This window comes from Rhizobium sp. KNZ2-6A (assembly GCF_056755475.1).
The window spans coordinates 1-55,179 of record NZ_JBNDIC010000037.1; the positions used below are offsets into that span (position 1 = coordinate 1).

The following is a 55,179-nucleotide window of genomic DNA, read 5'->3' on the forward strand; positions in this document are numbered from 1 at the left end:
TGCCGGAACATATTGATCGGATGCAGCAAAAGGTCGCCGAAGTCGCAGGCGTTCAGCGTCTTCAAGCGGTTCTGATAGGCGGCATAGAGCTCGCGGCCCTTGCCGTTGGCGAATGCCCGCGCATCGCCTTCCGGAATATCGGCGGGGCTGAGGCCCTTGTTCTTCCAGGTGTCGATCATGCCGGCAAACTGCTTGGCCGGCCAACGCTTGTCGTCGAGGCCCTCGGCCTGGATCAACTGTTTGATCAGGCGGATGACGTCGTCGGTATCGAGAATGGTGAAACTGGAAGAAAGGCCGACCAGCTCGGAATGGCGGCGCAACAGCTTAACGCCGATCGAGTGGAAGGTGCCGAGCCAGGGCATGCCTTCGACCGCACCGCCGACGAGCAGCGCGATGCGCTCCTTCATCTCGCGGGCGGCCTTGTTGGTGAAGGTGACGGCGAGGATCTGGCTAGGGAAAGCGCGGTTGGTGGACAGGATATGAGCGATGCGGGTCGTGAGCACGCGGGTCTTGCCGGTGCCGGCGCCCGCAAGCACCAGAACGGGGCCGTCGAGCGTTTCGACTGCTTCCGTCTGTTCCGGATTGAGGCCGGCGAGATAGTCCGGCCGGCGGCCGCTGTCGCGCGCCGCCATGGCGCGGGCCGCAATACCGCCACCTGTGCTACCGGCAGCCGGTGCTGAACGGCGCGGTGCCGTGTGCTCCGGCTCCTCGTCAAAGAAGGGAATATCGTCATGTCCAATGGTCATGCGGCCCAATGTAATGATTCTACCCCGAAAGGCAAAAGAAACGGGCCGAAACTAGAACAAAAAGTGCACATTCTAGGCATAACGACGTTGATAACGTGGCCGTTTCAGCATCTGAATGAAGGCGTGTGGGTGCCAGCGAAACGTCCCGTTGTCCCATTCAAGATTACAATTTTGTCATAATAGGCGTCAAAACTTGCTCAAAACCGCGATATTGCGGCAATTGGTCACAACCTTGCATTGTTGCCTCGACCCGAGCACAGGCACGTTGCGCCGATTGCGGCTCCCGCGCTTATTTATGGTAAATCAGGCGTATCGTTTAGCGCTTTTTTAAGCATGTTTGCTAATCATAGCGATATGTAACCGCCGGAGCGAAGCTGTTGTTTTTGCCTTGCTCCCCGTTCGCCGACACGCTCGGCCCGCGCGCATGAGCGCCCGCGGCAAGGTTCCAATGTCTCCTTGTATTTGTTGCGTATTGTTGCGTCCGGAGTTCATTTGCCGTGAGTATTTTTTCGACCTTCATCAGGGTCAGTCCCTCTATGAACACAGCACTGGAAGTGCTGAGGGATACCCAGACCAAATTGACCAATGCCGAACGGCAGATGTCATCCGGCCTGCGGGTGCAGACAGTCAAAGACGACGCCACATACTGGAAAATCTCGACTTTGACGCATACCGATGTCGGGGCGATTTCGTCGGTGCAGGATGCGCTTGGCCTTGCCGCCTCAACCGTCAGCACCGCTTCCACCGGCGTCAGCAGTGCGATCGACGTCGTGACCGAAATCAGGACCAAGCTTGTCAGCGCCTATGAAACCAGTGTCGACAAGACGAAACTCAATGACGAGCTTACCCAGCTGAAAGAGCAATTGCGCAGCATCGGGGAGTCGGCGACCTTCAACGGCGTCAACTGGACCGTTCTGCGGGACGGAGCGGACCCTACCGCGCCACATGAGGTTCCTGGATCCCTCATTCGCGGCACGAACGGAACCGTCTCGATCGGCATGCTGAATTATGAAGGCGTAAACTCGACGACCGGCCCCATCACCGCGAGCGATGCGCGCTACCTGATAGACGATCAGTCAAGCGGCAGCGGCGGTTATGGCGTCCTGACCTCGACGGCCTTTGCGACTGCGGCCGGTGCCGCGAAAAACTACGTTCTGCTCAACAGCAAGAACGGCAATACAAGCGGGCAAGTGGAGATCTCGCTCGATGCGACTACGACGCAAGGCGCCCTCGTCGACATGGTCAACACCGTGACGGGAATGATGAACCAGCTCAAGACAATCGGATCCGCCTTCGGCTCCCTCGAATCGCGCGTCAGCCTTCAGACCGAGTTCGCCAAGAATCTAAGTGATTCATTGACCAGCGGTGTCGGCAAGCTCGTGGATGCCGATATGGAGCAGCAGTCGAGCAAGGTTCTGGCACTGCAGGCGCAGCAACAACTCGGATTACAATCACTTTCGATTGCCAATGCCAGCTACAATACGGTTCTGCAGCTCTTCAAGAGCTTTTGATCTCCCATGGGTCCCGAGGAGCCGCATTGAGGGACGGCTCCTCATATCCGGATTTCAATCGGCCTGATCAAAAGCTTCCTTCCCGCCCTATGCACAGGGGATAACGGCCCGATGAAGATTCCTCTTCATGATATTGCCGCAATGCTTCATATCTGCTGCGGCCATCGAACCGGAGAGCGACGATTCCATGATCAAGAAAATTGCTATTCTTGCCTTAGCGGCAGCCTTTTTGAACGCATGCACCACCACCGATCCCTATACGGGTGAGCAGAAGGTATCCAATACCGCCGGCGGTGCAGCGATCGGTGCCGGTGTCGGCGCCGTTGCCGGTCTTCTGATCGGCCATTCGCCGGCCTCGCGCCGCAATGCGGCGCTGATCGGCGCCGGCGTCGGTGCGCTCGCGGGCGCCGGTATCGGCAACTACATGGATCAGCAGGAATCCGAACTGCGTGCGCAGCTGCAGGGCACCGGTGTTTCGGTGACCCGCGTTGGCGATCGCATCATCCTGAACATGCCTTCTGCAATCACCTTCGACATCGACCAGGATGCGATCAAGCCGGAGTTCTTCTCGACGCTCAATTCCGTCGCGATCGTTCTGCGCAAGTTCAACCGCACCCTGATCGACGTCAACGGCCATACCGATTCGACCGGCAGCCTGCAGCATAATCAGGATCTTTCCGAGCGCCGCGCCGGCTCGGTTGCCTCCTATCTCGGCAGCCAGGGCATCGATCAGCGCCGCATGTCGGCCATCGGCTTCGGCCCGTCGCAGCCGGTCGCATCGAATGCGAGCGAGGCTGGCCGCGCCCAGAACCGCCGCGTCGAGATCCAGATCGCGCCGATCACGCAGAACGGCTAAGCCTTTTCAACAAAACGGCCGGGTTCACGATCCGGCCGTTTTTATTGCGCGGCAGATCAGGCGTGCATGCTGGCACCCTTGGTGATCTTGTCGACGATTTTCTTGTCCGCGCGCAGGGCGATGCCGACCACCTTGGCGTCCTCCGGGGCGAACTCGGAGAAGACGGCGCGATTGGCGACATCGTGGCCGGTTGCAAACATTTCTTCGATGAAGATCGAGGAGGTGACGCCGCGCTCCAGCGAGCGGCGGTGAATGGCAGCAATGTTTTCCGGATCGGCCGAAAGCACGATGATGGGCTGGATCGACAAAGCATTGTAGACGTTGCCGGTGCGATCGCGATAGGCTTCGCCGATGATATCGGGATGTTGTCCGGCTATGCCTGTCGACAGGAAGGCCGTTACATTCAGCTTTTGCCAGGATTGAAGGTCGCTTCGCAGAACGATCGCGATTTTGGTATCGAACATCGGTGGTCACTTTCATGCAGTCTGAGAATGGGACATTGCGCGAGGATGTAGCCGGACAGATCTTCGAGGGTCTTGAACGTTTGTGCGTGGCGCCGGAGGCCAACCGCATTCTGTCCGCGCCGGCCTATCCGGGCATCGAGCGCATTCAGGCTCAGTTTCGAGGCGACGCATTCGACCTGCACCGGCACGACACCTATGCGCTTGGCGTCACCATGCGCGGCGTGCAGACGTTCCGCTATCGCGGCGAACAGCGCTACAGCGTGCCGGGACGAGTGATCATCCTTCATCCGGACGAACTGCACGACGGTGGGGCCGCGACCGAGGACGGCCTCGTCTATCGCATGCTGTATCTGGAGCCTTCGGTCCTGTTGCAATGTCTCGAGGCGGCACGGATCGGTCTGCCATTCGTGGATGATCCGATCGTTGCAGATGATCGGCTTGCAGGGCTATTACTTGCGGCCCTTGGCGAGCTCGATCGTGAGCTGGACGAGCTCTTCGTCGACGATTTCGTCTCTCGTCTTACCGATGGCCTCGCGCAGCATGCCCGCCTGCCGCAGCGGCCATTGGGCAGCATTGCCTGGGGGCAGGTGAAGACCGCGCGGGACTATCTCGAAGCGCATAGCATGCAGGATGTGCGATCCCAGGAGCTGGAGCGCATCACCGGCCTTGACCGCTTTGCGCTGGCGCGGCATTTCCGCGCCGCTTTTGCGACCAGCCCGCACCGGTTCCTGCTGATGCGGAGATTGCAGCAGGCGAAGGCGATGATCGGCGTGGGCGAACCGATTGCGGAGGTTGCCGCCGCAACCGGGTTTGCCGATCAGAGCCATCTGACCCGGCATTTCAAGAAGGCCTTCGGCATTGCGCCGGGCGCATGGCGCAGCATGGTGCGGGGAGACGGACAGAGCCGACCGATGCTCAGTGAACGCCGAGGAACTGCCTGAGTTCCGGTGTCCGCGGATTGGCGAAAACCTCGCCGGGCGGGCCGATTTCGTGCACGCGGCCCTGGTGCATGAAAACGACGCGCGAGCAGACGTCGCGGGCGAATTTCATCTCATGCGTCACCATCAGCAGCGTCATGCCTTCGCTCGCGAGTTCGCGCACGACGGCGAGAACTTCGGCCACCAGTTCCGGATCGAGAGCAGATGTAATTTCATCGCAAAGAAGCGCAATCGGCTGCATAGCAAGGGCTCTTGCGATGGCGACGCGCTGCTGCTGGCCGCCGGAGAGCTCGTCCGGATAGGCGTCGAACTTGTGCCCGAGGCCGACGCGATCGAGCATTCGCCGCGCCATTGCCTCGGCTTCGGCCTTGACGGTCTTCTTGACCACCATCTGCGAGAGCATGACGTTGCGTCCCGCGCTCAGATGCGGGAAGAGATTGAATTGCTGGAAGATCATGCCGACCTTCAGCCGGAGCGCCTTCAGATGCAGGTCATCGGGCAGGAGCTGCGCGCCTGCCACGGAAATCGAGCCATCATTGATCGCCTCCAGCCCGTTGATGCAGCGCAGCAGCGTTGACTTTCCCGAACCGCTTTTGCCGATGATGGCGATGACCTCGCCGGGTTCGACGTCGAGATTGATGCCTTTCAGGACCTCGTTGGCGCCGAAGCTCTTGCGGACTTCAGTGATTTCGATGAGCGACATTGAGCTTCCTCTCCAGGATCTGGCTGCTTTTCGACAACGGCCAGCACAGGGCAAAATAGATGAGCGCGACGAAGCCATAGACGGTGAATGGCTGGAAGGTCGCATTGGTGATGACGGTGCCGGCCTTGGACAGCTCGACGAAGCCGATGATGGAGGTGAGGGCCGTGCCCTTGACGACCTGCACGGAGAAGCCGACGGTCGGCGGCACGGCGATACGCAGCGCCTGGGGCAGGATGACGTAGCGCATCTGTTGCAGATAGCCCATGCCGAGACTGGCCGAAGCCTCCCATTGTCCCTTGGCGACAGCCTCGACGCAGCCGCGCCAGATTTCGATCAGAAAGGCCGATGACCAGAGGGTCAGCGCGACACCGGCGGCCAGCCATGCCGGCACGTCGATGCCGAATAGTCCGAGGCCAAAGAAGGCGAGGAAGAGCTGCATCAGCAGTGGCGTACCCTGGAATAGCTCGACAAAATATTTGACCGCGATGCGGCCGGCCTTGGCCTTGCCGATGCGCAGGAGCAACAGGATCGCGCCAAGGATGGCGCCCCCGGCAAAGGAGACGAGCGACAGCAATATCGTCCAGCGTGCGGCCAGAAGCAGGCCGCGCAGGATATCCCATGTGGTGAACTGGATCATTGGCGGGTCCTGCGTGGAAAGATCAGCATCCCCACAGCGGCGAGCGCCTGCCGGAGCAGGATCGCCAGCGCGAGGTAGATCGCCGTGGAGACAAAGTAGGCTTCGAAGGCGCGGAACGAACGCGACTGGATGAAGTTTGCGGCGAAGGTCAGATCTTCGGCGGCGATCTGAGAGACGACGGAAGAACCGAGCATGACAATGACGACCTGAGATGACAGCGCCGGCCAGATGCGCTGCAGGGACGGCCCGAGGACGATATGCCGGAAAGTCTCGAAGCGGGTCATGGCAAGGCTGGCGCCAGCTTCGAACTGGCCGCGAGGCGTCGCCTGTATGCCGGCGCGGATGATCTCGCAGCTATAGGCGCCGAGATTGACGACCATGGCGAGATTGGCGGCGGTCATCTCGTTCATCTGCACGCCGATGCCGGGCAGGCCGAAGAAAATGAAGAAGAGCTGGATTAGGAACGGCGTGTTGCGGATCAGCTCGACATAGGTGGCGACGATTGGTTTCAGCCAGCGCGGGCCAAGCGCGCGCGCCCAGGCGCAGGCAATCCCAACCAGAATGCCAAGTACGGCACCGACCAGCGTCAGTTCCACCGTGACGAAAACGCCCTTGATCAGAGCGGGGTAATAGTCGGCGAGCCAGCCGAAATCGAAATGATAGCGCATGAGGTAAAGCCTTGCCGGGACCGACTGCACCGCCCGCTGGCGGTGCAGTCGGTCGCGCTTTCATCAGAAGCCGGCCGGCAGGTCGGCGCCCAGCCATTTCTGCGATATCTTGTTCAGCGTTCCATCGGCCTTGGCTGCGGCGATGATGTCGTTGACCTTTTTCTGCAGGGCCGGTTCGTTCTTGCTGAGCCCGATATAGCAAGGCGAGTTGGTGACGAGGAATTTCATCTCCGGCTTCTTCGGCGGGTTCTTGGCGAGAATGGCCGCCGCGACGACATTGCCGGTCGCAACCAGCTGGACCTGTCCGGACAGGAAGGCGGAGATGGTGCCGTTATTGTCCTCGTAGCGCTTGATCGTCGCATCCTGCGGCGCGACCTTGGTCAGCGCCAGATCTTCGATCGCGCCGCGGGTGACGCCGATCGTCTTGCCGGAGAGGTCTTCCGGCTTGGCGGCGGCAACGTCGCCCGGACCGAAGACGCCATTGAAGAAGGGCGCATAAGGATCGGAGAAATCGATGACCTTCTCGCGATCCGGATTCTTGCCGAGGCTCGAAATCACCAGATCGACCTTGTTCGTCTGCAGGTAGGGGATGCGGTTGGCGCTGGTGACGGGAACGAGTTCCGTCTTCACGCCGAGCTTTTCTCCGATCAGGTTGGCCATATCGATGTCATAGCCCATCGGTGTCATGTCCGGACCGACGCTGCCGAACGGCGGGAAGTCCTGCGGGACGGCGACGCGGAGCGTGCCGCGCGAGGTTATGTCGCTCAAGGCATCCGCCCGAGCCGTGTGTGGGGTGGAAAGCGACCCCATCGCCAGCATCGCGATACCGAGTGCCATGAGCAATTGTCTGCGCTTCATCGAATGTCCTTCCAATCGTGGCATGTTCAAGCTGGAAGGCAAAACGCAAGACCTATGCCAGTCGGCGGTATATTGCTCCACCGGCTGCCGATACCGTGGCGGGAATGCTCCATCTCTGGCTATGGACGGATCAAATATGATTAAAAAATGAGCAATTGCTATTGCAATGCTTGTTTGAATGCCGCCGAACCCCTGCGCCGAGAATGGTTCACTTCATGACTGGACAGTTCTGCCCCAAATGCCCCATAGAACCAATAAAGGGTTAACGCCTTTGGCGAGTGCGACGGGAGATTCGGACTATGGTTTTGGCTGATGCAAAGGCGGGAACACGCAACGAGGCTGGCATATCGGCCGTTCTCGGCATTCTGAAGCAGGCCTTCGGAGAGCGTTTCCAGACCGGTGAAAGCTTTCGCGGCCAACATGCTCACACGACGACCTATATTCCGTCGCAGCTTCCTGACGGTGTGGTGTTCGCCGAAACGAGCGAAGACGTGCAGACCGTCGTCAAGGCGTGTGCGGAGCATAGGGTTCCGATCATCCCATTCGGCACAGGCTCTTCGCTGGAAGGGCAGGTCAATGCGCCGCAGGGCGGGATTTCCATCGATTTCAGCCGAATGAACCGCGTCCTGGAAGTCAATGCCGAGGATCTCGACTGCACGGTCGAGCCCGGCGTCACGCGCGAACAGCTCAACACCTATTTGCGCGACACCGGCCTGTTCTTTCCGATCGATCCGGGCGCCAATGCCTCGATCGGCGGCATGGCATCGACGCGCGCATCGGGCACCAATGCCGTGCGCTACGGCACGATGAAGGACAATGTGCTGTCCGTGACCGTCGTGACCGCCAATGGCGAGGAAATCCGCACCGCCCGCCGCGCCAGGAAATCGTCCGCCGGCTACGATCTCACCCGGCTTTTCGTCGGAGCGGAAGGCACGCTCGGCGTGCTGACGTCGATCACGCTGCGCCTGCAGGGTATCCCGCAGAAGATCGCCGGCGGCGCCTGCGCCTTTCCGGATGTCAAGGCGGCATGCGATGCCGTCATCATGACGATCCAGATGGGCGTGCCCGTCGCGCGCATCGAGTTACTGGATGCCATGCAGATGCGGGCCTGCAACCGCTATTCCGGCCTGAGCTATGATGAGAAGCCGACGCTTTTCCTCGAATTTCACGGCACCGACGAGACCGTCGAGCTGCAGTCGGCGCAATTTGCGGAGATTGCGGCCGAATGCGGTGGCGGCGAATTCCTTTGGACTAGCAATGCGGAGGAACGCAACAAGCTCTGGAAGGCTCGCCACGATGCCTATTGGGCCTGCCGGGCGCTGGCGCCGGAGCTGGCTGCCTTGTCGACGGATGTCTGCGTGCCGATCTCACGTTTGGCCGAATGCGTCGCGGAGACCCAGGCCGATATCGAGGCACATGGCCTGCTGGCGCCGATCGTCGGCCATGCCGGCGACGGCAATTTCCACGTGCTTGTCCTGTTCGACGACAAGACCGCGGAAGGGATCGCCGTGGTCGAGGATTTCGTTGGGCGCCTGAATGCGCGCGCGCTGGCCATGGACGGCACCTGCACGGGTGAGCATGGGATAGGACAGGGCAAGATGGCATTCCTCGAACAGGAACTCGGCAATGCCGTCGATCTGATGCGCCAGGTCAAAGAAGCGCTCGATCCGGATGCCATCTTCAATCCCGGAAAGATATTCCGCGGGCACTGAAAGATGGAATATTTTCATGATCTTGGCTTGCTACATATGCGAATGACGCTAGGCTGCAGCCGCTCTTTTCCGGCTTTTGTCATGAAAAGCTGCATGCATGCGCTAGATGGGGTGGCATAGCTCTTAAAAAGGGCTGCTTTCATAGGCAGGGATCGGGTAGAAGTGTGCTTATCCCAGCTTATGTCGCGAATGCGCTCTGACATGCGGCGGCTTGGCATGGGTTGGGAATGAAGATTGGAGACGGTGCGCATTGTTAGGTAGGGTCCTGGTTTTTCTGGGTGGATTGCTCGTGGTGGTGCTGTTCGTGGCGCTGCTCGCTCCGCTCTTCATAGACTGGACCGATTTTCGCAAGAATTTCGAGGATCAGGCGAGCCGCATCATCGGCAAGAAGGTGACCGTTCACGGCACCGTCGATGCCCGCCTTCTGCCGTTTCCGTCGGTAACGTTGCACGATGTCCGCGTCGGCCAGGAGGGCGATGGGACGCCGCTGGTGCAGGTAGCGGAATTCTCGATGGACGCCGAGCTGGCGCCTTTCCTTTCCGGCGAAGCGCTGATCTTCGATATGCGCGTATCGAAGCCGAATGTACGTCTGCGCCTGCTGAAGGATGGAACGCTCGACTGGATGCGCGGCAGCCGGCCGGAGATTCCGGCAAAATCAGTGGTGCTCGAAAGCGTCCATGTGGAAGAGGGTGACATCCTCTTCATCGACGAGCAGACCGGCCGCACCCGGCATGTTACCGGCCTGAATGCCCAAATGTCGGCGAAGTCGCTGGCCGGGCCTTGGCGTATGGAAGGCGATGCGGCGCTGGATGGCGAGCATGGCAACTTCACCGTTTCCAGCAGCCAGCCCGACGACAACGGCGTCCTGCGTGTCCGCACCCGGCTGATGCCCGATCGCCATCCCCTGAATGTCGATCTCGACGGCGAGCTGAAGCTCGTCGACAGCAAGCCGGACTATATGGGCTCCTTCACGGCTGACGTCAGCGATAAGCAGGCCGGCGATTCCGCGGATCAGAAGGCACAGCCCCGCATCAAGGGCCGGTTCGAACTGACGAATGATCGCATTCGCGTTCCGGAATATCGCCTCGAAGTCGGTGCCGACGACGATCCCTATGTGGTCACCGGCGAGGCGACCCTGGATACGGGCTCCAAGCCGGAGTTTCTGTTGACCGCCGATGGTCAGCAGATCGACGTCAATCGGCTCGGCAACAACAAGGGTGCAAACGGCAAGACGAACCGGAATCCCACCGTCTCCGCGCGTCAGCGGCTGAACAGCCTGATCGCGATCGCCGCCGAAGTTCCTGTACCGCAGGTGCCAGGCAAGGCGACCTTCCGGCTGCCGGCGATCGTTGCCGGCGACACGACGATCCGCGACGTGCAGCTCGCTCTCGAGCCGGCGGGAACGGGGTGGAAGATCGATCACGCGATCGGCACGCTGCCGGGGCGCACGCAGGTCGAGGCACGCGGCAATCTGATGCTGCAGGGCGAGCCGAATTTCATCGGAAATCTGGTCGTCGCTTCCAACCAACCGTCCGGGCTGGCCTCCTGGCTGGTGGGGTCCGTCGACCCGTCGATCCGCCAGCTGCGTCAGGCCGGTTTTTCCGCCGATGTCAGCTTGCGGCACGAAGAGCAGCGTTTCGAAAATCTGGAGATCGCCGTCGGTTCGGCAAGCCTCAAGGGCCGGCTCGACCGCCAGGCGCTGAATGACAAGGACCCGCCGAGACTTGCCGTCGATCTTGCCGGTGATGCGCTCGATCTCGATGCGTTGCGGGCGCTGACTGGGCTTTTCACCGGCCAGGGCAGTGACGAAACCCTGTTCGATCACCGGATCACTGCGCATCTGCAGGCCGGGAAGTTCACGGCTTTCGGCGTGCCGGCCGATAATGTCGACACGTCGTTCTCCATAGCAGACGGTGCGCTCACGTTGGACAAGCTTTCCGTGCGCAACGTCGCCGGCGCTGAAATCACCGCCACCGGCCGCGCCGACGGCGAGCCTTCGCACTATAAGGGCTCAGGCGAGATCACCTTCAAGGCCGCCGATCCCGGCCCGTTCTTCGAAATGCTGCGCCAGCATCTGCCGCATCACCCCGTCATGGACCGGTTGGTGCGCAATGCTGCATGGTATGGAAATACCGCTCTTCGCGGAGCGGTCACGCTTGGCGGCGACCAGGACAATGCGCTGACGGTGACGCTGGCCGGCGTCTCCAACGGCAGCCGCGTCAATTTCGATTATCGCATGTCCGATCTCTCGGCCTTCACGGGCAAGGGCACGACGACGCTCGAGGGAACGCTTGAAAACTCCGTCACGTCCATCCTCTTCGGCCAGGCAGGCCTTGATCCGCTACCGGTCGAGGCCGATGCCAATGGTCGCCTGACGCTGAAGGTCTCCGCCAACGGCACGGATCCGGCCGATGCGGCACTGACCTTTGCCACCGACAAGACCTCGTTCACGGCGAACGGCAAGGTCGACGTGCGTCCCGATACATTCCTTAACGGCAATATGGCGCTTTCGCTCGAAAGCGCCGATCTCGACCCCTATTTCGTGATGAACGGCATCGGCATCCCCCAGACCGGCGCAGGCCTGCCGGTGAAATTTCAGGCCAACGCCGCGCTGAGCCCGGACAAGATCGTATTCTCCGATATGAAGGGATCGCTTGCCGACAACACCGTGTCAGGTGCGCTCTCCGTCGACCGCAAGGCGCCCAATATCAAGGCATCGGGCGAATTGTCGCTCGACAAGGCGGATTTCGGCTGGCTGGCGGAGGCGATCTATGGGGCGATTATGGATCCAAAGACGGGTGGCCTCGACAAGGAGAAGCTCGGCCTGCCGGCTTTCACCGGGCTCGACATCGGCGTCAAGCTTTCAGCCAAGCAGCTCTGGCCCGGCATATTCGGGCCCATCTCGAATTTTACCGCCAATGCCTCATACAAGGGCGAGGAATTGCGGCTTAGCGATCTGGCCGGCGGATGGAACGGGGGAACGCTGAACGGCAGCCTTATGCTTGCCAATTCCGACGGCACGGGCTTGCTGCAGACCAAGCTCAGTCTTGCCGATGGCGATTTGGCGGCCGTCGCCTGGCAGCGGGATGGCGCGCCGCTCGCCAGTGGTCGTTTCGGCTTTGCCATGAATGCCGAAGCGAGCGGCAGGAGCGTTGCCGAGCTTGCGGCCAATGCCAGCGGCTCTGGAGAGCTGAAGCTTGGCGAAACGCATGTGCGCGGTCTCAATCTCGGCATTCTGTCGCCCCTGCTTTCGGCGACGGATCAGATTCAGGGCGATATCACTGTCGCCAAGGTGCTGCCGATCGTGCAGACGCTGCTCAACAATGGCGAAGCCGTGCTTCCGGCCACCAGCATACCCTTCAATATTTCCGCAGGGGTGGCGCGCGCGACGAATATTGCAGCCGGCAACGATGTGGCGAAACTTTCCGGCAATGCCGAAATGAGCCTGCCGGACGAGCGCATGCGCGGATCCCTCGGCATCGATTTCAATGCCGGAGCCGAGGCGCAGGGTGGCGCCGAGCCTGCCTTGCGCCTCGATTTTGCCGGGCCGCTCACGGCACCGGGCCGAACGATGGATGTCACTGACGTCACCAGCTTCCTGTCGGTGCGCGCCTTCGAGCGCGAACGGCGGCGTGTCGAACGTTTGCAGGCCAATGTACTCGAGAAGCAGCGGCTCCGGCGCGAGGTGGCGCTCTACAAATTTGTAGCCGTCGCACGCGAAGCTCAACGCCAGCGTGATGCCGCCATCGAGCAGCAGCGCCGTGCCGAGGAAATCCGCCTGCGCGATCTGGCCCGGCAAGCTGCTGCACAAAAGCACGCACAGGAAGAGGCAAGAGCCAAGCAGTTGGCGGAAGAGGAAGCCAGGGCCAGAGCGGCCGCCGAGGCCCGGGCCAGGGCTGAAACGCAGCGCTTACCTGCGCCCAACGACCAGGCGCCGCAAACGAATGGGCCCCTTAATTTCAACGGCCTGCCTGGAATAGCGCAATAGCACATGCCTCGCGGGCGATGAAGGCTTCAGCCTCCGAAGCGTCCGCGACCTCCAGGCGCCTGCCGAAATTCGTTAATCGCGATCCTTCAGCCATTTAAGGACATAGAGGCGGAGTGCGGAGGAGAGGTTGCTGCCAGCCTCGCGACCGTCGTCGATCTCAGAGATCAGTGCGGCCAGCGAGGTGCCGCGCGCATTGGCAATGGCCTTCAGTTCTGTCCAGAAGGCATCTTCCAGGGAAAAGCTTGTGCGATGGCCATGCAGCGTCGCGGAATGTTTGCGGATCATCGGCGGATCGATCAAAAATCGGAAATGGTGGGATAGTGTCTGAAAGTGATTCAAAATGCGGAAGTGAGCAACTGATTTCTGAAGTTTTTTATCTCGAGACCAAAACTAGTCTTCGCTTTCCGTCGTCTCGATTCGGCCTGCTTCGTGGGTTTTCACGCTCTTCTCGTTAAGGGCTTTCGTCAGGCTCTTTTCGGCCTTGGTCCGCCCGAAGGTGACGCGGTTCTGATCCGCCTGTTTTTCCTTGACCGAACGGGCCTGCTTCTTGCGAAACTGACGCAGATTGACGATTTCGGCGCTCATCGATCCCCCGTGATATGGGAAGGGAGGCAAATGCCTCCCCGGTTGGGCCTACTGCTTCTTGCGGAACGCGTCGAGAGAGACGACCGATCCCGGTTTCTTTTCCTCGCCTTCCTTGGCCGCTGTCGCCGGGGCGTCCTCGCCTTCGACCGGCACCGGATAGGCGGTGATTTCGCTGGAGGAGAGTTCCTCCTCGTCGGCCAGCGGCACGTCGAACTCCAGCTCGAAGTTGACGGAAGGATCATAGAAGCCGCGGATGGCATTGAAGGGGACGACCAGCTTTTCCGGAACGTCGGAGAAGGAGAGGCCGATCTCGAACTGGCTTTCCGTGATCTTCAGGTCCCAGAACTGATGCTGGATGACGATGGTCATCTGCTCGGGATACTTCGCCTTCAGGTGCTGTGAAATGCGCACGCCGGGAGCGCCTGTCAGAAAAGTGATGAAGAAATGATGGTCACCGGGCAGGCGACCTGCGGCGCCGACCTCGGTCAACACCTTGCGGATGACTCCACGCAAGGCGTCCTGTGCCAAAATGTCGTAGCGGATATGATCCTGCCCCATGCTTTCCTGTCTTTCGTTGGCCATGTTTTTTATAGGCTTATGCCACGCTGAACGCCGCCGGAAAAGCCCTATGCGCGAGTCACCGCCTGTCGATCTATAATATAGCACTGGAGGAGAAGGTGAAGGCTTCTGTTGCCAGGTGCCTTCGAACCCCGCCTAAGAGTGCGACCCCTTAGGACTTTATTTGAAGTGTCACACCGCGATTAAGCAGCGAGACGAGCTTCCGCATAGTTGTCGTTTGCAACTACAATTTTAGCCCGATAACGGCGGTACAATGCCGAGCAAAAAGTCGATCTTTACACCCTTGTCGATCCTGTTTCGCCCCCATCAAAAGCCGGTCTGACGCCAGTCTTGCCGGCCGGTTTTTGGTGGAGGCGCCGGGTACCGCCCCCGGGTCCAATAGGTTTATTACACCGCTCATTTATCGCCATAGCCGGCCCGAAGACCGGCACGGCTGATATAGTGTTTTCCGCGAGCGAAGGGAAGGGCATTTGTCATAAATGCTTCGCCGAAACATCGCTTTGCGTCTGCGGGCGCGAGATTTGGCTGAATTATGTTTCGCCGTGGTTGGTTTCGTCTCGGCTTGTCATTAAAATCGCAACAAAGGAATCGGCCGGGCGCGGCGGCAATCGGCCGCCGGTGCCATCCGTGCCGTCAGCAAATTCAAGCGATTTCGGAGCGGAAGATGGCTCGTCACCCGGAGTATCAATATCTCGACCTGATGGAGCACCTGCTCGAGCATGGCGATCGCCGGATCGACCGAACGGGAGTCGGCACCTTGAGCGGCCTCGGCGCGATGATGCGCTTCGACCTTTCGAAGGGGCAGATCCCGATCTTCACGACGAAACGCGTCTATTGGAAGCTTGCCGTCAAGGAGATGCTCTGGTTCCTGACCGGCGACACCAATATCCGCAATCTCCTGAAGGAGAACGTGCGGATCTGGACCGATTGGCCGCTGGCGAAATATCGCAAGGCCACCGGCGAGGATATCGATCAGCTTGCCTTCGAGAAGCGGGTCCTCGAGGACGAGGCATTCGCGCTCCAATGGGGCGATCTCGGGCCAGTCTATGGCAAGCAGTGGCGGCAATGGCGCGATGCCGAGGGCCGGGTGCATGACCAGCTGGCCTCGGTCATCCAGGATCTGAAGACCAATCCCAGCAGCCGCAGGATGATTTTCCATGCCTGGAATGTCGGAGAGCTTGCCGACATGGCGCTGCATCCGTGCCATATGGTCTACCAGTTTCATGTGTCGAACATCTCGGCCGAGGGCGGCAAGCGGCCGCGCCTCAGCCTGATGGTGTTCCAGCGCTCATGCGACCTGTTCCTGGGCAATCCATTCAACATCAGCCAGCAGGCGGCTTTGTTGGCGATGGTCGCGCAGCAGGTCGATATGGATGTGGGCGAGCTGGTCTGGTCGGGCGGCGACGTCCACCTTTATCTCAACCATCTCGACGCCATCCGTGAGCAGCTCAGCCGCGAGCCGAAGCCATTCCCGACCTTGCGCCTGTTGCGCCGGCCGGACAGCATCGACGACTATCGCATCGAGGATTTCGAGGTTGTCGGCTATGAACCGCATGCCGCGATCGCGGCCGAGGTTGCGGTTTAGTCCGCCGGGGTAGAGTCGGGATCGGTGCGCTGATCGAGCAGGAGCTGCAGAAAAGCCAGATCGAGCCAGCGCCCGAACTTGGTGCCGACCTGCGGCAGAAGGCCGACCCGCTGGAAGCCGAGCTTTTCGTGTAGCTTGATCGAAGCCTCGTTGCCGGCCTCGATGCCCGCGACCATTGCATGCTTGCCGATCGCCCGGGCGCGCTCGATCAGCTCGATCATGAGTGCCTTGCCGATGCCGCTGCGATATTGGTCGTTGCGGACATAGACGGAGTGTTCGACCGTGTGCCGATAGCCGTCGAAGGCCCGCCAGTCGCCAAACGAGGCATAACCGACCACGTCGCCGCCATCGGCGATCGCCACCAGAACCGGATAACCCAGCTTGTGTCGATCCTGCAGCCATTGCCTGCGGTTGGCGATATCGACCTGCGTCTCATTCCAGATCGCGGCGGTATTGGCGACGGCGTCATTGTAGATCGCGGTTATTCCCGCGAGATCCTCGTCTCTCGCATCACGAATTTGCATCGGCGGCTCCGTGGGCTCCATCCATCAAATCGGATGGTCGTGTCATTTGCTTTTTCATGCTGTCATACACCGATTTCGGTGTCTGTCTACTATATTGGTACAAAAATCACATGAGAGCTAATTTAGACGCCCCTAAAATTAGGCATTTTCTGACCTCGCGCGCAGATTGCCTTCCCCATGAAAGTCCACTATAGTAAAACGCATGTCCCATCTTGATGATATCGACAAGCGCATCGGCGCGCGCATCCGCATCGAACGCGAGAGCCGCGGCTGGTCGTTGACGGAGCTGGCGGAGCGCTCGGCCGTCTCCCGTGCCATGATCCACAAGATCGAGCGCGGCGAGAGCAGCCCGACGGCAACGTTGCTCGGCAAGCTCTCCGGCGCCTTCAGCTTGAGCATGTCGACCTTGATGGCCCGTGCGGAGATGCAGCAGGGCCGCTTTCTCCGGAAGGAAGAGCAGCCCGTCTGGGTCGATCCGCACACAGGCTACGAACGGCGGCATGTCTCGCCGAAATCGGATCTGCCGCTGGATCTTGTGCGCATCGAACTGCCCGCGGGAGCGGACGTTCCGATGCCCGCATCGGCCTATGCCTTCATGCGGCAGCTCATCTGGGTGCTGCAGGGGCGGCTGACGTTTGTCGAAGGAGATGCTAGGCATTCGATGTCGGCGGGCGATTGCCTCGAGCTCGGTCCGCCGACGGACTGCATCTTCAGGAATGAAAGCGGAGAGCCCTGCATCTATGCCGTTCTCGTGCTTCGCAACGCTTGAAGGACGCTTAATTTGCCATTACCGCAAGGCATTTCGCTCGTCCGTCCGAGCGACAGGCGATATGCTGCCGTCTTCGCAAGGCGGAGGTTTTTGGGCCGGCCAGCTCGACAGGCTCAATAATGGTGGGTGATGCGGGACCGCGAAGTGTCTTCCGTCTCCCGTCGCCGCCATCCTGATGTAAAGTCGTCGCGCCGACTCGATTGGTGTCGGTGACATGGACCGAGGGAGACGCATGACCCAGCCGATCAAGACCATCGTCGTTGCCGTATCGCGCAACGGCATCATCGGGCGCGAAGGCGACATGCCCTGGAGGTTGTCATCCGATCTCAAGCGCTTCAAGGCAATGACGCTCGGCAAGCCTGTCATCATGGGGCGAAAGACGTTCCAGTCGATCGGCCGGCCCTTGCCCGGCCGGCCCAACATCGTCATCACCCGCGACACAGGTTTCTCGGCCGAGGGGATAGCAGTGGTGCACTCGCTTGAGGAAGGCATCGAGGCTGCATACCGCCTTGCGCGAGAGAGCGATGTCGATGAAATCTGCATCCTCGGTGGCGGTGAGATCTATCGACAGGCTATTGGAGTTGCCGATCGCTTGCTGATTACCCATGTGGAGGCGGATGTGGAGGGTGACACTGCCTTTCCGGTGATTGATCCTGCCATATGGCAGGCCGAAAGCGAGCTTGCGGTGCCGGCCGGCGAGAAGGACACCTATCCGACGCGTTTCGTTAGCTATTTCAAGCGAAATGCATAAAAGCTGCCCCCGGAAAGCAAATATTTTCCAATGAATCCGACGAACTTCCTCAAGTATCGTTGAAAGCAGGTGCTTCGATACCTATAACGGGAAACAATCGCTGCCACCCGCGGATATCAAGCCAAGAATTCCGTGGGTTTGGTGCGATATCGGGAGTCAACAAACAAAGAGGTTTTGATGCCTTGGAGCAATCAGAATGGCGGCGGCGGCGGCCCATGGGGTGGCGGTGGCGGCGGAAATAATCAGGGACCTTGGGGGCAAGGACCAAACCGGCCGCGCGGCAGCGGCAACGGAGGGCCTCCGGACCTTGAGGATATCATTCGCCGCGGTCAGGACCGATTGAAAGGTTTCGTGCCAGGTGGCTTCAATGCAGGCGTCGTCCTCATCATCATTGCAGTGATCGCCGTTTTCTGGCTGATCCAGTGCATCTACACGGTGCAGCCGGACGAGCGCGGCGTGGAATTGCGCTTCGGCAAGCCGCGCGAGGAAGTCTCGATGCCCGGCCTGCACTTCCATATCTGGCCGATGGACCGCATCGAATACGTCAAGGTGACTGAGCAGCAGCGCAACATCGGCGGCCGCTCAACCGCCGGTTCGACCGCCGGCCTGATGCTGACGGGCGATCAGAACATCGTCAACGTGCAGTTCTCGGTCCTCTATACCGTGACCAACCCGCAATCCTATCTGTTCAATCTCGAAACCCCCGACGAGACGATGCAGCAGGTTGCCGAAAGTGCCATGCGCGAGGTTGTCGGCCGCCGTCCTGCCCAGGACGTCTATCGCGACAAGCGCCAGGAAATCGCGACCGAGGTGAGGAGCATCATCCAGGATACGATGGATCGCTATGGTTCGGGCATCTCCATCAACGCGATTCCGATCGAGGATGTCTCGCCGCCGCGTGAAGTGGCCGACGCCTTCGACGAAGTGCAGCGCGCCGAGCAGAATGAAGACCAGCAGGTGGAAGAGGCCAATCAATACGCCAACCAGAAGCTCGGTCAGGCCCGCGGTCGCGCGGCTCAGGTCCGCGAAGAAGCAGCCGCCTATAAGGACCGTGTCGTGAAGGAAGCCCAGGGTGAGGCGCAGCGCTTCATCTCGATCTACGACGAATACGTCAAGGCGCCGGAAGTCACGCGCAAGCGTCTGTTCCTCGAAACCATGGAGTCCGTCATCGGCAATTCCAACAGCATCATCATCGACGATAAGCAGGGTGTCGTGCCTTACCTGCCGCTGAATGAAGTCGGCAAGCAGTCCACGACGCCGGCGGGCAAGCCCGCCGCTGCAACTCAGCCGGAGGCCAAATAATGACGTCCAGCCGTTTGCCAGCCATTCTCATCGCGCTCGCGGTAGTGCTGTTGCTCATCTATTCGTCGGTGTTCGTGGTCAATGCCCGTGAACAGGCGATCGTCCTGCGCTTCGGCCAGATCCGCGAAGTCAAGACGGAGCCAGGCCTCTACTTCAAGCTGCCTTTCGCCTTCATGGATGCCGATCGTGTCCAGTACGTGCAGCTGCAGGAATTGCGCTTTGATCTGGACAATATTCGCGTCCAGGTCTCGGGCGGCAAGTTCTATGAAGTCGATGCCTTCGTCGTCTACAAGATCATGGATGCACGCAAGTTCCGCGAGACCGTTTCCGGCGATCGCGACGCAGCGGAATCGCGCCTCAGAACCCGCCTCGACGCTGCATTGCGCCGTGTCTACGGTCTACGCGGCTTCGAAGCGGCGCTTTCCGACGAACGCGCCTCGATGATGACGGAAGTACGCAACGATCTGCATCGTGATGCCGAATCGCTCGGTCTCAACATCGAGGACGTCCGCATCCGCCGCACCGACCTGACCCAGGAAGTGTCGCAGCAGACTTACGACCGCATGAAGGCCGAGCGTCTGGCGGAAGCCGAACTCATCCGCGCTCGCGGTAACGAGGAAGGCCAGAAGCGCCGCGCGATCGCAGACCGTCAGGTTGTCGAGATCGTTGCGGATGCGCAGAAGGATTCCGAAGTGCTGCGCGGTCAGGGCGAAGCCGAGCGAAACGGCATCTTCGCCGATGCCTCCAAGCGCGATCCGAACTTCTATGAGTTCTATCGCTCGATGGCCGCCTATACTAAGGCGCTCGCCTCGGGTGGCAAGACGCTTGTCCTGCCGCCGAACCAGTCGGATTTCTTCAAGTACTTTGACAGTCCGGTAGGCTCCGCGCCCAAATCCGGGGCGCCGGCGCTTGCCAATCCGACGCCATCAGCGAATTAAGACGTCAAATCAAGGAATGAAAGGGCTGCCTTCGGGCGGCCCTTTTCGTTATGGCAGATCGCAGTGCCTTTACCATGTCGCATCGCCGGCGCGGAGTGCGGGGATTTCGCAAAAAGGTGATTTCACGCTTCATCATTCCGCCTTATGTTGATGCTTATACAAGACTTCCCCTTTCTTGATGAGGATGCCTGATGGCTTCGACCAATCGCCTGCCTTTCAGCCGTTCGTTTGCCTTGCTGGCCAGCATGGCATTGATTGCCGGCCCCGTTGTGGGCGCTACCGAACAGGCTTATGCGCAGACGCAGAATAGCGGTGCGACGGCGGGTGCCCAGGCGCCGGTCACCAACAACCAGGCGCCTCCGGCCGCATCGCCGACGGCTACGCTGAACCCGGGCGCGATAAACCCGGCAGTGAATGCCGGGCCGGCTTCGGTTGCCGATCTTGCTTCCGGGTTGCTGGATGCCGTCGTCAATATTTCCACCTCGCAGAAGGTGAAAGACGAGGGCGATGGGCCGGCGACGCCGAAGGTACCGGACAACTCGCCCTATCAGGATTACTTCAACGATTTCTTCAACAACAAGAAAGACGACAACAGCAATCGCAAGGTGAGCTCGCTCGGCTCGGGCTTCGTCATCGACCCGGCCGGCTACATCGTCACCAACAATCACGTCATCGAAGGCGCCGACGATATCGAGGCGATCTTCCCGAACGGTACCAAGCTGAAGGCAAAGCTTATCGGCACCGATACGAAGACCGATCTTTCGGTTCTCAAGGTTGAGCCGAAGCATCCGCTGACGGCGGTGAAGTTCGGCGATTCGTCCAAGATGCGGATCGGTGATTGGGTGATGGCGATCGGCAATCCTTTCGGCCTCGGCGGGTCCGTGACCGTCGGCATCGTTTCGGCCCGAGGCCGCAACATCAATGCCGGCCCCTATGACAACTTCATCCAGACGGATGCGGCGATCAACAAGGGCAATTCCGGCGGCCCGCTCTTCAACATGAAGGGCGAGGTGATCGGCATCAATACGGCCATCATCTCCCCGAGCGGCGGCTCGATCGGTATCGGTTTTGCCGTGCCGTCCGAACTCGCGGAAGGCGTGGTCAATCAGCTCAGGGACTTTGGCGAGACACGCCGCGGCTGGCTCGGGGTGCGCATCCAGCCGGTAACGGATGACGTCGCCAACAGCCTCGGTCTGGCCGGTGCCAAGGGCGCGCTCGTGGCCGGCGTCATCAAGGGCGGCCCGGTCGACAACGGTTCGATCAAGGCGGGCGATGTCATCCTGAAATTCGACGGCAAGGATGTGGACGAGATGCGCGATCTGCCGCGCGTCGTCGCTGAAAGCCCCGTCGGCAAGGAAGTCGATGTCGTCGTTTTCCGCGATGGCAAGGAACAGACCGTCAAGGTGACCCTCGGCCGACTGGAAGACAGCGATCAGGCGGCAGCCGCCAGCACCGACAAGACCAAGAAGCCGCAGCTTGCGCCCGACGATAATGGCAATAATGGCGGTGTCATCAATCCCGACGAGGGCGATGAGGGTGGCGACGACGGCATGGATGGGCAAGACCAGGGCGGCGATCCGCAGCAATCGCCGCAGGCTCAGCCACCGGCCCCAGCGACCTCGAACATACTCGGCATGAAGCTCGCGACGCTGAGCGCCGAGAACCGCAAGAGCTTCGGCATCGCCGATAGCGTCGATGGTGTCGTCATCACGGAAGTGGTGCCTGGTTCGGCTGCGGCGGACAAGGGCCTGAAGCCCGGCGACGTCGTCGTGGAAGTGGCGCAGGAATTCGTCCAGACACCGAGCGCCGCCTCAGAGAAGGTGGCCTCGTTGAAGCGCGAAGGACGGCGCAATGCGCAGATGATGGTTGCGTCTCCGAATGGTGACTTGCGCTTCATCGCCGTCGCGCTGGAGTAGGAGTTCAGCGCTCCGTTTGTTTTGCCTGCTGCGCCCGCCACTCGGCTGCCGTCAGGCGGTAGAGGACATGCCGCTTCAGATGGGGATGGGTGTCGGGCACATTTGGATGATCGAAATAGCCGCCTTCGACGCGATGCATGCCGATCCGCTCCATGACAGCGGTCGACCTGGCATTGTCGTGCACGGCAAAGGAAACGATCTGGTCCAGGTTGAGCGTGTCGAAACCGTGGGCAAGGAGCGCCCGTGCCGCCTCGCTGACAAATCCCTTGCCCCATTGTCGCGCCACCAGCCGCCAGCCGATCTCGATCGTTCCCGCCGGCACGAAGGGTTCCAGATGATCCGTTCGCATCAGCAAGCAATAGCCGATCGCTTCGCCGCTTTCCTTCAGCTCCAGCACGTAGGGGCCGAGCCCGGTTTCCGCGATCATCGACTGAACGCGATCGAAGAAGGCGTCGGCTTCCGCACGATTGCGGCGGAACGGAAAGAACTCCATGACGGTCTCGTCGGAGTTGATCTCATAGGCCAAATCGCGATCCGTCTCGCGCCAGTTGCGGATGATGAGGCGGTCGGTTTCGGTAATGATCATCTGTAGCCCGATCCCGGCGATAGCGCCGTTCTATGGTTTGATGAAATCCGTCTTGCGATAGCCCTGGATGTAGAGGAGGGCGGTGAGATCGCCATGGTCGATGCGCATCCTGGCCTGTGCCGAGACCGTCGGCTTGGCGTGTAGCGCCACACCAGAGCCGGCGAGCTGCAGCATGCCGAGGTCATTTGCGCCATCGCCGACAGCCAGCGCGTCATCGGTGGAGATGCCGAGCTTCTGGGCGATTTCGTTCAACGCATCCACCTTGGCTTGTTTGCCGAGGATCGGTTCTTCGACGAGGCCGGTCAGGATGCCGTTTTCTTCCAGCAGAATATTGGCGCGGTTTTCGTCGAAGCCGAGGGTCGCGCCGATGCGGCTGGTGAAGACGGTAAAGCCGCCAGAGACGAGGGCGGCGTAATATCCTTTCGCCTTCATCGTCGCGATGAGTTCGGCGCCGCCCGGCGTCAGCGTGATGCGTTTGGCAATGACATCATCGACGACGGAGATCGGCAATCCCTTCAGCAGGGCCACGCGCTCGCGCAGGGCCGGCTCGAAGGCGATTTCGCCATTCATGGCGCGGGCCGTAATGTCTGCGACTTTCTCCTTGAGGCCGACTTCGGCGGCGAGTTCGTCGATACATTCCTGGCCGATCATGGTCGAATCCATATCAGCAATCAGCAGCTTCTTGCGGCGGGTGTCGGCGTCCTGGATGACGAGATCGATCGGCTCGCCGCCGATCACGGCCAGGATATTAGCTTCTGCAGCCTGCAGGTCCGTATCATCGCGAAGTGCGATATCACAGGCGATGCCGTCGGCCAGCCAGTAAAGCCCGGACGCCTTGACGACATCGGCCGCCTTTTCCGCGATGGCCGGAACAAGAACGGGGTTTGACGGATTGGCAATAAGCGTGGCAACGAAGGCCATGAGCAGAAACCTTATGAGCAATATCGACGCGATCCTGATAACCGGGCCGACCGCCAGCGGCAAGTCCGCGCTGGCGGTAGAATTGGCGCGCTCGCATGATGGCGCCGTTATCAATGCCGACAGCATGCAGGTCTATGACACCCTGCGCGTGCTGACAGCGCGGCCCTCCGGGGCCGATATGGAAGGCATTCCGCATCATCTTTATGGCCATGTCCCGGCGGGCCAAGCCTATTCCACCGGCGTCTGGCTGCGTGAGGCCAGCGCATTGGTCGAACGTCTGCGCGGTGAGGGGCGATTGCCTGTCTTCGTCGGCGGCACGGGGCTCTATTTCAAGGCGCTGACGGGCGGGCTCTCCGACATGCCCGAAATTCCGCCTGATATCCGGGACCGGCTTCGTGGCCGACTGCTTGAGGAGGGGGCGGAGGGGCTGCATCGCGAGCTTGCGGAACGTGACAGCGCCATTGCGGAAACGCTGAATCCGCAGGACGGACAGCGTATCGTCCGCGCGCTGGAGGTGATGGAGGCGACTGGCCGGTCCATCGCGGCTTTTCAGGGCAAGGCCGGGCCTATGATCATCGATCCCGATCGTGCTCGCAAGATCGTGGTGCTGCCTGACCGCGCCGTCCTGCACCAGCGCATCAACAGCCGCTTCGAAAAGATGCTGGCAATGGGCGCGGAGGAGGAGGTTCGGACTCTATTGGCGTTGGATCTCCCGCCGGAGATGCCCGTGATGAAGGCGATCGGCGTGTCGCAGATCGCCGCGATGCTGAAGGGCGAGATGTCGCGGGAAGAGGTCATCGAGACCGGGGCGGCGGCGACGCGACAATATGCCAAGCGGCAGATGACCTGGTTTCGCAATCAGATGGATGGGAGCTGGGAGCGCCTGAGCCCGTGAGCTTACTGCCTCAATCCTTGTCGTAAAGGCTGCTCAGCGGCTTTTTCAGAATGCTGTCCCGCAGCGAAAGGCCGGGTTCCCGCCTGAGCGACGGCAAAGGTTCTTTCGGCGCCATCGCGCGTGCGGCCGCATCGTCGCCCCGGTATTCGCGGCGCAGGTCCGCAAGCCTGCTGTCGATCGATGTCTGCGGAAGCGGCGCAGTCTGTGGGGTGGCCGTGCGGGGCAGCATGTCGGGGCGATAGGGTTCGATCGGTGGCGCATCGGCTTCCGCCACACGTGGGGATGTCTGCTCGACGGACGGATCGTCGAAATCGTTCCTGCTCTCGGTCACCGTGTCCGGTGCGGCGCCGTAGCTCTGTTGCAAGGCGCTGATATCGGGGCCCGTAATCGAGCGCATGCGGCTGATGATCGTGCGCAGATCGACTGTATCCGGCGAATCCTCGCTGACCTTCGCCGTGCTGCCGCTCGCTTTCGGCAGCAGATGGTCTTCCACGCGGGAAAAGCGCATGCGCATCGGCACGGTGATGGCCTCGCCGAAGGCGATTGCCTCGCCATTGCCGATCGAGGACAGGAAGCTGGTCGTCGAGATCGACGAGTTCGGGATGGCCGAACGGATGATTTCCTGGTCGCGATCATTGGCAAGGCGCATGGCGAAGAGCGTCGAGCACTGTGAGAGGATCGTCTGATCGAGCTCGCCGGGGCGCTGCGTGATGATGCCGAGCGATACGCCGTATTTGCGTCCTTCCTTGGCGATGCGGGCGATGGCCTGCCGCGTCGGGAAGAAGCCCAGCGTCGGATCGGCGGGGATATAGCGGTGCGCTTCCTCGCAGACGACGAGCATATGGATCGCGCCGTCGCTCCAGAGCGCCAGCTCGAACGCCATACGGCAGAGGACCGAAGCGACGGAATTGATGACTTCCGAGGGGATACCGGCGAGCTGGAACGTGCAGATCGGCTTACCGTCGCCCGGAATGCGGAAGATCTTGGCGATGGTCTCCATGATCGTATCGGTGATCGTATTGTTGGAGAACATGAAGTGATAACGGGGATCGTTGATCGCCGAGATGATGCGCATTTTCAGGGAGCGCAGATGCGGCTTTTCCTGGCGGCCCTCCAGCCGGCCGATGCGCTCGTCGATCAGCGCCAGCAGATCGGCCATGCGGTAGGGAACCGGCGTATCCGCCGTCACGGATGACTTTTCCGTTTGGCGGCGCATCAGGCTTGAATCGCTGCCGCGGAAGGCGCGTCTTGCCTCCGGAATGAGATCGCGCAGCGCATCGAGTTCTTCCGGTATTGCCGGTCGGCCGCGGAAGACGACTTCGCTGAATTCTTCCAGCCGCATCAGCCAGAAGGGCAAGTCGAGCGTATCCGTGTCGATGACGACGGCATGCTTCGGAAAGGCGGCGGCAAATTCATTGTGCGGATCGAGGATCAGCACGCGAAGTTTCGGATCGGCGCCGATCGCCTTGTGCAGCAACAGCGAGACGGCGGTGGATTTGCCGACGCCGGTGGAGCCGACGACGGCGAAATGCTTCGACAGCATAGAGGGAATATGGATGGCGGCGTCGATGCTTTCATCCTGTGTCAGCTTGCCGATGACGCAGCTGCTGCCCTTGCCGGCATCGAAGATGCGCATGAGGTCGGCGGCTCGGATGCGATGCGCAATCGCGCCGAGATAGGGATAGGCGGTAATGCCGCTCGAAAATTCCTCGCGGCCATCCGGCCCGACATGGACCTCGCCCAGAAGCTCGACTTCGATGCGGAAGAGATTATCCTGTTCTTCGCCCCAGCCGACGCTTTGAGTGTTCATCGAGTAGACGAGGGCGGCCACTCGGTTCGACCCGACGCTGATGGAGATCAACCTGCCGACCGACCAGAGTTCGGTAAGGTCGGTACCGCCGGCTTCGGCGACGGCGGCGATCGTTGCTCTCGAGCCGTTGCACGCGACGACACGGCCGAGGAAGCGATTTCCCGGCTTCAGCCTGTCGCGACGATCAAAATCTCCAGCTTTGCCGGACGTCTGCAGATCATTATTCAGCAAATAGCTACCCCAACTATCCAATGCCGGAGCATAGAGACGGCGGCTTAACAAAATCCTGTCGGGCACCCATGCTTTTAAAGGGTTTCAGCTGATAGGGTTTCGGTGGCCGCGATTTTTTATTGCTTCACGCGTTGACGCTTCGAAATTTTCTGTCTATCACTTCGCCCCATGAAAAACTCGATCGTTCTTATCGTGGTGGGAAAGCGCATGGGCAGGATGGTGTAACCATCCGGCGATAGCCACCCATGCGCTAGATGACAGGCTCCCCAAGGGGCCTTTTTTTATGCCCGAAATCGAGATTTCATTCTTCCAAACCTCCAGCAGACAGCGGAACAAACGTATGACCGGCACAGATAATCAGGCGAGCGACAATCGAATGACAGGCGCGGAGATCGTGTTGCAGGCGCTCAGGGACAACGGCGTCGAACACATCTTCGGTTATCCGGGCGGCGCCGTGCTTCCGATCTATGACGAGATCTTCCAGCAGGACGATATCAAGCACATTCTCGTTCGCCATGAGCAGGGCGCCGGCCATGCGGCCGAAGGCTATGCCCGCTCCACCGGCAAGGTCGGCGTCATGCTGGTCACCTCCGGCCCGGGCGCGACGAATGCCGTCACGCCGCTGCAGGATGCCTTGATGGATTCGATCCCGCTCGTCTGCCTCAGCGGCCAGGTTCCAACCACGCTGATCGGCTCCGACGCTTTCCAGGAATGCGATACCGTCGGCATCACGCGGCCGTGCACCAAGCACAATTGGCTGGTCAAGGATGTCAACGAGCTGGCGGCCGTCATTCATGAAGCCTTCCGCATCGCGCAATCTGGCCGCCCGGGTCCTGTCGTCGTCGACATTCCGAAAGACATTCAGTTCGCAACTGGGACCTATACGCCGCCGGAAGCGCACCATGCCCAGAAGAGCTATCAGCCGAAGATCCAGGGCGATCTCAACAAGATCACCCAGGCGATCGAGCTGATGAAAAATGCCCGCCGTCCGGTCATCTACTCTGGCGGCGGCGTCGTCAATTCCGGCCCGGAAGCCTGCAAGCTGCTGCGCGAGCTGGTCGAGCTGACCGACTTCCCGATCACATCGACGCTGATGGGTCTTGGCGCCTATCCGGCATCCGGCAAGAGCTGGCTCGGCATGCTCGGCATGCATGGTTCCTATGAAGCCAACATGGCGATGCATGATTGCGACGTCATGGTCTGCATCGGCGCGCGCTTCGACGACCGCATTACCGGCCGCCTGAATGCCTTCTCGCCGAATTCGAAGAAGATCCATATCGATATCGACCCATCGTCGATCAACAAGAACGTTCGCGTCGATGTCGGCATCCTCGGCGATGTCGGTAATGTTCTGGAAGATATGGTTCGCTTGTGGCGCGCCTTGCCGCAGAAGCCGGCTGCGGAGCGCTTGGGCGACTGGTGGGCTGACGTTGCCCGTTGGCGCGCGCGCAATTCCTTCGCCTACAAGCCGAGCGACGATGTGATCATGCCGCAATATGCGATCCAGCGTCTCTATGAGCTGACGAAGCATCGCGATACCTACATCACGACCGAAGTCGGCCAGCACCAGATGTGGGCGGCTCAGTTCTACGGTTTCGAACAACCGAACCGCTGGATGACCTCGGGCGGCCTCGGCACGATGGGCTACGGCCTGCCGGCCGCACTCGGCGTGCAGATCGCCCATCCGGAAAGCCTGGTCATCGACATTGCCGGCGATGCCTCGATCCAGATGTGCATTCAGGAAATGTCGGCGGCCATTCAGCACAATGCGCCGATCAAGATCTTCATCCTGAACAATCAGTACATGGGCATGGTTCGCCAGTGGCAGCAGCTGCTGCACGGAAATCGTCTGTCCAATTCCTACACGGAAGCGATGCCAGATTTCGTCAAGCTCGCCGAAGCCTATGGCGCCGTCGGTTTGCGCTGCGAAAAGCCGGGTGACCTCGACTCCATGATCCAAGAAATGATCGACGTCAACAAGCCGGTCATTTTCGATTGCCGCGTCGCCAACCTCGCCAACTGCTTCCCGATGATCCCCTCGGGCAAGGCGCACAATGAAATGCTGCTGCCGGATGAAGCGACCGACGAGGCCGTCGCCAACGCCATCGACGCCAAGGGTCGCCAGCTGGTTTGATCGATAGCCGTGGTGCGGCGGTTGCCGTGCCCCGGCCGATCCCGTCGGCATGCCGAACAAGAACCGAGGAAACGGAACAAGGATAATGAACGCACACCTTCAACCCACGGGCTCCGCCTACTTCATTTCGCCGGAAACGGCCGCAGCCGAGAGCCACACGCTTTCGGTGCTGGTCGATAACGAGCCTGGCGTTCTCGCCCGCGTCATCGGTCTTTTCTCCGGCCGAGGCTACAACATCGAAAGCCTCACGGTTTCGGAGACCGAGCATCAGGCGCACCTCTCGCGCATCACCGTCGTCACGCGCGGCACGCCGCACGTGCTGGAACAGATCAAGGCGCAGCTCGAGCGCATCGTTCCCGTTCATCGGGTCGTCGACCTCACCGTGCGCGCCCGCGAACTCGGCCAGGAGCGGCCGATCGAGCGCGAAGTGGCGCTGCTGAAGGTGACCGGAAGCGGGGAGATGCGTGCCGAAACGCTGCGGCTCGCCGATGCCTTCCACGCCAAGGTGGTGGATGCGACTGTCGAGCACTTCATTCTCGAGATCACCGGCAAGTCCTCGAAGATCGATCAGTTCATCGCCATCATCAAGCCGCTCGGCCTCATCGAAGTCTGCCGCACGGGCATCGCTGCGATGAACCGCGGCTCGCAAGGGATGTAAGAGCCCGTATCGTTGACCGGTCAGCGGGCGTCGCTTAGCCTTGCGACGTCCAGCCCGGATCAGCGGGCTCTTTGCAGCGGGGAAATAAGGTGGCAGTTCTTGCCGGCGAGACTTTGCCAGATATCGGTGAAAAGCCGTGGCATCCGCCGGCCGGCATGCGCCTTGGCGCCGCGCCTTTCGTACGAAGTGACTTTCCCTGGCTCGGACGTTATTTCGGTTCGCAGAAGCTGGCTTCCGCGATGTCGCCCGGAATAGGCGGCATTGTTTCCTGGGGCGGACGCGCACCGGCCAAGATGGCGGATGGGATTGCGCGGTTCCGCCGATTGCCGCATTGGCATCTGGAGGATGGTTTCCTGCGCTCCGTGGGGCTCGGCAAGACCGGCGCCATTCCGCTTTCCATCGTCATCGACGATCTTGGCCTGCCCGTGGATGCATCCACGCCATCGCGGCTTGAGAGGCTGATAGAAGGTGCCGGGGAGGCGGGAGAGCTCGGCCGCGCCATCCGCGAGCAGATCGTTCTCAACAAGTTGTCGAAATACAATCATCTCCCGCATCGCCCGCCACGCATTGAGCGGACGGCAAAGCGGCGCATTCTGCTCGTCGATCAGGTCGTCGGTGATGTTTCCGTCGGCGGGGCACTCGGCTCAAAAGCCTCTTTCGAGAAGATGCTTGCGGATGCGCTGGCGAGCGATGCGCAATGCCTGATCCGTACCCATCCGGACGTCATGGCTGGGCTCCGTAAGGGATATCTTACGAATGGGGCTTCCATGCGAAATGTAGTGCTGCTCGGTGAGGCTGTGTCCGTGGCATCGATCCTCGAGGTCGTCGACGAGGTCTGGACGGTCTCGAGCCAGTTCGGCTTCGATGCGCTGCTGCGCGGTATTCCGGTGCGTTGCTATGCCGCTCCCTTCTATGCGGGCTGGGGCGTGACCGAAGATCATTTCGGCGTTTACACCAAGGCTGCGCTTGCCGGGCGTCGGACGAAACGAAGGACGGTGGATCAGATCGCCGCCGCCGCTCTTTCGCTTTATCCGACCTATCGCGATCCCATCGATTGGCGGGAGATCGACGTCTTCCGGGCAATCGAGCTGATCGTCGCACAGCAGAAGGTGGCGGCCTAAACCTATAGCATGTCCAGTGATTTTTTTCGCGATGGCGGCGGGAAGGCGGCGTCGAGGACGGCCCAATCCTCGTCTGTCATATCGACATCTATCGAATCACGGTTTTCCTCGACACGCTGCGGGTTCGAGGATTTCGGAATCGGTATCACGCCGTCGCGCTCCAGCAGAAAGGCAAGCGCGATCTGGGCCGGGGTCGCCTGATAGGTCTTGGCGATGCGGATCAGCTCTGGGTGATGAAGCAGCCGGCCTTGCTCGATCGGCGAATAGGCCATGATCGGAATGCCGCGCTCCTGACACCAGGGCAGCAGGTCATATTCGATGCCGCGCCGGGAGAGATTGTAGAGCACCTGATTGGCCGCGACATTGCCGCCGCTCGGCACGGAGAGCAGCTCATCCATATCGACGACGTCGAAATTCGACACGCCCCAGGCTTCGATTTTACCGGCGGCTTTCAGGCCTTCGAAGGCTTCCACCGTTTCTTCGAGCGGATAATTGCCGCGCCAATGCAATAGATAGAGATCGAGGCGATCGGTGTTCAGACGCCTCAGGCTGCGTTCGCAGGCCTCGACCGCACCTTTGCGGCTGGCGTTGGCGGGATAGACCTTGCTGACCAGGAAGACCTCATCGCGGCGGCCTTCGATCGCCTTGCCGACGATTTCCTCCGAGCCGCCGTCGGCATACATTTCGGCCGTGTCGATCAGCGTCATACCGAGATCGAGGCCAGTTTTGAGGCTGGTGATTTCATCCCTGGCATTTGCGCTATTCTCGCCCATGTTCCAGGTGCCCTGGCCGAGTGCCGGAACCGCGATGCCGGAGGGGAGGGTGACGGTGGGGATGGGCTCGCGCATTGTCTGTCCTCGCTGCGGAAAGCCGAAGGATAGATCCATCCTGGCGGATTTCAATCGACGCCTTCATGTCACCGTGACAAAGGTGCTCTGGCTTTCAGACTATGAGCGAATTAATGTCGCCCGGATATGCGTCGCTGTATCAGGCGCGCGTGAGAAGAATTTTGGATGCCGCCCTTCGTCACGCACGGTGTCCTTGGAGGCACCATGGCGCTGGATACATTTCTGGCTCTCTTACTTTTCGCATTCACGACATCGATCACCCCAGGGCCGAACAACATGATGCTGTTTGCCTCGGGCGTGAATTTCGGTTTCCGGCGCACTATCCCACATATGCTCGGGATCGGTGTCGGCTTCTTCTTCCTACTGCTTGGAGTCGGCCTGGGTCTGGGCGCGTTGCTGCATACGGTGCCTGTGCTCTACACCGTGCTGAAATTCGCAGGCGGCGCCTATCTCGTCTGGATTGCCTGGAAGATCGGCACGTCGCGCAGTATTACGGAAAGCGAAGGCTCCGCACAGCCGATGAGTTTCATGAGCGCTGCCGCATTCCAATGGGTCAATCCCAAGGCCTGGGTGATGGCCGTGACCTCCATGGCGACCTACACCAACGAGCAGCTCTATCTCTTCACTGTTCTGCTCGTCGGGCTGGCATTTGCCGCCGTGAACGTGCCGACCGTTTCGACCTGGGCCGGTTTCGGCTCCGTGCTGCGCGATTGGCTTTCCGACCCCGTTCGGCTCAAATGGTTCAATATAACCATGGCCCTCCTGCTGGTGCTCAGTCTCTGGCCGATGCTAAAGTAATCCGGAAAAGACAGGAGACAGTCATGTCCCACGGACACTCGCATGATGACGGCGATCATCACCACGACAACCACTATTCGGACATGCAGGCGCGCGTGAAGGCGCTCGAAACGCTGCTGACGGAAAAGGGGCTGATCGATCCGGCGGCGATCGATCGCATCGTCGAGACCTATGAGACGAAGGTCGGGCCGCGCAATGGCGCGCAGGTGGTGGCGAAAGCCTGGAGCGATCCCGACTTTGCCGATTGGTTGCGGCGTGACGCGACGGCGGCGATCGCAAGCCTCGGCTTTACCGGCCGCCAGGGCGAGCATATGCGCGCGGTGTTCAATACGCCGGAAACGCATAACCTGATCGTCTGTACGCTGTGCTCCTGCTATCCTTGGGCCGTGCTCGGGCTGCCGCCGGTCTGGTACAAGGCGCCGGCCTATCGGTCGCGCGCGGTGATCGATCCGCGCGGCGTGCTTGCCGAATTCGGCCTGACGTTGCCGCAGGAGACGAAGATCCGTGTCTGGGATTCGACGGCGGAACTTCGTTATCTGGTGATCCCTGAGCGGCCCGCCGGTTCCGAGGGCATGGATGAGGCGGCGCTGGCTGGTCTCGTCAGTCGCGATGCCATGATCGGAACCGCGCTTGCCAAGATGCCGGAGGCCGCACCATGAACGGCCCGCACGATCTCGGCGGGCAAATGGGTTTTGGCCCTGTCGCGCCCGAACCGAACGAGCCTATTTTCCATGCCGAATGGGAAAAGCGCGCGCTCGGCATCACGCTCTCCTGCGGCGCCTTCGGTGCCTGGACCATCGATGAGAGCCGGCATGCGCGCGAAAATATTCCGCCGGCCAACTATCTCGGTGCTAGCTACTACGAGATCTGGACGCGCGCGGTCGAGACGCTGCTGGGACGGCATGGTTTCGCCACGGCGGAGGAGTTGCGCACCGGCCGTTCGCTCGAACAGGGTAGGGTGCCGAAACGGGTTCTGAAGGCTGAAATGGTCGATGGCGCGTTGGCGAAGGGCGGTCCATGCGACCGGCCGGTCGATTCAGCACCGCTTTTTGCCGTCGGCGATCATGTGCGGACCAAGAATTTTAATCCGACCGGCCACACCCGATTGCCGCGCTACGCTCGTGCCAAGACGGGTATCATCGAAGCGGTGCAGGGCTCCTTCGTCTTCCCCGATGACAATGCGCATGGCCGCGGCGAGAACCCGCAATGGGTCTATACCGTGGTCTTTGATGGCGCCGAAATCTGGGGCGAGGAGGCCGATCCCTCGCTGACGGTCTCGATCGATGCCTGGGAGAGCTATCTTGAGCGCATGTGAGGTCGCATCGCCTCTGGCGCAATCGCCCGGATTGCCGAAATCAGCCGATGGCGAGCCGGTCTTTCCGGAGCCCTGGGCGGCGGACGCCTTTGCGATGACGGTGCATCTGCACGAGAAAGGCCTGTTTGTCTGGAGCGAATGGGCGGAGCGGCTGTCGGCCGAACTGCACAAGCCCGGCCGCGCGGTTGATGGCAGCGATTACTTCGATTGCTGGGTGGCAGCGCTTTCGGGCCTGCTTGTCGCGAAGGGCATTGCCGATGCCGATGCGATCCTGGCTTTGCAGCAAAGCTGGCAACGTGCGGCGGAGGCCACGCCGCATGGTAAGCCGATCGCGCTGGAAAACGATCCGCAGCGTTAAAGGACAGGTTCCGCTTGGGTTGGGGCCATCCTCGTCCTTCGAGGCTCCGGCCTGGGTCCTCCGCGCCTCAGGATGAGGATGAAGCGAGTGCCGAATTCGATGAAGGCTCATTTGATCGGCACGGACAAAAGATTGGCCCTCTCGGTGAGGAGGCCCGAAGGGCCGTTTCGAACCACGAGGGCGGATGGTTCGGTTCCCTATCCTCATGCGGTATGCGAATATCCCGCAGGTTAGGATGAAAACTGTTTATAGCACTCGTCCGCTACCCGCCGCAGCATGTCGCGCGAGATCTCGCCGGTCACGGCATAGCCGAGATTGCCATCGATCCAGTAGAAGGTCTCGACGGCTTTGTCGCTGGCGAAGCGGAAGCTGGTCGTGGTGTTACCGCTATTGCGCCCCACCAGCACCGTCAGGCGCTGGCCGCTGGCATTTTCATACATGAACAGGGCTCCGGGCGTACCGTTGATCGGCAGAAGCCGGCCGCCGACAAGCTGGAATCCCAGCCTCTGCAGGCTCGGCACCTTGAGGCCGGCGACATTCATGCGCTTGCCGAGCCAGGTGGCGAGATGCGCCTCCTGATCCGCGCCGACTTCGACGGGATGGCGGACATCGCTGGCATAGACGACGAAAGCCGAATGCGCCTGCTGCGGCAATGCCTCGATTGAGGTCAGCTGCAATTCGGGCCGCGCGAAAAGATCAGGGCCGAAGTGGCCGGCCGCTGCGCCAGTGACAAATAGTGCCAGCGAGGCTGCGAGCATCATAAGCCGACGATTTCGTTGAGGTATAGTCGCCTGTGCAGACGATATGTTTCTGCTTTTCAAAAAGAGGTCCGCATCGCCGTCGTTCGAGATAGCATAGGGGGAGAACATGGCCCGGATTTCAGCGTTCTGGACCTGCCATACTGCAACGGCGGCGGCATCCTCAGGATTTTCGACTAGCCATGCCTGTAATTCCGCCTGTTTTTCCGCCGGCAGAAGGCCATCGGCAAAGGCGTGAAGGTCCGCTTCGGTCACCGTCGGTTTGCGTTCGTTCATCTTGGTCTCCGAAGCGTGACGACATTGTCTGCGTTCAACAGGCTGGTCATCTTCTGGCGGGCGCGCGACAGGCGCGACATCACGGTGCCGATCGGGATATCTAGCATGTCTGCGACGTCCCGATAGCTGTAACCCTCGACCACGACGAGCATCAGCACCGCGCGATAGTCTTCGCTAAGGCTGTTCAGCGCTATTTCCAGGCGCGATCGCTGCAGCGGGTCGTTGTCAGTCTCGGCTGCCGATAGGTGGCTATTGTCGTCGATATCGACGAAACTGCGGCCGCCCTGCTGGCGCAGTCCGTTGCGATAGAGATTGGTCATAATGGTGAGGACCCAGCCGCGCAGGTTCAGCCCGCGCCATTGGCCGCGGCGGGTCAAAACCTTCTCGACGCAATCCTGAAGCAGGTCCTCGCCATCGGCATCCGAGCGGGCGAGGCTGCGCGAATAGCGCCGCAACGAGGGGAGGAGCGCCAGCACCTCCGCCTCGAAGCCATCGGGCGCGGGGGAGGCTCCCGCCGCGCCCTTTTCGTTCCCATCAGGGCTTCGCGACATTCCAGACGCCTTTGAAACCGTCGCCGGCGACATCACCGGACTTTGCGTCCTTGACAAAGAAATAGAGCGGCATGCCGTCCTTTGCCCACTGTTTCTTTCCGTCCTTGCGGGTAATGATCGAATATGCACCCTCCGCCTTGGCTTTGCCATCGGCCATGAGCGGCGGCCAAGCTTTCGCACAATCGCCGTTGCAGTTGGATTCGCCTGATTTGTCGTTCTTGAACGTATAAAGCGTCATGCCATTTTCGCCGGCGAGCACCTTGCCCTTGGCGCTTTCGACCGTCTTGACGGGGGCGGCGGCGAATGCGGCGGTGGCAAAGGCAGATGCCGCAGCGAGCGCGGTCAGGAATCTCACGGTCTTCATGATGGTTCTCCTTGGATGGGTGGACGATAGTCGTCCAGGCTTTGCTTTTTTGCGTTGCCGGACATGAGACACGGGCGCTCTTGATTTTATTCCCAACTCGCCGGGTATTTTTTACTGCTTGCTTCCATCGGCCGAATCCTGCCAATTCGGCCGATGCAATTCGCGCCGCAACAAGATGAAGCGCTCAAGGCCGTCGCCAAATGGTTGAAGGAGGGGCGTACACCTCTGTTTCGCCTTTTCGGCTATGCCGGCACGGGCAAGACGACGCTTGCGCGGCATTTTGCCGAGCATGTGGATGGAGAGGTGCTGTTTGCGGCCTTTACCGGCAAGGCGGCGCAGGTGCTGCGCTCGCGCGGTGCCTCGAATGCCAAGACCATCCATTCGCTGATCTACCGGCCGCGCGGCGAGGAAGCCGTCGAGGACGAGGAGACGGGCAAGACATCGATCGCACCGATGTTCACTATCAACCGTCAGAGCCCGGTCGCCAAGGCGGCGCTGATCATCGTCGACGAATGCTCGATGGTGGACGAGGCGCTGGGCAAGGATCTGATGAGCTTTGGAACGCCCATCCTGGTGCTCGGCGATCCCGGCCAGCTGCCGCCGGTTTCCGGCGGCGGTTTCTTCACGAATGAAGAGCCGGATTACCTGCTGACGGATATTCATCGTCAGGCCCGTGACAACCCAATCATCCAGCTCGCCATGCAGGTGCGTGAGGGCAAGGAGATCATGCATGGCGATTACGGCACCGCGCAGGTGATCTCGAAGAACGAGGTCACACAGCCGCTGGTGCTGGAAGCCGATCAGGTGCTGGTCGGCACAAACAGGACGCGGCGGCGCTACAATCAGCGTCTTCGTGAACTCAAGGGTTTTTCCGCCGACTATCCGCAATCCGGCGACAAGCTGGTCTGCCTGCGCAACGATCCCGCCAAGGGTCTGCTCAACGGCTCGCTCTGGCAGGTCATGACCTCATCCAGGGAAACGACGAAGCCGGGCATCAATCTTCTGGTGCGGCCGGAAGACGATGACATGGATCGAGGGGCGGCCAAAATCAAGCTCCTGAAGCAGGCCTTCGAGGATGTCGAGGGCGAGATCCCCTGGTCGACCCGCAAGCGCTATGACGAATTCGATTACGGCTACGCGTTGACTGTCCATAAGGCACAGGGTTCGCAGTGGAACAATGTCGTGCTGTTCGATGAGAGCTGGGCGTTTCGCGATACGCGCGAGCGCTGGCTCTATACGGCCATTACCCGCGCCGCCGAGACACTGACCATCGTTCGCTAATACGACATCTCGATCCTTGCTTAAGGGATGTCGCGCAGCGGTGACTTGGTTCAATCCTCTCCATCAAAGTTTTGCATGGGTTGATGTCGGAATCTCGTTGGTTTTGCTGCGCATAATGGCATAAAACCGGTGATATTATCCGCTTTGAAAATCAGGGATTTCAATCATGCCCGCCAAGCTTTCCGTGAACCTCAACGCTATCGCGATGCTGCGCAACCGGCGTGATCTTCCCTGGCCGAGCGTCACGGACTTGGGCCGTATCGCGCTGGCGGCCGGTGCGAGCGGATTGACGGTTCATCCGCGTCCCGATCAGCGGCATGTCCGCTTTTCCGATCTGCCCGACATCCGTGCGCTGATCGATGACGAGTTTCCGGAGGCGGAGTTCAACATCGAGGGCTATCCGAGCGACGAATTCTTCGATCTCTGTGCTTCGGCAGAGCCCGAGCAGGTGACGCTCGTGCCCGACGATCCCGCTCAGGCGACCTCGGATCACGGTTGGGATTTTCGCAAGCATCGCGATCTGCTGGTCGATGTCGTTGCCAAGTACAAGACCATCGGCTGCCGCGTGTCGCTCTTTGCCGATGGCGACGGCGATGCCGACGCGGTGAAGATCGCGAGGGACGTCGGTGCCGACCGCATCGAGCTTTACACCGGCCCCTATGGCGGCTGCTACGACGATCCGCAGAAGGCTGCCGTCATTCTCGAGGCGCTCGGCAAGACTGCTGATGCAGCCTTCGCCAACGGCCTTGACGTCAATGCCGGTCACGACCTGACGGTCGCCAATCTACCGGCGCTGCTGAAGCGTATTCCGAAGCTCGCTGAGACCTCGATCGGCCATGGGCTCACCGCCGATGCGCTGGAATATGGCATGGCCGAAACGGTACGCCGCTTCCGTCGGGCTTGTGGTCAGGTGGTTTGAGAAGAAGGTAGGCCGGTCAGGCGAGGCTGTCGTCGACGGAGATCAGGCCCAGCCCGTCGCCCGTCTTTCTCCATGCTCCTGAGGGAAGCGCGAGACTGCGACGAAGATATCGGCCTCATATAACCGATATCATCAGCCGCGGCTCCGGCTGACTTAGCGGTCGCTCGCAACGTTGTTGAGGATGCCCATACGGATCACGGTGACCCCACCATCGGCAAGCTCCGGTACACGTGCGAACCAAGACTGCACATGCGGTGTTTGGTTATGAGCTTCGAAATCGGCCTGACTGGCGAATATCTCATAGAAGATGAAATGTCCGGGCGCCTCGCGGCTCTCTTGAAGGAAGTAGATCAAGTTGTTCGGTTCGGCGCGGACCTGCGGCACGAGCGATAGCGTGATGGCGCGCAGCGCATCCTCCTTACCGGGCTTGGCGCGAACCTGCGCGACGACGGCGTAAGCATCGGCGGGAATATCGGCGTAGCGCAAGCCGCCAGCGTCGTGGGCGATCGCCGAGGGTGCTGTAGAAGCGGCCGCGGTCGGATCCGCCGGCGTGATGTCGGATAAGAATCTCCGTGGCATTGCTTATCTCCTTCCTTGGCTTGCTCGCTGTCGCGCTTAAGTCTCACGCTGGAGCCGTGTCGTGGGGTTCGAACCGAGGCGCAAAACGGCCTCTGGTGTGCCGGAGGTATCCCGCCGCTTGCGCCATTTCCTCGATCGTGAGTTCATCCTTTATCGGCATCTGCACGCCGGTGAGGTGGAGATTGGCGACATCGCGGTGGCGACCCGTGTCCTCCGCTCAGCGCGACGCGGCCACCATTTCACGCCGCGCTTCGAGTGCATCGTCGAACGTTCGCTTGACCGGGCCTAGCGCCTGCACGAACTCGAGCTGCTCGCCTTCCGAGCCGGTGCAGTAGATCAGCCGCCAGCCATCTGACTTGCCCTCCGTGATCGGGTTGGAATTGGCGTCGAGCGGGGCTGCGCTGCGTTCCGCTTCGCTCGTCACGGTCACGACGCGGTTCGCGCGGACATGCGTCATACCGCGCCGCGCCGCTTCCGCTTCGAGGTCGGCGATGAACTGGTTGAAATCGACATCATCGCGGATGTGGAAGCAGATGTGCATCATGCGCGGAAAGGCCGGGCTCATATGATCGAGGGGCTGGGCGAACGCTCTCGGCCCACCCATCGGCTGATCGGCGTCGCGATACTGTAAAAGCTCGATCACGACATTGTCGAACTGGATGAAGCGCACATCGAGCCGCTGTGCGCCGCTGCGAAGGTCGGGAATTCCCATCGTGCGCGGATTGACACCGCGTGCGCGCGCATCGATTTCTGGACCGGTCAGCAGTGTATTGTGAATACGCTCGCCCTGGAAATCGCCGTCGCGCATCACCTCGGTACCGCCGAGAACCTTTGTATAGAAGGTAAAGGCACGCTCCATGTTCTGGACCGTCAGGCCGAAATGTTGGACGCCTTGCAATCGAAGACCGATCGGCAGCCCGTCTCGGCGATTGAGGCTGCCTGAAATCTGCTTATGATCTTCTGCCATCTTCTGTCTCCTTGAACTTACGCGAGCATTCGGCGGCCTGACTTGGTGCTTCGTGGCGCGGCATGGCATTGCATCTCGCCTGGAAAAATGCCGAGCATTCCGACGATTTCGTCGTCCCCTTGCCACATGAAGCGAATGCGGATGTCCGACGTCAGATAATGGGCTGCGGCTGGCGCGTATTTCGAAATCTTGCTATTTTGCCGCGCTAGACGTTTCGATGGTTCGCATACATTTGCGTGACCGAAAGCGTCGGCGCGGCCGGGGGCGGGCGGATGAAGTTCGAAGAGGCCTGGAAGGGGATCGGCCACAGCGAGGCGTGGGATGGCGAGCGTGCTGGCCTTGCTTCCTGCAGGGCAGTTTACACTTCGGGCGTGCCGCGATTCTGGAGAGATCATCGGATCGCACCGGTACGAACGATCGGCGCCGAAACGGCGGCGTCGCTCAAGTTGAGCTATTGGTTTTCGACCGTCGAGGATTCCCCGCAAGAGGGTGAACCGAACTTCGTCAGTGCCTCACTCCGAACGAGCAAAGCCACGGCCTGGCGCGATGCGTCGTCATCCGGCCTGGTGTCCATGTTGCCGTTCGAGGGTGCCCAATGGCGCTTCGAGCAGCCGGTGAGCTTCATGCAATTCCACATTCCATTCGACGTGATGGGCATGGTTTGTGCTTCACTGTTCGGAAAAGAGCTCACCCACGATCATATCCGGATGCCTGCCGACGTGCGGGACGCCCAGTTGCACCGTAGCCTAGAACGTATTCGGCATATCGCCTCCTCGATCGAGCCTACCAATCTCCTTCTCGACAGTTGGGCATTGATCCTGGCCGAAACATTCCTCCTGCGGTTATCGAGTCACGGCGAGCGAAACCGGCATGGACCATTCGGCAAGCTTCCGGCCCGGGGTGTCGCCCGCGTCGTCGATTACATCGAAGATGGCATCGACCGTGACTTGCGGTTGTCATCGCTCGCCGCCGTCGCAGGAATGAGCACCTATCATTTTGCCCATCGCTTCCAAGAGACGGTTGGCATGTCGCCTCATTCTTATGTGCTGGTACGGCGGATAGAACGGGCGCGAGCGCTGTTGCGCCAGGGGGACGTGACGCTCGTCGATGTCGCGCTTGCTTGCGGCTTTTCCAACCAGTCCCATTTGACGACGGTGTTCCGCCGTTGTCTCGGTGTTACCCCGGGGGAATATCGCCGGCGCGCACAATGATTCTAAGTGGCTTGACGGTGCGAGAGGAACGGGCGGAAAGACGCCTGCACGCCAGAAGCGCGACAGGTATCCACTGCCATGTCCCCACCAGTTTGAGTTTATATATGGCGTAAAGGTTCCCTTTCCCGCCTGGCGGGGGAAAGGGCTATATTCGAAGGGCGGCAAAGCAAGCCTTGCCTGACCTCCTAAAACTCAGCCGGCCAATGCGGCCTTGTGTTCCTCGACGAAGCTGCGCAGCGTCTGCGGTTCCTTGCCGGTCAGCTTGTTGAAGTCGCTGGTGAGGATATCGAATTTGCCGGCGCGGATGTTGGCGTCGGCGGAGACGAGCATGTCGACCACGAAGGGTGGCAGGCCGGCGCCGGCGAGGCCAGCGGCGAACTGTTCGTCGTTGACCTGAACAACCTCAAGCGGACGGCCGGTGATCCTGCTGACGACGCTTGCGACGTCCTCGATGGTCAACGCGGTGGAACCGGTCAGCGTATAGGTGGCGCTTTCCGTTGCGTCGGAAGCCAGGGCGGCGGCGATGGCGAGCGCGCAGTCTTCGCGGCTGATGTTGCTGACGCGGCCGCCGCCGGTCGCGGTGTACCATTTGCCGACTTCGAGGCTGTGCGGAAGACCATGCAAGAAATTGTCGAAATACCAGGCGTCGCGCAGGATCGTATAGCCGACGCCGCTGGCCTTGATGGCATTTTCCGTGCCGAGATGATCGGGCGCGAAGCTGACGAGAGAGTCTTCTGGGGCCGGCATGGAGGTGTAGAGAATGTGCTTGACGCCAGCCTTCTTCGCGGCTTCGACGGCAGCAGTGTGCTGCTTCAGGCGCTGGCCGGGAACGGCGAGTGCGTCGGTGCTGATGACCAGCAGGCGATCGACGCCAGTGAAAGCGGAAAGCAGGGTGTCGGCATCATCGAAATCCACCTTGCGGGTGACGACGCCCTTGGCGGCGAGATCGGCAAGCTTTTCCGGGCTGCGCGTGGCGGCAATGATGCGGCCGGGAGCGACCTTGTATGTCTCCAGCAGGTGATGGATGACGCGCTGGCCTAGCTGACCGGCCGCACCGGTAACGAGAAGAGTGCTGCTCATATGGTTTTCCTTGTTTGACCGCCGCGGACTTGCAGAGATCTTGTCGCTCTCAAAAAGAGACTAGCACTAGAATAGGAATTGACTTCGCTGTGTAAAGGAGGCAGTTTTTCGGCTCCAAGTTACCAAAAGGGAACCGGCATGGGTGCCAGCACCGTCGTCAATCTGCGCAGCAAGGATCCGCCGCTGCGCGACTTCGATCTCAGCAATCTCGATTTCAGCAACTGTCCCGTGCGGGACCTGATCTCGCAGATCGGGGGGAAATGGTCGGTGCTGCTGCTGGAAACATTGGCTAAACGGCCGTATCGTTTCGGCGAGTTGCGCCGCCTAGTGCCCGATATCTCCCAACGGATGCTGACGCAAACGCTGCGCGACCTCCAGCGCGACGGCTATGTCGATCGCGAGGTCTTTCCCACCAAGCCGCCAAGCGTTGAATATCGCATGACGGATCTCGGCTATTCGCTTTACGAGCCGCTGGCGCAGCTTTTGAACTGGGCCGAGGCCAACCATGAGGCTGTCAAGGCTGCAAGAGCCCGTTTCGATCAATCGCCGGACTGAGCCTTTACAGTGAAGCCCTTGAAAATCGCCATCGTCGGCGCCGGGCCTGCCGGTCTTGCCGCCTCTCTCTTTCTCACCCGTGCCGGCCATACGGCCGATATCATCGAAAGGTTTGACAGCCCGGCTCCTGTCGGCTCGGCGTTGATGCTGCAGCCGACCGGATTGACCGTGCTGGAATCGCTCGGGCTTGGTCCCGCCATCCACGCCGCCGGCAACCGCATCGACCGACTGTTCGGCACGGAAACCACCCGGGGGCGCATCGTTCTCGATGTGCGCTACAATGCGTTGGCGGGCGGCCGATACGGGCTCGGCGTTCATCGTGCTGCGCTGTTCGATACTCTTTATGATGAAGTCTCCGCACGGCAACATCCGATCCATACCGGGCGGAGGATCATCGGTGTGACGGAGGAGGGCGGAAAAAGCTATCTCTCCGTCGAGGGCGGCGAGCGTCTCGGATCTTATGATCTCGTCATCGATGCCAGCGGCGCACGCTCGGAGCTGGTAGCGGCGTCACCCGTTGCGCCGCGTGTACGCAACCTCGTCTACGGCGCCTTCTGGGCGACGCTCGATTGTCCGGATGGGCTGGTGGATCAGGCGGCGCTGACGCAGCGCTATGACAAGGCGAGCGTGATGATCGGTGTCTTACCGATCGGCAGCAGAAGGCCGCATATGCCGAAACAGGCTGCCCTGTTCTGGAGCCTGAAGGTGGCGGATGCCGACGAGGTACGCAGGCGGGGGCTTGAGCGTTGGAAGCAGACGATCCGCGGCTACTGGCCGGAATGCGAACCCTTGCTGGAGCAGATTACCGATTGGGACCAGCTGACGCTGGCGCGTTACGCCCATCGCACCATGAAGATGCCCTATAGCGGGCGAACGGTTTTCGTCGGCGACGCGGCCCACTCCACCAGCCCGCAGCTCGGGCAGGGCGCCAACATGGCCCTGCTCGATGTAGCGGCGCTGGCGCATGCGCTTGCCGGATGTGAAACGATCGAGGCTGCTCTTGCTGCCTATGCCAAGGCACGGCGGATGCATGTGCGGTTGTTTCAGCTGCTCTCAGCGGCCTTTACGCCCTTCTATCAATCGGACTCGGCGGCGCTCGCCTGGATCCGGGACCGCCTGGTCGCGACCATTGCCAAGGTACCGCCGGCGCCGCAGATCCTGGCGGGTATCGTTTCCGGCACGCTGGTCGATCCGTTCAACGGCGCCGGCCTGCGGGAATGCGACTGGCTGCGGCAGGCGGTGCCGCAGCCATCGTAATTATTTTTCCCGCTCGGTCAGATAGGCAAGCAGCGCAATGACCGGGAAGGCGACGCCGATCCAGGAGGCCATGTTCCAGCCGCCGGTCGCATAGGCCCAGCCGCCGAGCGCCGAGCCAAGGGCGCCGCCGGCGAAGAAGGTCGCCATATAGAGGCCGTTGAGGCGGCTGCGGTGTTCGGCGCTGAGCGCGAAGATGGCGCGTTGGCCGAGCACGAGGTTCGTCTGGACGCCAAAGTCGAGCATGATCCCTGACAGCGTCAGGGTGATCAGCGCCAGCAACGAGCCACTGCCTGAAAAATGGCCGACCAGGAAGGCGATAATGGCGAGCACCAGGGCGAAGGCTGTCGCAAGCTTCGTCCAGCCACGGTCGGCAACGCGTCCGGCGATCGGCGAAGCGACGGCACCGGCGGCGCCAGCGAGCGCGAAAAGGGCGATACCGTTCTGTGTTAGACCGAAGGCCGGGCTTGCCAGCAAGAGAGGTGTCGTCGTCCAGAAGAGGCTGAAGGCGCCGAACATGCAGGCCTGGTACAGCGCACGACGCTGCAGGACCGGTGTGCGAAGCGCGAGGTGGCCCATGGAGGACAGCAGCTGCCCATAATGCAGCTTCGTATGGGGCACGCGGGTCGGCAGGACGACGCGCAGGATGACCATCAGCCCGATCATGATGCCGGCCGAGATGATGTAGACCGCGTGCCAGGAGAGAAGCTCGGACAGGAAGCTTGCGGCCGGGCGGGCCAGCATGATGCCGACAAGCAAGCCGCTCATGACATTGCCGACGACGGCGCCGCGGCTGGCATCCGGCGCCATATGGGCGGCGAAGGGGACCAGAACCTGCACGGCGACGGATGTCAGGCCGATGCAGAGCGAGGCGAGCAGGAACAGCGACGGCGACCAGGCGAAGGCCGCGCCGACAAGCGCGACGGCGGCCAGCGCCACTAGAGTCAGCACCAACCTTCGGTTCTCGAGAAGATCACCCAGCGGCACGATCAGCAAGAGGCCGAGGCCGTAGCCGATCTGTGTCAGCGTGACGATGAGGCCGGTGGCGGCGGGGGTGAAGCCGAGCGACTGGCTGATGGGGCCGGCGAGCGGCTGGCCGTAATAAAGATTGGCAGCCACCAGCCCGCAGGCGGCGGCGAACATGAATGTCAGCAGCGGTGAAAGGGTCTTTTCCGGGAGCGGCGTGCTCTCCCGTCTGGCGGCGGCAGTTGCGGGCATATATTGTCCTCGATGCGGGCAGGGGAATGTGCTCCCCGAAATTTCAATAAAAATCAGTCCAGTAGTTTCATGGCTGTCTTGGCGACGGCGAGCATCTGTTCGGTGGTGCGGCCGGTCTTGCCGATCACACGCATGCCCTTCGTCAGGGCAAGCAGGGCGCAGGCGGTGCTTTCGGGGTCGACATGCTTCGCCACGGAACTATCCGAGTGACCAAGGCGAATGAGATCCAGGATGCGCCGTTCGTCGAAATCGAAGGCCACGCTGACGCGGCCGGCGACCTCCTCGTCAAAAAGCGCAAGCTCCGTTGCGCTGCCAACCACGAGGCAGCCCCGGCGGCCGATCTCGCCGCACGATGCCTCGGCGAAGAATGTCACCAAGACCCGCAGCTTTTCATAGGCATTCGGGGCCTTGGCAAGGGCATCGTCGATCAGTTGCTGCCGTACCTGGCGATAACGACCGAAAGCGGCGAGGAACACGCCGCGCTTGTCGCCGAAAGCCTTGTAGACACTGCCGGCGGTGAGGCTCATGGCCTCGGTCAATTCGCTGATCGAGGCGGCATAATAGCCGCGCTCGGAAAACACGCGCAGCGCTTCGTCGAGCGCGGAATCCATGTCGAATTCCCGTGGGCGTCCCCGGAGCTTCGGTGCGATGTCGAGACTGTCCGTCGTCATGTCACCCTTTTAGGAAATGATCGTTTCCAAATCAAGCGAATTTTTGCGATGCAGCAGAAGGGTTGGCTGGAATGGCTGACATTGGTCCCGCTGTTCGCGAAGCAGTGCATGTGGATCCCGTCTTTGTAGCGTCCATCTATGCGAACGGATTCGCGGGCCAATCCCTCGCGCTCAAGGCCTGTATTTCGAACGGCTTGCAAGGGCGTTGCGATCAGTCGACGCTCCAGTCCCTGGTTTCGATCGATTGAGATGCTTTGCCGAGCTTGCCTGCGTGGGCGTGAGGCGCAAATGTATGGCAGCTGATGTCGCAGCAGAATGCAGTTAAGCTAAATGAATGTTTTAAAAAGGAATTTAAACTTCTTACTCGCGACATGTGTCGGGTATCGGGTGAGGCAAACTAAATGTGCAGTTCTTGCTTGAGGATCTTCAGATCTTCCAGAAGTTGTTCGCCCATTTCAACGGTGTAGATTTTCGTGATTTTTCCTTGGTTCTGCCGGTGCACAATCTTCTTGAGGTCGGAGAGTCGTGCCTTCCAGGTCAGCCCGTCAGTGATGAAAAGAAAAGGGCAGTCATGGCGTTTTGCATCGATAATTGCATCGAGATCGCCGATAATGTCGCTCATTTTTGAGCCGGTTGCGCCGTAACCTTTTGATTCAATGACAATGCGGGGCCGCTGTTTATCTGGAATAGCGATATCGCACTTCGCGGTTTTCCCGTCAGCGCCCGTGAACGTGCAGCGGATCTCATAAGAACCTTCACCAAACACCTGCTCGACGATTTTTTCAGCAAAGTCTTCCAGACCGCGACCGCGCTTTTGCCCCTGTATTGCCGAGCCGCGACCGGAGCGAAGACGCTCGGACAGGATATCGCTCCAGACGGGTTGGTAGTTGATCGTGGCGTCCATCGCCTCCAGGAGCCCCATTTCTTCGAGGGCTTCAACAAACAAGTCCGGTTCTTTGGAATATCGTTTGGAGCCAATACCCTCAGCTCCGAGAGCTGATCTAAGGCGCTCAGTCATGCTGTCCTTGGATAAGGCCAAAAACAACCTCGCGCATAAGATACCCTCCTCGAAATTATTATCCAACAATTCCTTGATATCCCCCGCGCCGTAGGCACTCTTAGCAGGAATGGTTTTCAGCCTAGCGATCGCAGACGCCGCTACATCATCCATCCAATCGACATCAAGCGGGCTCAGTGTCGCCACAAGCGCATCTAGATCTTGCTGAACTGTCTGCATTACTGGCCCACGATCAGATATTCGGTAACCGAGGATCGCTCGACTTTGCTGTGAGTGCCAAAATGATAGCGATGGGGCTTCTCGAATACCCTGACATTGGTCTTGTACTTCCGCATCAGCCGTTCAAGCTCGCCCAAATCCGGATAGCCGTTGGAACTATAGGAAAGGGCCACAATGCTTTTTTGGAACTTGGCGAACATCCTGTCAAAAGCATCGATGGCGCTCTTTCGATAACTAAAGGGAGTGTATTTCTTTGCAATCTTTTTGACCTTCGTCGACTGATCGACTGGCATGCCTTCCCAATATGCCGAGAGACCCTCGAGGAAATGGTATCGCTTGACGTAACAATTGTCATCGGAGCGGGGGACATAGGGAGGGTCAAGGTAAACCAGGTCGACATTAGGCGCGGCTATCTCAAACACGTCGCCTTGAAGCGCTGTGTTACGCCGTCCGTTATCGAACACCGCATTGCTGTAGACCTCTATCTGCTCCAAAAAGTGCTCTTCAAGAGATAGGCGAAGATCACGGCGGCCATCATCATAATGGTCTAAGTTGCCCGAAATAGTGAACACTCCCCGGGGCTGTCGCTTCAGACAGGACCGGAATAAAGCTGCATAGGCGAGCGCCTTCTCGTGTCTACCTTCCAGTCGCCGAATATTCCCGGAGACCCGATCAAGAAACTGAAGATCCTCGCGGGTGTAAAATACATTGGTAAATGTGTTTTCAATGAAATTCGCATCTGGTGGGGCTGGGTCAATGAGTTGTTTGATTGACTTACCATCCAGGTGGAGATTGTTGTTTTCGATAGTCGCTGTCGCTACGAGGCTCGAAAAGTTTAAGAAGTCTGACGCGATGACCTGGCGGCCCATCGATTTGAGAAGATATCCAACGCTGCCGGTACCCGAGAACGGGTCCATAGCACTTTCAAAATCCAAGGAATTGAGAACTTCGAATATCCAAGGCAGTAGCCGCTTTTTTGATCCCATATATCGTAGTTCCGGGTACAAGGTTGCTTGTTGCGGAAAACCCGAAAGGGCCGCCGTAGCGATCGGAACAACGTTGTCGAATTCGACTGGCTTGATGGCGGCAGATTCTCTCATATGGCTATGGTAACGATCGCCCTTGGGAAGTGTAAAGGTACGATCGCGAATTTGAAATGACTTAACGCGATCAAGACCACTATGCGCGCCTATGACGGTCAAGGGAAATGCCGATGAAGTTGATGAGGCTATGCGCCCATCGCGCCCGCCGAGCTCAGAGATCGAGCACCCACGTCTGGCCGTTCAGTTCAGGGCCGAACATGCGATGCCTCTCCTCTGCTACAAGCTTGAAGCCGGCCGTGATGTAGATGGCCCGTGCCGCGTCGAGGATATCGTTGGTCCACAGAGAAAGCTTGCTGTATCCCGCATCGCGTGAGAAGCGGATGCATTCGTCGACCAGCAGCTTGCCGAGGCCGAGGCCGCGAGCGGCCTTGTCGACATAGAGCAGCCTGAGCTTCGCGACGCCGTCACCGCCATCGGCGATCATGGCGGAGCCGACATTCATGCCGCCTCGCTCGGCAATCCAGCAGCGATCCCTTTGCGGATTGAAATTGGAGAGGAATTTTCCGGCGACTTCCGCCACCAACCCTTCGAAGCGGTCGTCCCAGCCGAACTCTCCCGTATAGAAACGCGCCTGGCTTTGCACGATCCAGCCGATGTCTCCAGGCCGGTGGTTGCGGATGATCGCGGGGGATGCCGTGGTTCGGTCCGTGCCGAGCGTGTCCCGTATCGTCTGCATTGCCGCAACGACGCGTTCGGGTTCGCCGATCGTGAGCTTTTCGAAATAGCCGGCGATCTGGGCACGTGCGCGGCGGACGAATTCCTCGAATTGCGCCTGTCCCTTTTCGGTGACTTTTATGACCTGGCTGCGGGCGTCGGTCGGATCCGGCGTCGTTTCGATCAGCCCATCTTCGCGGAAGCGCTTGACGATGCGGCTGAGATAGGCGGGATCGAGATGAAGCTCGCGTGTCAACGCCGAAGCGGCGACGCCGCCGCGGGAGCCGACCTCGAACAGAACGCGCAGATCCGTGAGGGTATAGGGACTGTCGAGATAGGCCTTGTTCAGGACGCCGAGAAAATTCGTGTAGAAGCGGTTGAAGTCGCGGACGGCATCGATGGTCGCGAATTCGGTGGCAGGACTCATGGCATCGTCTCCTCGGATATAGGAGACGATGTCGGTTATTTATTGGACTCAGTCAAGTAAATTGATTGGGGTCAGGCAGCGCAGCTCTTGCTGTTCTTTTCATTTGCAAGCGCGAAGTCGACGGCGGCTTCGGCATGGATCGTCGTCGTGTCGAAGCCGGGCAGGATCAGCGCCTTCGGATCGAGGATGAGGCAGATCTCGGTGCAGCCGAGAATGACGCTGTCGGCGCCTTCAGCCTTGGCGCGTTCGATGATGCCGTTCAGTTTCCGGCGCGACTCGTCCTTGATGACGCCGGCGCAGAGTTCGCTGAAGATGATGTCATGCGTCACGGTGCGATCTTCTGGGCCGGGAACCATGATGGAGACGCCATTTTCAGCCATGCGTTCGGCATAGAAACCATGTTCCATCGTGTAGCGGGTGGCGAGCAACAAAGGCTTGATCCGGCCCGCGGCCTTCAAAGCTGCGGCGGTTTCATCGATGATGTGGATTAGCGGCGCGGAAACGCGCTCGGCAACCTGGGGAGCAATCAGGTGCATGGTATTGGTGCAGATGAGCACGCATTCGGCGCCGGCGGCCTGCAGGCCCTGTGCCGCGTCGGCGAGCCGGTCGGCTGCATCGTTCCAACGTCCCGCCTTCTGCAACGCGACGATTTCTTCGAAATTGACCGAGTACATCACCAGTTCGGCGGAGGAGAGGCCGCCCAGCCGCTCGCGGACCATTTCATTGATCAGACGATAATAGACCGCCGAACTCTCGAAACTCATGCCGCCGATCAGGCCTATGGTGCGCATAATGCTGTTCTCCGCTCCTAGATTGTGAATGGAGGAATATTGCTGCGATTCAGCCGCCGCGTGTTTGCATTTTTCGAAGCCTATCAAAATTTCCCCGCAATAGTTTGCGCATTTTTCGGCTTTTGTGCAAAATGAAGGCGCACAGATGAGGATTGCCGCACATGTTGGACGAACGAGACCGAAAGATTCTCGAATTTTTGCAGGCGGATGCCGGCATTTCGGTAACGGAGCTCGCCGATCGCGTCGCGCTTTCGGTCTCGGCCTGCTCGCGCCGCATCCAGAGGCTTGAGGATAGCGGGCACATTGCCCGGCGCATTGTCGTACTCGACCGCGAGAAGATGGGCGTACCGACCACGGTCTATGCTCTGATCAAGACGGCGCATCACGCCGACGAGTGGATCGAATCCTTCCGCAAGGTCATCGGCGACATCCCGGAGATCGTCGAAGCGCATCGGCTTACCGGGAACTACGACTATATACTGAAGATCGTCCTGCCCCGCGTCGAACACTATGACGTCATCTACAAGATGCTCGTGCGCAAGGTCGAATTGTTCGACGTTTCCGCGTCGATCTCGATGGAGGAGCTCAAAAGCGGGGCATCGGTTCCGGTTGGATACGCGCAGTAGGCATAATGGCGCGTGACGGCCGCAGAGGTGCCATGCATAAAAGATGGTTGCTGCTTACCCTTCTCAACCCTACGTTTTTGGCGAAACGTAGCCATGGGGTGTTGTCATGCATGATCATCACGTTGTCGTTGTCGGGGGCGGTTTCGGTGGGGTGCAGTGCGTCAACGATCTGAAAGGCGCTCCCGTCCGCGTCACCATGATCGACCGGCGCAATCACCATCTGTTCCAGCCGCTTCTTTATCAGGTCGCGACCACCTTGCTCGCGACCTCCGAGATTGCCTGGCCGATCCGCAATTTCTTCAGGGACCGGCCCGAGGTGACGACGCTGCTGGCCGAGGTCGTCGGCGTCGACAGCGAAGCGCGTCAGGTCTTTTTGAAGAATGGCCAGAAGATTGGTTATGATACGCTGGTGCTGGCGACCGGCGCCACCCATGCCTATTTCGGCCATGACGAGTGGGAGCCGGTGGCGCCGGGATTGAAGACGCTGGAGGATGCAACGACCATCCGCCGCCGCGTGCTACTGGCCTTCGAACAGGCGGAACTGGAAACAGACCCCGCCGTCCGCGAATCGCTCCTGACTTTCGTCATTGTCGGCGCGGGACCGACTGGCGTCGAGCTTGCCGGCATCATCTCGGAACTGGCAAGGACGACCTTGCCGAGGGAATTCCGCAATATCGATACCCGAAAGGCGAAGATCATTCTCGTGGAGGCCGGGCCGCGCGTGCTCCCGGCTTTCGCCGAGGACCTGTCCGATTATGCGCGCAGGGAGCTGGAAGAATTGGGCGTCGAAATCCGTTTCGGCAAGCCGGTCACCTTCTGCTCTGCCGAAGGGGTTACGATCGGAGATGCCTTCGTGCCATGCCGTACCATCGTCTGGGCTGCGGGCGTCGAGGCATCGCCGGCGGCGAAATGGCTGGATATCCCCGCGGATCGCGCTGGCCGGGCCATCGTCGACAAGGAGCTGCGGGCGCCGGGCAAGCAAGATATCTTCGTCATCGGCGATACGGCATCCGTCCTGCGCGACAACGGCAGCCCGGTGCCGGGGATCGCTCCGGCTGCAAAGCAGCAGGGTGCTTACGTTGCCAAGGTGATCAAGGCGAAGCTGGCCGGCAGACCGGCGCCGGGGCCGTTCCACTATCGCCACCAAGGCAGCCTGGCGACGATCGGCAAAAGTGCGGCGATCATCGATTTCGGCTGGATCAAGCTCAGGGGATGGCTTGCCTGGTGGGTCTGGGGCCTCGCCCACATCTATTTCCTGATCGGCGTGCGCTGGCGCATCGCGGTCGCCTGGAGCTGGCTTTGGATCTATATCAGCCGGCAGCACAGCGCCCGGCTGATCACGCAGAAGGAAACCATGCGCGAGGAATGAAGAAAGGCGGCGCCCATATCGGACGCCCCCCTTTTTGACTTACGCCAGCGAAGCGATGTCGATGACGAAGCGGTAGCGCACGTCGCTCTTCAGCACGCGCTCATAGGCTTCGTTGATGTCCTGAATGCTGATCTTCTCGATCTCGGAGACGATGTTGTGCTCGCCGCAGAAATCGAGCATTTCCTGGGTTTCCTTGATAGAGCCGATCATGGAGCCGGAGAGGCTGCGACGGCCCGGGATCAGCGAGAAGGCATGGACCGGAACGGCATGTTCGGGAACGCCGACCAGCACCATGCTGCCGTCATATTTCAGAAGATTCAGGTAGGCATTCCAGTCGATCGCGGTGCCGACCGTGTTGATGATCAGATCGAAGGTGCCGGCGAGCTTGGTGAAGGTTTCGGCATCGCTGGTGGCGTAGTAATCATTGGCGCCGAGCTTGAAGCCGTCTTCCTTCTTCGACAGCGTCTGGCTCAGAACCGTCACATCGGCACCCATGGCGTGGGCAAGCTTGACGCCCATATGGCCGAGGCCGCCCATGCCGACGATCGCGACCTTCTTGCCGGGGCCGGCCTTCCAATGGCGCAGCGGCGAGTAGAGCGTGATGCCGGCACAAAGCAGCGGCGCGCCTGCGTCGAGCGGGATATTATCCGGAAAGGAAAGAACATAGCCTTCCTTGACGACGATCGAGTCGGAATAACCGCCATAAGTTGGCGTCTCGCCATCGGCTTCGACGTCATTGTAGGTCTGGACGAGGCCCGGCATGTAATGCTCGTAATCCAGGTCGCGTGTAGCGCAGGTCGTGCAGGAATTGACGAAGCAGCCGACGCCGACGCGGTCGCCGAGCTTGAACTTCGTCACCTTCGAACCGACGGCGGTGACCAGGCCTGCAACTTCATGGCCAGGCACCATCGGATATTTCGAGCCGCCCCATTCGTTGCGGGCTTGGTGGATGTCGGAATGGCAGACGCCACAATATTGAACAGCAATGACGACATCGTCGTCATTCGGTTCGCGGCGCTCGAAGGTGAAGGGAACGAGCGGTTTGGACGCGTCGGTTGCTGCATAACCCTTTGCGATAGGCATGGGAGGTTCCTTGATATTGGGACGGGTTGGGAGTGGAATTGATAGGCTGGACTATGCATCGGTATCGGACCGCAGCGTTAGAGCGATCCTGCAAGCTTTATGTACGATCCTGCGAATCTAAATTTGCGGCGGGTCTTTCGCGATCGAACGGTGTTACCTAGATAGACATCGATATCTGCTCGAAAACAGTTGGTTGCGCATGACACTGCCTTTCAATCCCAATCAGGAACTCGCGTCGATCGTTGCACGTTTCGCCGCCGAAGACGGCGAACACCGCACGCCGATAGACAATCTTAATCTCTATCGGCAGTCGGCCGCGACCGTGTGGCAGCATGGGGCTTATCGGCCCTGTTTTGCAATCGTGGTTCAGGGGCGCAAGAACCTGACAATCGGTACCGAGACCTACAATTACGGTGTCGGCGAGTATATTTTGACCGCGCTCGACCTTCCGGTATCGACGCAGGTCACCAATGTCGGCAGCGATACGCCTTATCTTTGTTTTGGTATGGCGCTCGACAGCGAACGCTTGAAGGAGCTCCTGTCGCGCGTCAGCATTCCGCGTCAGGCGTTGACCGAGCCTGTGCGCGGAATTGCGGTCAATGCCGCCTCGCCGGAACTACTCGATGCCTCGCTGCGCCTGCTCCGATTGCTTGATCGGCCCGAAGATATTCCGGCCATGGCGCCTTTGATCGAGCAGGAAATCCTCTATCGCCTGCTGACCGGCCCGAACGGACCTCGTTTGCTGCAGATCGCGATGGCGGAGAGCCAGAGCAACAGGGTGGCGCGTGCCGTCGCCTGGCTCCGCGGTAACTACACGCAGCCACTGCGCATCGAAGAGCTGGCCGAGCGCGTCGGCATGAGCGTGTCCTCGCTGCACCACCATTTCAAGACTGTTACGGCCCTGTCGCCCATGCAGTATCAGAAGCAGCTTCGGCTCCATGAGGCACGGCGGCTGCTGATCGTCGAACAGCTTGACGTCGGCTCGGCCGGCCACCGCGTCGGCTATCAGAGCCCTTCGCAGTTCAGCCGCGAATATAGTCGTCTCTATGGTCTGCCGCCGCTGAAGGATGTCGAGGCCATGCGCACCAATGCGGTGGCTGCGGAATAAGCGCTGTCCTTGGTCCTGACTTTCGATCAACTGATGGGAGCGTTGCAGTCGCCGCCGTTCCAGGTGTAGCTGGGAAGGGAGCCATGCGGCCCCCACAGGCCCTCGAAGCGCGTGTAGTTGGGATCGAACCGGATCGACAGCGCTCCGGTTCCATATTTGTCGAACCATAGCAGTACCCGCTTCGTACCGGGGGCTGCTCCGATTTCCGACACGGTGCCGATCGTCTTCGTTCCATCGTCGTCGAAACGGTACGTTCCCGAGATGTGCCCTTCCATGTCGACCTGCAGCGACGTCTCGACGTCCACCAATGATCCGCTTGAAAGAAGTTTGCCGCAATAGTGTCCGGCCGGTCCGGGGACTGGCTTTGCTTCCGAGAGACTTGATGTCGACACGGGAAGCAGGCCGATTGTTAGACAGACCCCAATGGTGCCGGCAAGCGCCCGCCGCCTGCCTTTGACGGAGCGAGGCTTCATCGCGTTCGAGGAGAGCAACGTTTCGGAAAGAGACATGGATGCGGTTCTCATTGGGGCGATGCTGATCAAGAGGCAGGTCGGCCGGTAAGATCTATCTATCGCGAGCCCGCCCTGACAAGCACTCTCTTTTTGGCGCGGTGCAGCAACGAATTCCGCTTGACGGCTGTTTTATCCTCCTGCATAAAGCGCCACGAACCGTACCGTACGGTACGCATTTGGGAGTGGCCATCGTGCTGAGCGAAGCAGGACAGTCGAGGAGCGAATTTTCGCCGCGCCAGAACGCCGTTCTGGAACAGGCGCTGCGTCTGCTCGTCGACGGCGGCGAGAAGGCGCTGACGACCTCGGGCGTCGCGCGCGCTGCCAATTGCTCCAAGGAAAGTCTTTATAAGTGGTTCGGCGACCGCGACGGTCTGCTCTCGGCGATGATCACCTATCAGGCGAGCAAGGTGCGCACGTTCGAGCGTAACGGCGAGCGGCTGAATGCAGCGAGCCTGCACGACCATCTCGTTATTTTCGCGCGCGATCTGCTGGAAGTTCTGGCCGGCGACGTTTCCCTCGCTTTGAACCGCCTGGCGGTCGGCCAGTCGAACCGCGACGGCTCCAAGCTCGGCAAGCTGCTGCTGGAGCGCGGACGCCGTCAGATCGACCGCCGCGCCATCGGTCTCATCGAGGCCGGCAAGCGCGTGGGGTTGCTGCGCTTTGTCGATGCCGACGAGGCATATCACACGCTTTACGGGCTCATCGTCTCCGATCTGCATGTGCGCATGCTGCTTGGCGAGCCCGGTTTGAAGGATACGAGCCGTCAGGCGGAGAAGGCGGTCACCGCTTTCCTCAGGCTCTACGGCACGGAGAAGGTATTGGCGGAAGCAGCAGCGACCGTCTGACAACTTAAAATCTGCACCCAGACAAGCAAAGGGAA

56 protein-coding genes and 1 other RNA gene are annotated in these 55,179 nt (G+C 60.3%); 28 read left to right on the top strand and 29 right to left on the bottom strand.

The window, feature by feature from the left end:
- The coding region (locus ACPYOP_RS22765; RefSeq protein WP_481412550.1) for an ATP-dependent helicase at positions 1-746 on the bottom strand (746 nt) is incomplete at its 3' end.
- 536 nt (positions 747-1,282) lie between these two features.
- Between ACPYOP_RS22765 and ACPYOP_RS22770 the strand changes: the two genes are divergently transcribed.
- Together ACPYOP_RS22770 and ACPYOP_RS22775 are read left to right on the top strand one after the other, a co-directional pair.
- On the top strand, positions 1,283-2,257 hold the full coding sequence (locus ACPYOP_RS22770; RefSeq protein WP_481412618.1) for a flagellin N-terminal helical domain-containing protein: 975 nt from the start codon (positions 1,283-1,285) through the stop codon (positions 2,255-2,257).
- Positions 2,258-2,444: 187 nt separating this feature from the next.
- Positions 2,445-3,113: a YiaD family glycine zipper/OmpA-like lipoprotein gene (locus ACPYOP_RS22775; RefSeq protein WP_481412551.1), complete on the top strand. Its 669-nt coding sequence runs from the start codon at positions 2,445-2,447 to the stop codon at positions 3,111-3,113.
- A gap of 56 nt (positions 3,114-3,169) precedes the next feature.
- Here ACPYOP_RS22775 and ACPYOP_RS22780 read toward each other — a convergent pair whose 3' ends face one another.
- A complete protein-coding gene (locus ACPYOP_RS22780) occupies positions 3,170-3,577 on the bottom strand; it encodes a DUF2000 family protein (protein WP_481412552.1) in 408 nt (135 codons plus the stop codon).
- A 14-nt stretch (positions 3,578-3,591) separates the two neighbouring features.
- On the opposite strand from ACPYOP_RS22780, the gene ACPYOP_RS22785 reads away from it, so the two are divergent.
- Positions 3,592-4,518 (top strand): AraC family transcriptional regulator, encoded by a 927-nt coding sequence (locus ACPYOP_RS22785; protein WP_481412553.1) that lies wholly within the window; start codon positions 3,592-3,594, stop codon positions 4,516-4,518.
- Here ACPYOP_RS22785 and ACPYOP_RS22790 read toward each other — a convergent pair.
- The 4 genes from ACPYOP_RS22790 to ACPYOP_RS22805 form a co-directional block, all read right to left on the bottom strand.
- Positions 4,493-5,218: an amino acid ABC transporter ATP-binding protein gene (locus ACPYOP_RS22790; protein WP_481412554.1), complete on the bottom strand. Its 726-nt coding sequence runs from the start codon at positions 5,216-5,218 to the stop codon at positions 4,493-4,495. The genes ACPYOP_RS22785 and ACPYOP_RS22790 overlap by 26 nt on opposite strands.
- Positions 5,196-5,855 carry an amino acid ABC transporter permease gene (locus tag ACPYOP_RS22795; protein ID WP_481412555.1) on the bottom strand — a complete coding sequence of 220 codons (660 nt, stop codon included), beginning with the start codon at positions 5,853-5,855 and terminating at the stop codon, positions 5,196-5,198. The genes ACPYOP_RS22790 and ACPYOP_RS22795 overlap by 23 nt, the downstream gene beginning before the upstream one ends.
- Positions 5,852-6,523, bottom strand: coding sequence for an amino acid ABC transporter permease (locus ACPYOP_RS22800; RefSeq protein ID WP_481412556.1), 672 nt, complete (start codon positions 6,521-6,523; stop codon positions 5,852-5,854). The genes ACPYOP_RS22795 and ACPYOP_RS22800 overlap by 4 nt, the downstream gene beginning before the upstream one ends.
- A gap of 63 nt (positions 6,524-6,586) precedes the next feature.
- Positions 6,587-7,360 (bottom strand): transporter substrate-binding domain-containing protein, encoded by a 774-nt coding sequence (locus tag ACPYOP_RS22805; protein WP_481412619.1) that lies wholly within the window; start codon positions 7,358-7,360, stop codon positions 6,587-6,589.
- A 320-nt stretch (positions 7,361-7,680) separates the two neighbouring features.
- On the opposite strand from ACPYOP_RS22805, the gene ACPYOP_RS22810 reads away from it, so the two are divergent.
- Positions 7,681-9,093: an FAD-binding oxidoreductase gene (locus ACPYOP_RS22810; RefSeq protein WP_481412557.1), complete on the top strand. Its 1,413-nt coding sequence runs from the start codon at positions 7,681-7,683 to the stop codon at positions 9,091-9,093.
- Positions 9,094-9,343: 250 nt separating this feature from the next.
- Complete coding sequence (locus ACPYOP_RS22815; protein WP_481412558.1) at positions 9,344-13,081, top strand: AsmA family protein; 3,738 nt, start codon at positions 9,344-9,346, stop codon at positions 13,079-13,081.
- A gap of 72 nt (positions 13,082-13,153) precedes the next feature.
- On the opposite strand, the gene ACPYOP_RS22820 is transcribed toward ACPYOP_RS22815, so the two are convergent.
- The 4 genes from ACPYOP_RS22820 to ssrA form a co-directional block, all read right to left on the bottom strand.
- A complete protein-coding gene (locus ACPYOP_RS22820) occupies positions 13,154-13,366 on the bottom strand; it encodes a ribbon-helix-helix domain-containing protein (protein WP_481412559.1) in 213 nt (70 codons plus the stop codon).
- A 105-nt stretch (positions 13,367-13,471) separates the two neighbouring features.
- Positions 13,472-13,666, bottom strand: a complete 195-nt coding sequence (locus ACPYOP_RS22825; protein ID WP_481412560.1) for a DUF4169 family protein — start codon at positions 13,664-13,666, stop codon at positions 13,472-13,474.
- A gap of 48 nt (positions 13,667-13,714) precedes the next feature.
- Positions 13,715-14,224 (bottom strand): SspB family protein, encoded by a 510-nt coding sequence (locus ACPYOP_RS22830; protein ID WP_481412620.1) that lies wholly within the window; start codon positions 14,222-14,224, stop codon positions 13,715-13,717.
- A gap of 118 nt (positions 14,225-14,342) precedes the next feature.
- Positions 14,343-14,713, bottom strand: a transfer-messenger RNA (tmRNA) gene (gene ssrA / locus ACPYOP_RS22835).
- 196 nt (positions 14,714-14,909) lie between these two features.
- Between ssrA and ACPYOP_RS22840 the strand changes: the two genes are divergently transcribed.
- On the top strand, positions 14,910-15,830 hold the full coding sequence (locus tag ACPYOP_RS22840; RefSeq protein ID WP_481412561.1) for a thymidylate synthase: 921 nt from the start codon (positions 14,910-14,912) through the stop codon (positions 15,828-15,830).
- On the opposite strand, the gene ACPYOP_RS22845 is transcribed toward ACPYOP_RS22840, so the two are convergent.
- On the bottom strand, positions 15,827-16,354 hold the full coding sequence (locus ACPYOP_RS22845) for an N-acetyltransferase family protein (protein ID WP_481412562.1): 528 nt from the start codon (positions 16,352-16,354) through the stop codon (positions 15,827-15,829). The genes ACPYOP_RS22840 and ACPYOP_RS22845 overlap by 4 nt on opposite strands.
- A gap of 202 nt (positions 16,355-16,556) precedes the next feature.
- Between ACPYOP_RS22845 and ACPYOP_RS22850 the strand changes: the two genes are divergently transcribed.
- From ACPYOP_RS22850 to ACPYOP_RS22870, 5 genes are all read left to right on the top strand, one after another.
- A complete protein-coding gene (locus ACPYOP_RS22850; RefSeq protein ID WP_481412563.1) occupies positions 16,557-17,123 on the top strand; it encodes a helix-turn-helix domain-containing protein in 567 nt (188 codons plus the stop codon).
- 232 nt (positions 17,124-17,355) lie between these two features.
- Positions 17,356-17,874: a dihydrofolate reductase gene (locus tag ACPYOP_RS22855; protein ID WP_481412564.1), complete on the top strand. Its 519-nt coding sequence runs from the start codon at positions 17,356-17,358 to the stop codon at positions 17,872-17,874.
- 177 nt (positions 17,875-18,051) lie between these two features.
- The gene (gene hflK, locus ACPYOP_RS22860; protein WP_481412565.1) at positions 18,052-19,176 is read left to right on the top strand and encodes an FtsH protease activity modulator HflK; all 1,125 of its coding nucleotides are present in this window, start codon (positions 18,052-18,054) and stop codon (positions 19,174-19,176) included.
- Complete coding sequence (gene hflC, locus ACPYOP_RS22865) at positions 19,176-20,114, top strand: protease modulator HflC (protein WP_481412566.1); 939 nt, start codon at positions 19,176-19,178, stop codon at positions 20,112-20,114. Before hflK ends, hflC begins: the two co-directional genes overlap by 1 nt.
- 191 nt (positions 20,115-20,305) lie before the next feature.
- Positions 20,306-22,030: a DegQ family serine endoprotease gene (locus ACPYOP_RS22870; RefSeq protein WP_481412567.1), complete on the top strand. Its 1,725-nt coding sequence runs from the start codon at positions 20,306-20,308 to the stop codon at positions 22,028-22,030.
- A 4-nt stretch (positions 22,031-22,034) separates the two neighbouring features.
- Here ACPYOP_RS22870 and ACPYOP_RS22875 read toward each other — a convergent pair whose 3' ends face one another.
- On the bottom strand, positions 22,035-22,616 hold the full coding sequence (locus ACPYOP_RS22875) for a GNAT family N-acetyltransferase (RefSeq protein ID WP_481412568.1): 582 nt from the start codon (positions 22,614-22,616) through the stop codon (positions 22,035-22,037).
- 30 nt (positions 22,617-22,646) lie between these two features.
- A complete protein-coding gene (gene serB, locus ACPYOP_RS22880) occupies positions 22,647-23,537 on the bottom strand; it encodes a phosphoserine phosphatase SerB (protein WP_481412569.1) in 891 nt (296 codons plus the stop codon).
- Between serB and miaA the strand changes: the two genes are divergently transcribed.
- The gene (miaA, locus tag ACPYOP_RS22885) at positions 23,536-24,432 is read left to right on the top strand and encodes a tRNA (adenosine(37)-N6)-dimethylallyltransferase MiaA (RefSeq protein WP_481412570.1); all 897 of its coding nucleotides are present in this window, start codon (positions 23,536-23,538) and stop codon (positions 24,430-24,432) included. The two genes, serB and miaA, sit on opposite strands and share 2 nt — an antisense overlap.
- 10 nt (positions 24,433-24,442) lie before the next feature.
- Here miaA and ACPYOP_RS22890 read toward each other — a convergent pair whose 3' ends face one another.
- The gene (locus ACPYOP_RS22890) at positions 24,443-26,473 is read right to left on the bottom strand and encodes an ATP-binding protein (protein WP_481412571.1); all 2,031 of its coding nucleotides are present in this window, start codon (positions 26,471-26,473) and stop codon (positions 24,443-24,445) included.
- A gap of 340 nt (positions 26,474-26,813) precedes the next feature.
- Between ACPYOP_RS22890 and ACPYOP_RS22895 the strand changes: the two genes are divergently transcribed.
- The 3 genes from ACPYOP_RS22895 to ACPYOP_RS22905 all read left to right on the top strand — a co-directional run bounded on the left by ACPYOP_RS22895 (position 26,814) and on the right by ACPYOP_RS22905 (position 30,386).
- Positions 26,814-28,607 (top strand): acetolactate synthase 3 large subunit, encoded by a 1,794-nt coding sequence (locus tag ACPYOP_RS22895; protein ID WP_481412572.1) that lies wholly within the window; start codon positions 26,814-26,816, stop codon positions 28,605-28,607.
- Between the two features lie 85 nt (positions 28,608-28,692).
- A complete protein-coding gene (gene ilvN / locus ACPYOP_RS22900; RefSeq protein ID WP_481412573.1) occupies positions 28,693-29,265 on the top strand; it encodes an acetolactate synthase small subunit in 573 nt (190 codons plus the stop codon).
- Between the two features lie 89 nt (positions 29,266-29,354).
- Positions 29,355-30,386, top strand: a complete 1,032-nt coding sequence (locus ACPYOP_RS22905) for a capsular polysaccharide export protein, LipB/KpsS family (RefSeq protein WP_481412574.1) — start codon at positions 29,355-29,357, stop codon at positions 30,384-30,386.
- Positions 30,387-30,388: 2 nt separating this feature from the next.
- On the opposite strand, the gene ACPYOP_RS22910 is transcribed toward ACPYOP_RS22905, so the two are convergent.
- Positions 30,389-31,234, bottom strand: coding sequence for an aldo/keto reductase (locus ACPYOP_RS22910; protein ID WP_481412575.1), 846 nt, complete (start codon positions 31,232-31,234; stop codon positions 30,389-30,391).
- A gap of 204 nt (positions 31,235-31,438) precedes the next feature.
- Here ACPYOP_RS22910 and ACPYOP_RS22915 point away from each other — a divergent pair, with 204 nt between their 5' ends.
- The 4 genes from ACPYOP_RS22915 to ACPYOP_RS22930 are packed head-to-tail and all read left to right on the top strand — an operon-like array spanning position 31,439 to position 33,705.
- Positions 31,439-32,032, top strand: a complete 594-nt coding sequence (locus ACPYOP_RS22915; RefSeq protein ID WP_481412576.1) for a LysE family translocator — start codon at positions 31,439-31,441, stop codon at positions 32,030-32,032.
- A gap of 23 nt (positions 32,033-32,055) precedes the next feature.
- Positions 32,056-32,691, top strand: a complete 636-nt coding sequence (gene nthA / locus ACPYOP_RS22920) for a nitrile hydratase subunit alpha (protein WP_481412577.1) — start codon at positions 32,056-32,058, stop codon at positions 32,689-32,691.
- A complete protein-coding gene (nthB, locus tag ACPYOP_RS22925) occupies positions 32,688-33,347 on the top strand; it encodes a nitrile hydratase subunit beta (RefSeq protein WP_481412578.1) in 660 nt (219 codons plus the stop codon). Before nthA ends, nthB begins: the two co-directional genes overlap by 4 nt.
- Positions 33,334-33,705 carry a nitrile hydratase accessory protein gene (locus tag ACPYOP_RS22930; protein WP_481412579.1) on the top strand — a complete coding sequence of 124 codons (372 nt, stop codon included), beginning with the start codon at positions 33,334-33,336 and terminating at the stop codon, positions 33,703-33,705. The genes nthB and ACPYOP_RS22930 overlap by 14 nt, the downstream gene beginning before the upstream one ends.
- A gap of 230 nt (positions 33,706-33,935) precedes the next feature.
- Here ACPYOP_RS22930 and ACPYOP_RS22935 read toward each other — a convergent pair whose 3' ends face one another.
- Genes ACPYOP_RS22935 through ACPYOP_RS22945 form a run of 3 tightly spaced genes read right to left on the bottom strand, consistent with a single transcriptional unit; the run spans position 33,936 to position 35,654 of the window.
- Positions 33,936-34,739 (bottom strand): anti-sigma factor family protein, encoded by an 804-nt coding sequence (locus ACPYOP_RS22935; RefSeq protein ID WP_481412580.1) that lies wholly within the window; start codon positions 34,737-34,739, stop codon positions 33,936-33,938.
- Positions 34,736-35,290 (bottom strand): RNA polymerase sigma factor, encoded by a 555-nt coding sequence (locus tag ACPYOP_RS22940; RefSeq protein ID WP_481412581.1) that lies wholly within the window; start codon positions 35,288-35,290, stop codon positions 34,736-34,738. Before ACPYOP_RS22940 ends, ACPYOP_RS22935 begins: the two co-directional genes overlap by 4 nt.
- Positions 35,274-35,654 carry a COG4315 family predicted lipoprotein gene (locus tag ACPYOP_RS22945; protein WP_481412582.1) on the bottom strand — a complete coding sequence of 127 codons (381 nt, stop codon included), beginning with the start codon at positions 35,652-35,654 and terminating at the stop codon, positions 35,274-35,276. The genes ACPYOP_RS22940 and ACPYOP_RS22945 overlap by 17 nt, the downstream gene beginning before the upstream one ends.
- A 153-nt stretch (positions 35,655-35,807) precedes the next feature.
- On the opposite strand from ACPYOP_RS22945, the gene ACPYOP_RS22950 reads away from it, so the two are divergent.
- Complete coding sequence (locus ACPYOP_RS22950) at positions 35,808-36,935, top strand: ATP-dependent DNA helicase (protein ID WP_481412583.1); 1,128 nt, start codon at positions 35,808-35,810, stop codon at positions 36,933-36,935.
- A gap of 166 nt (positions 36,936-37,101) precedes the next feature.
- Complete coding sequence (locus ACPYOP_RS22955; protein ID WP_481412584.1) at positions 37,102-37,854, top strand: pyridoxine 5'-phosphate synthase; 753 nt, start codon at positions 37,102-37,104, stop codon at positions 37,852-37,854.
- Positions 37,855-38,007: 153 nt separating this feature from the next.
- On the opposite strand, the gene ACPYOP_RS22960 is transcribed toward ACPYOP_RS22955, so the two are convergent.
- Together ACPYOP_RS22960 and ACPYOP_RS22965 are read right to left on the bottom strand one after the other, a co-directional pair.
- Positions 38,008-38,433 (bottom strand): putative quinol monooxygenase, encoded by a 426-nt coding sequence (locus ACPYOP_RS22960; protein WP_481412585.1) that lies wholly within the window; start codon positions 38,431-38,433, stop codon positions 38,008-38,010.
- 217 nt (positions 38,434-38,650) lie between these two features.
- The gene (locus ACPYOP_RS22965; protein ID WP_481412586.1) at positions 38,651-39,400 is read right to left on the bottom strand and encodes a VOC family protein; all 750 of its coding nucleotides are present in this window, start codon (positions 39,398-39,400) and stop codon (positions 38,651-38,653) included.
- Positions 39,401-39,636: 236 nt separating this feature from the next.
- Between ACPYOP_RS22965 and ACPYOP_RS22970 the strand changes: the two genes are divergently transcribed.
- Positions 39,637-40,611, top strand: coding sequence for a helix-turn-helix domain-containing protein (locus tag ACPYOP_RS22970; protein ID WP_481412587.1), 975 nt, complete (start codon positions 39,637-39,639; stop codon positions 40,609-40,611).
- A 192-nt stretch (positions 40,612-40,803) separates the two neighbouring features.
- Here ACPYOP_RS22970 and ACPYOP_RS22975 read toward each other — a convergent pair whose 3' ends face one another.
- Complete coding sequence (locus tag ACPYOP_RS22975) at positions 40,804-41,691, bottom strand: SDR family oxidoreductase (RefSeq protein ID WP_481412588.1); 888 nt, start codon at positions 41,689-41,691, stop codon at positions 40,804-40,806.
- A 138-nt stretch (positions 41,692-41,829) separates the two neighbouring features.
- On the opposite strand from ACPYOP_RS22975, the gene ACPYOP_RS22980 reads away from it, so the two are divergent.
- Together ACPYOP_RS22980 and ACPYOP_RS22985 are read left to right on the top strand one after the other, a co-directional pair.
- Positions 41,830-42,246: a winged helix-turn-helix transcriptional regulator gene (locus ACPYOP_RS22980; RefSeq protein ID WP_481412589.1), complete on the top strand. Its 417-nt coding sequence runs from the start codon at positions 41,830-41,832 to the stop codon at positions 42,244-42,246.
- Positions 42,247-42,255: 9 nt separating this feature from the next.
- Positions 42,256-43,503: an FAD-dependent oxidoreductase gene (locus ACPYOP_RS22985; RefSeq protein WP_481412590.1), complete on the top strand. Its 1,248-nt coding sequence runs from the start codon at positions 42,256-42,258 to the stop codon at positions 43,501-43,503.
- Here the strand turns inward: ACPYOP_RS22985 and ACPYOP_RS22990 are convergent, their stop codons facing one another.
- From ACPYOP_RS22990 to ACPYOP_RS23015, 6 genes are all read right to left on the bottom strand, one after another.
- Complete coding sequence (locus ACPYOP_RS22990) at positions 43,504-44,718, bottom strand: MFS transporter (RefSeq protein WP_481412591.1); 1,215 nt, start codon at positions 44,716-44,718, stop codon at positions 43,504-43,506.
- A gap of 53 nt (positions 44,719-44,771) precedes the next feature.
- Positions 44,772-45,389 (bottom strand): TetR/AcrR family transcriptional regulator, encoded by a 618-nt coding sequence (locus tag ACPYOP_RS22995; protein ID WP_481412592.1) that lies wholly within the window; start codon positions 45,387-45,389, stop codon positions 44,772-44,774.
- Between the two features lie 397 nt (positions 45,390-45,786).
- Entirely contained in the window at positions 45,787-46,626 is an 840-nt protein-coding gene (locus ACPYOP_RS23000) for a DpnII family type II restriction endonuclease (protein ID WP_481412593.1), read from the bottom strand.
- The gene (locus tag ACPYOP_RS23005) at positions 46,626-47,828 is read right to left on the bottom strand and encodes a DNA adenine methylase (RefSeq protein ID WP_481412594.1); all 1,203 of its coding nucleotides are present in this window, start codon (positions 47,826-47,828) and stop codon (positions 46,626-46,628) included. The genes ACPYOP_RS23000 and ACPYOP_RS23005 overlap by 1 nt, the downstream gene beginning before the upstream one ends.
- Positions 47,829-47,880: 52 nt before the next feature.
- Positions 47,881-48,810, bottom strand: coding sequence for a bifunctional helix-turn-helix transcriptional regulator/GNAT family N-acetyltransferase (locus ACPYOP_RS23010; RefSeq protein ID WP_481412595.1), 930 nt, complete (start codon positions 48,808-48,810; stop codon positions 47,881-47,883).
- A gap of 71 nt (positions 48,811-48,881) precedes the next feature.
- Positions 48,882-49,601: an aspartate/glutamate racemase family protein gene (locus tag ACPYOP_RS23015; RefSeq protein WP_481412596.1), complete on the bottom strand. Its 720-nt coding sequence runs from the start codon at positions 49,599-49,601 to the stop codon at positions 48,882-48,884.
- Positions 49,602-49,762: 161 nt separating this feature from the next.
- Between ACPYOP_RS23015 and ACPYOP_RS23020 the strand changes: the two genes are divergently transcribed.
- Both ACPYOP_RS23020 and ACPYOP_RS23025 read left to right on the top strand, forming a co-directional pair.
- A complete protein-coding gene (locus tag ACPYOP_RS23020) occupies positions 49,763-50,227 on the top strand; it encodes an Lrp/AsnC family transcriptional regulator (RefSeq protein ID WP_481412597.1) in 465 nt (154 codons plus the stop codon).
- A gap of 106 nt (positions 50,228-50,333) precedes the next feature.
- Positions 50,334-51,596 carry an NAD(P)/FAD-dependent oxidoreductase gene (locus tag ACPYOP_RS23025; protein ID WP_481412598.1) on the top strand — a complete coding sequence of 421 codons (1,263 nt, stop codon included), beginning with the start codon at positions 50,334-50,336 and terminating at the stop codon, positions 51,594-51,596.
- Between the two features lie 39 nt (positions 51,597-51,635).
- Here the strand turns inward: ACPYOP_RS23025 and ACPYOP_RS23030 are convergent, their stop codons facing one another.
- Entirely contained in the window at positions 51,636-52,679 is a 1,044-nt protein-coding gene (locus ACPYOP_RS23030) for an NAD(P)-dependent alcohol dehydrogenase (RefSeq protein WP_481412599.1), read from the bottom strand.
- A gap of 199 nt (positions 52,680-52,878) precedes the next feature.
- Between ACPYOP_RS23030 and ACPYOP_RS23035 the strand changes: the two genes are divergently transcribed.
- Positions 52,879-53,787, top strand: a complete 909-nt coding sequence (locus tag ACPYOP_RS23035) for an AraC family transcriptional regulator (RefSeq protein ID WP_481412600.1) — start codon at positions 52,879-52,881, stop codon at positions 53,785-53,787.
- A 26-nt stretch (positions 53,788-53,813) separates the two neighbouring features.
- Here the strand turns inward: ACPYOP_RS23035 and ACPYOP_RS23040 are convergent, their stop codons facing one another.
- Positions 53,814-54,296, bottom strand: coding sequence for a hypothetical protein (locus ACPYOP_RS23040; RefSeq protein WP_481412601.1), 483 nt, complete (start codon positions 54,294-54,296; stop codon positions 53,814-53,816).
- 194 nt (positions 54,297-54,490) lie between these two features.
- On the opposite strand from ACPYOP_RS23040, the gene ACPYOP_RS23045 reads away from it, so the two are divergent.
- Positions 54,491-55,144, top strand: coding sequence for a TetR/AcrR family transcriptional regulator (locus tag ACPYOP_RS23045; protein ID WP_481412602.1), 654 nt, complete (start codon positions 54,491-54,493; stop codon positions 55,142-55,144).
- Positions 55,145-55,179 lie beyond the last annotated feature (35 nt).

Excerpts from the sequence above, each read along its gene's own strand:
- ACPYOP_RS22770 (WP_481412618.1), top strand. The coding sequence starts at position 1,283 with ATGAACACAGCACTGGAAGTGCTGAGGGATACCCAGACCAAATTGACC.
- ACPYOP_RS22775 (WP_481412551.1), top strand. The coding sequence starts at position 2,445 with ATGATCAAGAAAATTGCTATTCTTGCCTTAGCGGCAGCCTTTTTGAAC.
- ACPYOP_RS22780 (WP_481412552.1), bottom strand. The coding sequence starts at position 3,577 with ATGTTCGATACCAAAATCGCGATCGTTCTGCGAAGCGACCTTCAATCC.
- ACPYOP_RS22785 (WP_481412553.1), top strand. The coding sequence starts at position 3,592 with ATGCAGTCTGAGAATGGGACATTGCGCGAGGATGTAGCCGGACAGATC.
- ACPYOP_RS22790 (WP_481412554.1), bottom strand. The coding sequence starts at position 5,218 with ATGTCGCTCATCGAAATCACTGAAGTCCGCAAGAGCTTCGGCGCCAAC.
- ACPYOP_RS22795 (WP_481412555.1), bottom strand. The coding sequence starts at position 5,855 with ATGATCCAGTTCACCACATGGGATATCCTGCGCGGCCTGCTTCTGGCC.
- ACPYOP_RS22800 (WP_481412556.1), bottom strand. The coding sequence starts at position 6,523 with ATGCGCTATCATTTCGATTTCGGCTGGCTCGCCGACTATTACCCCGCT.
- ACPYOP_RS22805 (WP_481412619.1), bottom strand. The coding sequence starts at position 7,360 with ATGGCACTCGGTATCGCGATGCTGGCGATGGGGTCGCTTTCCACCCCA.
- ACPYOP_RS22810 (WP_481412557.1), top strand. The coding sequence starts at position 7,681 with ATGGTTTTGGCTGATGCAAAGGCGGGAACACGCAACGAGGCTGGCATA.
- ACPYOP_RS22820 (WP_481412559.1), bottom strand. The coding sequence starts at position 13,366 with ATGATCCGCAAACATTCCGCGACGCTGCATGGCCATCGCACAAGCTTT.
- ACPYOP_RS22825 (WP_481412560.1), bottom strand. The coding sequence starts at position 13,666 with ATGAGCGCCGAAATCGTCAATCTGCGTCAGTTTCGCAAGAAGCAGGCC.
- ACPYOP_RS22830 (WP_481412620.1), bottom strand. The coding sequence starts at position 14,224 with ATGGGGCAGGATCATATCCGCTACGACATTTTGGCACAGGACGCCTTG.
- ACPYOP_RS22840 (WP_481412561.1), top strand. The coding sequence starts at position 14,910 with ATGGCTCGTCACCCGGAGTATCAATATCTCGACCTGATGGAGCACCTG.
- ACPYOP_RS22845 (WP_481412562.1), bottom strand. The coding sequence starts at position 16,354 with ATGCAAATTCGTGATGCGAGAGACGAGGATCTCGCGGGAATAACCGCG.
- ACPYOP_RS22850 (WP_481412563.1), top strand. The coding sequence starts at position 16,557 with ATGTCCCATCTTGATGATATCGACAAGCGCATCGGCGCGCGCATCCGC.
- ACPYOP_RS22855 (WP_481412564.1), top strand. The coding sequence starts at position 17,356 with ATGACCCAGCCGATCAAGACCATCGTCGTTGCCGTATCGCGCAACGGC.
- hflK (WP_481412565.1), top strand. The coding sequence starts at position 18,052 with ATGCCTTGGAGCAATCAGAATGGCGGCGGCGGCGGCCCATGGGGTGGC.
- hflC (WP_481412566.1), top strand. The coding sequence starts at position 19,176 with ATGACGTCCAGCCGTTTGCCAGCCATTCTCATCGCGCTCGCGGTAGTG.
- ACPYOP_RS22870 (WP_481412567.1), top strand. The coding sequence starts at position 20,306 with ATGGCTTCGACCAATCGCCTGCCTTTCAGCCGTTCGTTTGCCTTGCTG.
- ACPYOP_RS22875 (WP_481412568.1), bottom strand. The coding sequence starts at position 22,616 with ATGATCATTACCGAAACCGACCGCCTCATCATCCGCAACTGGCGCGAG.
- miaA (WP_481412570.1), top strand. The coding sequence starts at position 23,536 with ATGAGCAGAAACCTTATGAGCAATATCGACGCGATCCTGATAACCGGG.
- serB (WP_481412569.1), bottom strand. The coding sequence starts at position 23,537 with ATGGCCTTCGTTGCCACGCTTATTGCCAATCCGTCAAACCCCGTTCTT.
- ACPYOP_RS22895 (WP_481412572.1), top strand. The coding sequence starts at position 26,814 with ATGACCGGCACAGATAATCAGGCGAGCGACAATCGAATGACAGGCGCG.
- ilvN (WP_481412573.1), top strand. The coding sequence starts at position 28,693 with ATGAACGCACACCTTCAACCCACGGGCTCCGCCTACTTCATTTCGCCG.
- ACPYOP_RS22910 (WP_481412575.1), bottom strand. The coding sequence starts at position 31,234 with ATGCGCGAGCCCATCCCCACCGTCACCCTCCCCTCCGGCATCGCGGTT.
- ACPYOP_RS22915 (WP_481412576.1), top strand. The coding sequence starts at position 31,439 with ATGGCGCTGGATACATTTCTGGCTCTCTTACTTTTCGCATTCACGACA.
- nthA (WP_481412577.1), top strand. The coding sequence starts at position 32,056 with ATGTCCCACGGACACTCGCATGATGACGGCGATCATCACCACGACAAC.
- nthB (WP_481412578.1), top strand. The coding sequence starts at position 32,688 with ATGAACGGCCCGCACGATCTCGGCGGGCAAATGGGTTTTGGCCCTGTC.
- ACPYOP_RS22935 (WP_481412580.1), bottom strand. The coding sequence starts at position 34,739 with ATGAACGAACGCAAACCGACGGTGACCGAAGCGGACCTTCACGCCTTT.
- ACPYOP_RS22940 (WP_481412581.1), bottom strand. The coding sequence starts at position 35,290 with ATGTCGCGAAGCCCTGATGGGAACGAAAAGGGCGCGGCGGGAGCCTCC.
- ACPYOP_RS22945 (WP_481412582.1), bottom strand. The coding sequence starts at position 35,654 with ATGAAGACCGTGAGATTCCTGACCGCGCTCGCTGCGGCATCTGCCTTT.
- ACPYOP_RS22950 (WP_481412583.1), top strand. The coding sequence starts at position 35,808 with ATGCAATTCGCGCCGCAACAAGATGAAGCGCTCAAGGCCGTCGCCAAA.
- ACPYOP_RS22955 (WP_481412584.1), top strand. The coding sequence starts at position 37,102 with ATGCCCGCCAAGCTTTCCGTGAACCTCAACGCTATCGCGATGCTGCGC.
- ACPYOP_RS22960 (WP_481412585.1), bottom strand. The coding sequence starts at position 38,433 with ATGCCACGGAGATTCTTATCCGACATCACGCCGGCGGATCCGACCGCG.
- ACPYOP_RS22965 (WP_481412586.1), bottom strand. The coding sequence starts at position 39,400 with ATGGCAGAAGATCATAAGCAGATTTCAGGCAGCCTCAATCGCCGAGAC.
- ACPYOP_RS22975 (WP_481412588.1), bottom strand. The coding sequence starts at position 41,691 with ATGAGCAGCACTCTTCTCGTTACCGGTGCGGCCGGTCAGCTAGGCCAG.
- ACPYOP_RS22980 (WP_481412589.1), top strand. The coding sequence starts at position 41,830 with ATGGGTGCCAGCACCGTCGTCAATCTGCGCAGCAAGGATCCGCCGCTG.
- ACPYOP_RS22990 (WP_481412591.1), bottom strand. The coding sequence starts at position 44,718 with ATGCCCGCAACTGCCGCCGCCAGACGGGAGAGCACGCCGCTCCCGGAA.
- ACPYOP_RS22995 (WP_481412592.1), bottom strand. The coding sequence starts at position 45,389 with ATGACGACGGACAGTCTCGACATCGCACCGAAGCTCCGGGGACGCCCA.
- ACPYOP_RS23000 (WP_481412593.1), bottom strand. The coding sequence starts at position 46,626 with ATGCAGACAGTTCAGCAAGATCTAGATGCGCTTGTGGCGACACTGAGC.
- ACPYOP_RS23010 (WP_481412595.1), bottom strand. The coding sequence starts at position 48,810 with ATGAGTCCTGCCACCGAATTCGCGACCATCGATGCCGTCCGCGACTTC.
- ACPYOP_RS23015 (WP_481412596.1), bottom strand. The coding sequence starts at position 49,601 with ATGCGCACCATAGGCCTGATCGGCGGCATGAGTTTCGAGAGTTCGGCG.
- ACPYOP_RS23020 (WP_481412597.1), top strand. The coding sequence starts at position 49,763 with ATGTTGGACGAACGAGACCGAAAGATTCTCGAATTTTTGCAGGCGGAT.
- ACPYOP_RS23025 (WP_481412598.1), top strand. The coding sequence starts at position 50,334 with ATGCATGATCATCACGTTGTCGTTGTCGGGGGCGGTTTCGGTGGGGTG.
- ACPYOP_RS23030 (WP_481412599.1), bottom strand. The coding sequence starts at position 52,679 with ATGCCTATCGCAAAGGGTTATGCAGCAACCGACGCGTCCAAACCGCTC.
- ACPYOP_RS23035 (WP_481412600.1), top strand. The coding sequence starts at position 52,879 with ATGACACTGCCTTTCAATCCCAATCAGGAACTCGCGTCGATCGTTGCA.
- ACPYOP_RS23040 (WP_481412601.1), bottom strand. The coding sequence starts at position 54,296 with ATGTCTCTTTCCGAAACGTTGCTCTCCTCGAACGCGATGAAGCCTCGC.